Origin of the sequence: Streptomyces sp. NPDC002490 (assembly GCF_040296045.1) — a bacterium.
In the GTDB taxonomy this organism is placed as follows: Bacteria; Actinomycetota; Actinomycetes; order Streptomycetales; family Streptomycetaceae; genus Streptomyces.
In genome coordinates this window covers 1-41,966 of the sequence record NZ_JBEOWM010000051.1, presented here as the reverse complement: position 1 = coordinate 41,966, position 41,966 = coordinate 1, and the positions used below count along the sequence as shown (strand labels likewise).

The 41,966-nt window shown below is 72.9% G+C and carries 38 protein-coding genes and 1 pseudogene; 22 read left to right on the top strand and 17 right to left on the bottom strand.

All coding sequences use genetic code 11. The annotated features are described in order from the left end of the window. Positions 1–315: siderophore-interacting protein (locus ABT092_RS25870; protein ID WP_351247884.1), on the bottom strand; the 315-nt coding region annotated here is incomplete at its 3' end. A 46-nt stretch (positions 316–361) separates the two neighbouring features. Continuing rightward, the gene (locus ABT092_RS25865) at positions 362–1,267 is read right to left on the bottom strand and encodes a 5'-3' exonuclease (protein WP_351247892.1); all 906 of its coding nucleotides are present in this window, start codon (positions 1,265–1,267) and stop codon (positions 362–364) included. Positions 1,268–1,548: 281 nt separating this feature from the next. Here ABT092_RS25865 and ABT092_RS25860 point away from each other — a divergent pair, with 281 nt between their 5' ends. From ABT092_RS25860 to ABT092_RS25845, 4 genes are all read left to right on the top strand, one after another. Next, positions 1,549–2,634, top strand: a complete 1,086-nt coding sequence (locus ABT092_RS25860) for a quaternary amine ABC transporter ATP-binding protein (protein WP_351247882.1) — start codon at positions 1,549–1,551, stop codon at positions 2,632–2,634. Beyond that, complete coding sequence (locus ABT092_RS25855; RefSeq protein ID WP_351247880.1) at positions 2,627–4,426, top strand: ABC transporter permease/substrate binding protein; 1,800 nt, start codon at positions 2,627–2,629, stop codon at positions 4,424–4,426. The genes ABT092_RS25860 and ABT092_RS25855 overlap by 8 nt, the downstream gene beginning before the upstream one ends. Before the next feature lie 244 nt (positions 4,427–4,670). After that, positions 4,671–5,261, top strand: a complete 591-nt coding sequence (locus ABT092_RS25850) for a helix-turn-helix domain-containing protein (protein ID WP_351247878.1) — start codon at positions 4,671–4,673, stop codon at positions 5,259–5,261. Positions 5,262–5,306: 45 nt separating this feature from the next. Further along, complete coding sequence (locus ABT092_RS25845) at positions 5,307–6,038, top strand: helical backbone metal receptor (RefSeq protein ID WP_351247876.1); 732 nt, start codon at positions 5,307–5,309, stop codon at positions 6,036–6,038. Positions 6,039–6,071: 33 nt separating this feature from the next. Here ABT092_RS25845 and ABT092_RS25840 read toward each other — a convergent pair whose 3' ends face one another. Further along, entirely contained in the window at positions 6,072–7,193 is a 1,122-nt protein-coding gene (locus ABT092_RS25840; protein ID WP_502968506.1) for an SLAC1 family transporter, read from the bottom strand. Positions 7,194–7,263: 70 nt separating this feature from the next. Here ABT092_RS25840 and ABT092_RS25835 point away from each other — a divergent pair, with 70 nt between their 5' ends. Then, positions 7,264–8,202: a LysR family transcriptional regulator gene (locus ABT092_RS25835; RefSeq protein ID WP_351247872.1), complete on the top strand. Its 939-nt coding sequence runs from the start codon at positions 7,264–7,266 to the stop codon at positions 8,200–8,202. Here the strand turns inward: ABT092_RS25835 and ABT092_RS25830 are convergent. From ABT092_RS25830 to ABT092_RS25820, 3 genes are all read right to left on the bottom strand, one after another. Beyond that, on the bottom strand, positions 8,183–8,878 hold the full coding sequence (locus ABT092_RS25830; RefSeq protein ID WP_351247890.1) for a gamma-glutamyl-gamma-aminobutyrate hydrolase family protein: 696 nt from the start codon (positions 8,876–8,878) through the stop codon (positions 8,183–8,185). The two genes, ABT092_RS25835 and ABT092_RS25830, sit on opposite strands and share 20 nt — an antisense overlap. 65 nt (positions 8,879–8,943) lie before the next feature. Continuing rightward, on the bottom strand, positions 8,944–10,392 hold the full coding sequence (gene eat, locus ABT092_RS25825; protein WP_351247870.1) for an ethanolamine permease: 1,449 nt from the start codon (positions 10,390–10,392) through the stop codon (positions 8,944–8,946). A 118-nt stretch (positions 10,393–10,510) separates the two neighbouring features. Further along, positions 10,511–11,233, bottom strand: coding sequence for a FadR/GntR family transcriptional regulator (locus ABT092_RS25820; protein ID WP_351247868.1), 723 nt, complete (start codon positions 11,231–11,233; stop codon positions 10,511–10,513). Positions 11,234–11,309: 76 nt separating this feature from the next. Between ABT092_RS25820 and ABT092_RS25815 the strand changes: the two genes are divergently transcribed. Genes ABT092_RS25815 through ABT092_RS25805 form a run of 3 tightly spaced genes read left to right on the top strand, consistent with a single transcriptional unit; the run spans position 11,310 to position 14,881 of the window. Further along, positions 11,310–12,683 (top strand): glutamine synthetase family protein, encoded by a 1,374-nt coding sequence (locus ABT092_RS25815; RefSeq protein WP_351247866.1) that lies wholly within the window; start codon positions 11,310–11,312, stop codon positions 12,681–12,683. An 8-nt stretch (positions 12,684–12,691) separates the two neighbouring features. Continuing rightward, positions 12,692–14,074, top strand: coding sequence for an aldehyde dehydrogenase family protein (locus ABT092_RS25810; protein ID WP_351247864.1), 1,383 nt, complete (start codon positions 12,692–12,694; stop codon positions 14,072–14,074). Positions 14,075–14,077: 3 nt separating this feature from the next. Further along, entirely contained in the window at positions 14,078–14,881 is an 804-nt protein-coding gene (locus tag ABT092_RS25805) for a 3-oxoacyl-ACP reductase (protein ID WP_351247862.1), read from the top strand. A 43-nt stretch (positions 14,882–14,924) separates the two neighbouring features. Here the strand turns inward: ABT092_RS25805 and ABT092_RS25800 are convergent, their stop codons facing one another. Then, positions 14,925–15,353, bottom strand: coding sequence for a pyridoxamine 5'-phosphate oxidase family protein (locus ABT092_RS25800; protein WP_351247860.1), 429 nt, complete (start codon positions 15,351–15,353; stop codon positions 14,925–14,927). Positions 15,354–16,222: 869 nt separating this feature from the next. Here ABT092_RS25800 and ABT092_RS25795 point away from each other — a divergent pair. Together ABT092_RS25795 and mycP are read left to right on the top strand one after the other, a co-directional pair. Beyond that, positions 16,223–17,482: a hypothetical protein gene (locus tag ABT092_RS25795; protein WP_351247858.1), complete on the top strand. Its 1,260-nt coding sequence runs from the start codon at positions 16,223–16,225 to the stop codon at positions 17,480–17,482. Continuing rightward, positions 17,479–18,678 carry a type VII secretion-associated serine protease mycosin gene (gene mycP, locus ABT092_RS25790; protein ID WP_351247856.1) on the top strand — a complete coding sequence of 400 codons (1,200 nt, stop codon included), beginning with the start codon at positions 17,479–17,481 and terminating at the stop codon, positions 18,676–18,678. Before ABT092_RS25795 ends, mycP begins: the two co-directional genes overlap by 4 nt. 20 nt (positions 18,679–18,698) lie before the next feature. Here mycP and ABT092_RS25785 read toward each other — a convergent pair whose 3' ends face one another. Continuing rightward, positions 18,699–19,667, bottom strand: coding sequence for a serine hydrolase (locus ABT092_RS25785; RefSeq protein WP_351247854.1), 969 nt, complete (start codon positions 19,665–19,667; stop codon positions 18,699–18,701). Positions 19,668–19,791: 124 nt separating this feature from the next. Here ABT092_RS25785 and ABT092_RS25780 point away from each other — a divergent pair, with 124 nt between their 5' ends. Then, a complete protein-coding gene (locus ABT092_RS25780; protein ID WP_351247852.1) occupies positions 19,792–20,532 on the top strand; it encodes an SseB family protein in 741 nt (246 codons plus the stop codon). A gap of 29 nt (positions 20,533–20,561) precedes the next feature. Here the strand turns inward: ABT092_RS25780 and ABT092_RS25775 are convergent, their stop codons facing one another. Continuing rightward, positions 20,562–20,966 carry a DUF1844 domain-containing protein gene (locus ABT092_RS25775; RefSeq protein WP_351247850.1) on the bottom strand — a complete coding sequence of 135 codons (405 nt, stop codon included), beginning with the start codon at positions 20,964–20,966 and terminating at the stop codon, positions 20,562–20,564. Positions 20,967–21,379: 413 nt separating this feature from the next. Between ABT092_RS25775 and infC the strand changes: the two genes are divergently transcribed. From infC to ABT092_RS25735, 8 genes are all read left to right on the top strand, one after another. After that, positions 21,380–22,066, top strand: coding sequence for a translation initiation factor IF-3 (gene infC / locus ABT092_RS25770; RefSeq protein ID WP_351247888.1), 687 nt, complete (start codon positions 21,380–21,382; stop codon positions 22,064–22,066). Positions 22,067–22,172: 106 nt separating this feature from the next. After that, on the top strand, positions 22,173–22,367 hold the full coding sequence (gene rpmI, locus ABT092_RS25765; protein ID WP_003947156.1) for a 50S ribosomal protein L35: 195 nt from the start codon (positions 22,173–22,175) through the stop codon (positions 22,365–22,367). 104 nt (positions 22,368–22,471) lie between these two features. Continuing rightward, positions 22,472–22,858 carry a 50S ribosomal protein L20 gene (gene rplT / locus ABT092_RS25760; RefSeq protein WP_351247848.1) on the top strand — a complete coding sequence of 129 codons (387 nt, stop codon included), beginning with the start codon at positions 22,472–22,474 and terminating at the stop codon, positions 22,856–22,858. A 155-nt stretch (positions 22,859–23,013) separates the two neighbouring features. Further along, positions 23,014–23,859, top strand: a complete 846-nt coding sequence (locus ABT092_RS25755; protein ID WP_351247846.1) for a TrmH family RNA methyltransferase — start codon at positions 23,014–23,016, stop codon at positions 23,857–23,859. A 165-nt stretch (positions 23,860–24,024) separates the two neighbouring features. Beyond that, a complete protein-coding gene (locus tag ABT092_RS25750; RefSeq protein ID WP_351247844.1) occupies positions 24,025–25,155 on the top strand; it encodes a sensor histidine kinase in 1,131 nt (376 codons plus the stop codon). Positions 25,156–25,384: 229 nt separating this feature from the next. Continuing rightward, positions 25,385–26,509, top strand: coding sequence for a phenylalanine--tRNA ligase subunit alpha (pheS, locus tag ABT092_RS25745; protein ID WP_351247842.1), 1,125 nt, complete (start codon positions 25,385–25,387; stop codon positions 26,507–26,509). Continuing rightward, on the top strand, positions 26,509–29,037 hold the full coding sequence (pheT, locus tag ABT092_RS25740; RefSeq protein ID WP_351247840.1) for a phenylalanine--tRNA ligase subunit beta: 2,529 nt from the start codon (positions 26,509–26,511) through the stop codon (positions 29,035–29,037). The genes pheS and pheT overlap by 1 nt, the downstream gene beginning before the upstream one ends. Positions 29,038–29,263: 226 nt before the next feature. Continuing rightward, positions 29,264–30,334: a PP2C family protein-serine/threonine phosphatase gene (locus tag ABT092_RS25735; RefSeq protein ID WP_351247838.1), complete on the top strand. Its 1,071-nt coding sequence runs from the start codon at positions 29,264–29,266 to the stop codon at positions 30,332–30,334. 87 nt (positions 30,335–30,421) lie between these two features. Here ABT092_RS25735 and ABT092_RS25730 read toward each other — a convergent pair whose 3' ends face one another. The 5 genes and pseudogenes from ABT092_RS25730 to ABT092_RS25710 form a co-directional block, all read right to left on the bottom strand. Then, a complete protein-coding gene (locus tag ABT092_RS25730; protein WP_351247836.1) occupies positions 30,422–31,447 on the bottom strand; it encodes a sulfite exporter TauE/SafE family protein in 1,026 nt (341 codons plus the stop codon). Beyond that, positions 31,447–31,682, bottom strand: a pseudogene (locus ABT092_RS25725) (ArsR/SmtB family transcription factor). Before ABT092_RS25725 ends, ABT092_RS25730 begins: the two are co-directional and overlap by 1 nt. 70 nt (positions 31,683–31,752) lie before the next feature. Beyond that, positions 31,753–31,917, bottom strand: coding sequence for a 3-hydroxyacyl-CoA dehydrogenase family protein (locus ABT092_RS25720; RefSeq protein WP_351247886.1), 165 nt, complete (start codon positions 31,915–31,917; stop codon positions 31,753–31,755). A 41-nt stretch (positions 31,918–31,958) separates the two neighbouring features. After that, positions 31,959–33,236: a tyrosine-type recombinase/integrase gene (locus ABT092_RS25715; RefSeq protein WP_351247834.1), complete on the bottom strand. Its 1,278-nt coding sequence runs from the start codon at positions 33,234–33,236 to the stop codon at positions 31,959–31,961. 124 nt (positions 33,237–33,360) lie between these two features. Continuing rightward, entirely contained in the window at positions 33,361–33,627 is a 267-nt protein-coding gene (locus tag ABT092_RS25710; RefSeq protein WP_351247832.1) for a helix-turn-helix transcriptional regulator, read from the bottom strand. Between the two features lie 521 nt (positions 33,628–34,148). On the opposite strand from ABT092_RS25710, the gene ABT092_RS25705 reads away from it, so the two are divergent. Next, the gene (locus tag ABT092_RS25705) at positions 34,149–36,419 is read left to right on the top strand and encodes a LamG domain-containing protein (protein WP_351247830.1); all 2,271 of its coding nucleotides are present in this window, start codon (positions 34,149–34,151) and stop codon (positions 36,417–36,419) included. Between the two features lie 608 nt (positions 36,420–37,027). Here the strand turns inward: ABT092_RS25705 and ABT092_RS25700 are convergent. Both ABT092_RS25700 and ABT092_RS25695 read right to left on the bottom strand, forming a co-directional pair. Further along, positions 37,028–38,287, bottom strand: coding sequence for an MAC/perforin domain-containing protein (locus ABT092_RS25700; RefSeq protein WP_351247828.1), 1,260 nt, complete (start codon positions 38,285–38,287; stop codon positions 37,028–37,030). Between the two features lie 52 nt (positions 38,288–38,339). Then, a complete protein-coding gene (locus tag ABT092_RS25695) occupies positions 38,340–39,440 on the bottom strand; it encodes a hypothetical protein (protein WP_351247827.1) in 1,101 nt (366 codons plus the stop codon). Between the two features lie 933 nt (positions 39,441–40,373). Here ABT092_RS25695 and ABT092_RS25690 point away from each other — a divergent pair. Both ABT092_RS25690 and ABT092_RS25685 read left to right on the top strand, forming a co-directional pair. Beyond that, complete coding sequence (locus ABT092_RS25690; protein ID WP_351247825.1) at positions 40,374–40,754, top strand: hypothetical protein; 381 nt, start codon at positions 40,374–40,376, stop codon at positions 40,752–40,754. A gap of 195 nt (positions 40,755–40,949) precedes the next feature. Further along, positions 40,950–41,204, top strand: a complete 255-nt coding sequence (locus ABT092_RS25685) for a hypothetical protein (RefSeq protein WP_351247823.1) — start codon at positions 40,950–40,952, stop codon at positions 41,202–41,204. A 107-nt stretch (positions 41,205–41,311) separates the two neighbouring features. On the opposite strand, the gene ABT092_RS25680 is transcribed toward ABT092_RS25685, so the two are convergent. Next, positions 41,312–41,966, bottom strand: a 655-nt coding sequence (locus ABT092_RS25680; protein WP_351247821.1) for a tetratricopeptide repeat protein, incomplete at its 5' end; no start/stop codon positions are given.

Below are 41,966 nucleotides of genomic sequence, written 5' to 3'. Positions count from 1 at the left end.
CCCGTGCACGACGAAGTCGATGGCCAGTTCGCGGGTCTTGGGGTCCCAGGCCCGTACCGAGTAGGTGCGGGTCACGGGCCACTGGGTGCGGGGGAACTCGGCCCGTACCCGCTGGATGTCGAACGGCTCGGGGTAGCTGACCCCGTCCGGGGCGAAGAGCAGCTTGACGTAGTGGTCGGTGCACTCGTCCGCGGAGAAGGCGGAGAGCCCGTCGCCGCCGAGCACCACCCGCTGCATGTGCGGGGTGAGGCGCTCCGTGCGCACCACGCGCCCGACGTGCGTCATCGGTGGCTTGCGGGCCGGTCGCTCTGCCATGGCGGACTCCCTGATCGTGCTACTTAGGCTTGCCTAAGTTAACACCTCACGGGGAGAGGGTCGACCTCAGGCGGCCGAGGGACCCCCCGAGCCCCCAGCGCTCCGCGAGCCGGTCGAGCGCCTCCGGGGCGCGGGGGGCGCGCGGCAGTGCGGGGTCCACGACGGGCAGCGGGACCTCGGCGGCGACCCGGACCACCTCCGGTGCCACCGCCAGGTAGGGCAGCGCCTCGTGCAGCCTCCTGCGCTGGGTCGGGGTCAGTTTCGCGGTCGGTCGGTCGATCGCGGCCACGATGCCGGCGAGGTCGCCGAACTCGGCGAGCAGCTTGGCGGCGGTCTTCTCGCCGATGCCCGGCACGCCCGGCAGGCCGTCCGAGGGGTCGCCGCGCAACAGGGCCAGGTCCGCGTACCCGGCGCCCCCGACCCCGTACTTCTCGCGGAGCAGCGCCTCGTCGGTGAGTTGGAGGGTGCCCACCCCCTTGACCGGGTACAGCACCCGCACCCCCCGGGCGTCGTCCACCAACTGGTACAGGTCGCGGTCCCCGGTGACGATGTCCACCGGCCCCGTCGCCCGTGCGGTGAAGGTGCCGATGACGTCGTCCGCCTCGTAGCCCGCCACGCCGACCCGGGCGATGCCGAGCGCGTCCAGGACCTCCTCGATGACGGGCACCTGCGGGGACAGGGTGTCCGGCACCTCCTCCTCGTCGGGCCCGGTCGCCGTCTCCACCGCGACCCGGTGCGCCTTGTAGGAGGGGATGAGGTCGACCCGCCACTGCGGGCGCCAGTCGGCGTCCATGCAGGCGACGAGGTCGTCCGGGCGGTGGTCCTTGACCAGCCGGTCGATGAAGTCGAGCAGCCCGCGCACCGCGTTCACCGGGGTGCCGTCCGGTGCCCGCACCGACTCCGGGACCCCGAAGTAGGCCCGGAAGTAGAGGGAGGCGGTGTCCAGGAGCATGAGCCGTCGCGTTCCTTGAGTCACGTCCGCATCATGCCCCACGGCACTGACGGGGCCGCCGCATCCGACCCGTCGTGGTGCGCGGCGCCCAGCGGTCGACAGGTGACGCGTGTCACTTACACGTTTGTGTGCGGGGGGTCCGGGCAGGCGCGCCGCCGGAGTGACCCCGGCCCCGTCTCGACCCGCGCAGCACGGCCGCCGGGCGGCGGGCCGACCCCGCGGAACTCCACGGCCCGCCCGGGGGACGGCGGGCCGTACGTGGTTCGACCCGAGAGGTTCATGTGTCCAGGCTTGAAGCCGCACACCTGTACAAGGTGTTCGGAAGACGACCCGATTCCGCCGTCGAGAGGCTGCGCCGCGGCGCCGACCGGGAGGAACTGCGCGCGGACGGGGCCACCGCCGCCGTCATCGACGCCTCCTTCACGGTCGACCCCGGCCAGATCTTCGTGGTGATGGGGCTGTCCGGCTCGGGCAAGTCGACCCTGCTGCGGATGCTCAACGGCCTGCTCGCCCCCACCGCCGGGCAGGTCCGGTACGACGGCCAGGACCTCACCGCACTCGACCCCCGCGAGCTGCGCGAGGTCCGGGCCCGCAAGATCAGCATGGTCTTCCAGCACTTCGCCCTCTTCCCGCACCGCAGCGTCCTGGAGAACGCCGCCTACGGACTGGAGGTGCAGGGCGTGCCGCGCGCCGAGCGGGAGGAGCGCGCCGCCGAAGCCCTGTCCCTCACCGGTCTCGCCGGCTGGGACGCGAGCTGGCCGGACGAACTCTCCGGCGGCATGCAGCAACGGGTCGGGCTGGCCCGGGCCCTGGCCACCGACGCCGACCTGCTGCTCATGGACGAGTCGTTCAGCGCGCTGGACCCGCTGATCCGCCGTGACATGCAGGACCAGCTCCTGGAACTCCAGGCCCGGTTCAAGAAGACCATCGTCTTCATCACCCACGACCTCAACGAGGCCATGCGGCTCGGCGACCGGGTGGCCGTGATGCGGGACGGCCGCATCGTGCAGAGCGGCACCGCGCAGGACGTCCTGCTCGCCCCGGCCGACGACTACGTGGCCGCGTTCACCCAGGACGTCGACCGCTCCCGGGTGCTGACCGCGGCCGCCGTCATGGACGGGAAGCCGGTCGGCGACGAGGCCGACTGCTCCTGCGCCACCGCCCGCGTGGACACCCCGTTCACCGAACTGTGCCTGCTCAGCGCGCGCGTCCCGCACCCGGTCGCGGTGCTGGACGCCCGGCACCGGCTCGTCGGGGTGGTCCCGCGCCGCCGGCTGCTCGGCGTGCTCGGCGAGGAGGCCGGGCCGCCGCGGGCCGTCGCGCCCTGCGACGCGCCCCGCGCCGGGGCGGTGAACGCCGATGCCTAGGCTGCCCCTCGGCGACTGGGTCGACCACGGGGTCGACTGGCTCGTCACCCATCTGGCCTGGCTCTTCGACGCGCTCAAGAGCGTGGTCGAGGGCCTGTACGGCGCGGTGGACGCCGTCCTCGGCGCCCCGGAGCCGCTGCTCCTCGCGGGCGTGTTCGCCGTGCTCGCCTGGTGGCTGCGCGGTCTGACGGCCGGGGTCCTCGCCTTCGGCGGCTTCGCCCTCATCGACTCCCTGGAACTGTGGGACAAGTCGATGTCGACCCTGGCCCTGGTGCTGGTCGCGACCCTGATCGCGCTGCTCCTCGGGGTGCCGCTGGGCATCTGGGCGGCCCGCTCGCAGACCGTGAGCGCCGTCGTCCGACCGGTGTTGGACCTGCTCCAGACCATGCCGTCGATGGTGCTCCTGATCCCGGCCATCCTCTTCTTCGGCATGGGCGTCCCGGCCGGTGTGGTCGCCACGCTGATCTTCGCGATCGCCCCCGGGGTGCGGATGACCGAACTCGGCATCCGTCAGGTCGACACGGAACTGGTGGAGGCCGCCGAGGCGTTCGGCACCACCCCGCGCGACACCCTGTTCCGGGTCCAGCTCCCGCTCGCCCTGCCCACGATCATGGCCGGCGTCAACCAGGTCATCATGCTGGGCCTGTCCATGGTGGTCATCGCGGGCATGGTCGGCACCGGCGGCCTCGGCGGCGCCGTCAACGAGGCCATCGGCCAACTCGACATCGGCCTGGGCTTCGAGGCGGGCCTGGGCATCGTGGTCCTCGCCATCTACCTCGATCGGATGACCGGCGCCCTGGGCGAACGGCTCTCCCCGCTCGGCCGTCGCGCCGCCGCCAAGGCCCGCGCCGCCGGCGACCTGCGGATCTGGCAGCACCGCCCGCGGCCGGCGGTCGCCGTCGTCGCCGTCGTGGTGCTCGCCCTGGTCGCGGGCGGGACGAACCTCCTCGGCGGCGGGGCGAAGGACGCGAGCGCCGCCGGCATCGGCAAGGGCGAGAAGATCCGCATCGGCTACATCCCCTGGGACGAGGGCATCGCCTCCACCTACCTGTGGAAGGAACTGCTGGAGCGCCGCGGATTCGAGGTGGAGACCACCCAGTACACCGCCGGGCCGCTCTACACGGGCCTGGCCCAGGGGCAGATCGACTTCCAGACGGACAGTTGGTTGCCGGTCACGCACGCGGAGTACTGGAAGAAGTACGGCGACCGCCTCGACGACCTCGGCTCCTGGTACAGCCCGACCTCGCTGGAGATCACCGTGCCCTCGTACGTCGAGGGCGTGGAGTCGCTGGCCGACCTCAAGGGGAAGGCCGACCTGTTCGACGGGCGCATCGTCGGGATCGAGCCCAGCGCCGGCATGATGGGCCTGCTCAAGAAGGACGTCCTGGCCGACTACGGGCTCGACGGGGAGTACGAGGTCGTCGACGGCTCCACCCCGGCGATGCTGGCGGAGCTGAAGCGCGCCTACGCCAGGAAGGAGCCCATCGCGGTGACCCTCTGGTCCCCGCACTGGGCCTACAGCGACTACGACCTCAGGAAGCTCGCCGACCCCAAGGGGTCCTGGGGCGAGGGCGACGGGGTGCACACCCTCAGCCGGGACGGCTTCGCCGACGACCACCCCGAGGTGGGACGCTGGCTGAAGGACTTCGCCATGAGCGAGGAACAGCTCACCAGCCTGGAGGCGGACATCCAGAAGGCTGGCAAGGGCGAGGAGCAGGAGGCGGTCCGCGGCTGGCTCGCGGAGCGTCCGGAGCTCCTCGACACCTGGGCCCCGCTCCCCGCGGACGGCTGATCCGGACCGCCGGAGGGCCCCCGTCAACACGGTGCCTCGCCCTTCGGGGGGAATGGCGCGAGAATGTGGGGGAGCGGCACGCACCCGGGAGAATCGGGGCGGGCTTCGCCGTTCCGGCGGGGTCCGCCCCCTGCGCGTGCTCTACTGGCGACGTTTGTTTGCCGAACACGTGTGGGGTGCAGGTACTCCACGGGGCCGTGCCGGGCCCGAGCACCACGAACGAGCGGGGGAGGGAGCCGTCACCATGGACGAGAAGGAATCCTTTCGGGTGGGCGCGGCCGTCCGCCGCCGTCGTCGCTCCCTGGAGCTGACGCTCGCCGTGGTCTCCGCCCGCAGCGGGCTGTCCGTACCGTTCCTCAGCCAGGTGGAGAACGAGCGGGCGCGGCCCAGTCGGGCCTCCCTGGAGAAGGTCGCCGACGCCCTGGGCACCACCGCCGTCGAACTGCTCGCCGCCGCGGACCCGGCCTGCACGGTGGACGTGGTGCGCGACGAGGCCCCCGTCGAGGTGCCGGAGCGCGCCGACCCGTCCGCCGCACCCCCGCCCAGCCGGGTCCGGCCCCTGGTCAGGGGCCATCAGCAGCTGCACGCCACCGAGTTCACCGGCGACCACGACACCGCACGGGAGTTCCAGCACCGCAACGACGAACTGCTGTACGTCGCCGACGGGGCGGTGGAGATCGAGGCGGAGGGCCGCGCCTACCGCCTCGGCCGGGGCGACACCCTGTACCTCACCGGGGGCGTGCGGCACCGCTGGCGCGCCACCGAGCCCGACACCCGGGTCCTGGTGGTGGCCGTCGCCGAGCACATCGACGCCGTGCAGGACCGCAGGAGATGACTGCGGGTGGATCGGGGACCACGGTCCGCTCACTACGCTGATCCCGTGAAATCTGCCCGGATCGTCTCACTGGTCCCCTCGCTGACCGAAGCCGTGGCCGTGACCCTGCCCGGTGTGCTCGTCGGCGTCACCGACTGGTGCACCCAACCCGAGGGGCTCGACGCCGTCCGTCTCGGCGGCACCAAGAACCCCGACGTGCCGCGGATCGTCGACCTCGCCCCCGACCTGGTGATCGCCAACGAGGAGGAGAACCGCGCCCGCGACATCGCCGACCTGCGGGCGGCCGGCATCGAGGTCCTCGTCACCGAGATCCGCTCGGTGCAACAGGCGTTCCGCGAACTCGACCGGGTGGTCCGGGAGTGCGGTGCCGCCAGCCGGCCCGGCTGGCTGGACCTCGCCGAGTCGGTGTGGTCGGGGATGCCCGAACCGTGGGACCGGGTCACCGCGGTGGTCCCGGTGTGGCGGCGCCCCTGGATGGTGCTGGGCCGCGACACCTTCGCCGGCGACGTGCTGGCCCGGCTCGGCGTCGACAACGTGTACGCGGAACACAGCGACCGCTACCCGCACGTGCCGCTGGAGCGGCTCCAGCAGTGCGGTGCCGACATCGTGGTGCTGCCGGACGAGCCCTACCCCTTCGGCGAGGACGACGGACCCGAGTCCTTCGGGCTCCCCGCCGTCTGTGTCAGCGGACGCCACCTCACCTGGTACGGGCCGTCGATGGCGCAGGCGCCCGGCATGATCGGGGCGAGCCTGCGCGGTGTGCTGCGGAGCCTGTGAGCGGCTGTCGTCCCGTGCGGGACGACACCCGGTTCACCGGGGCGCGGCGGGCAACCGCCCCAGCGCCACCTCCCGGGCCGTGCGGGCCGCGGCCACCGCCCACGCCGCGGCCAGCCCCGCGTACAGCAGGACGGCCAGCACCCGGTAGCCGGCGGACCCGGTGCGGTCGGCCAGGGCCGCCGCGCCGGTCACACAGGTGCCCACCGGGAAGGTGAACGACCACCAGGCCATCGTGAAGCGCATGCCCCGCCGTCGGGCCCGTACCACCAGGGCCGTCGCCGCCACCAGCCAGCACACCGCGAACCCCAGCACCGGCACCCCGTACACCACGGTGAACGCGCCCCACCCGGGGGAGCCGGACTCCTCCGCGATCCGGTCCAGCGCCGTGGTGGACTGGCCCAGCGGCCCCAGCACCAGGAACAGCGTCGGGGTCAGCGCGAGCGGCGGCCCTCCGGTGGCCACCAGAGCCGCGCACACCGGGGGCAACAGCACCAGGGTGCCGAGCACGCCCGCCCCGAGCAGGACGAGGCAGCCGAACAGCAGCGGCTGCCGGGCCGGTGTCGGCAGGTGCGGCACGAACAGCGGCCCGGTGGCCGCCGACACCACCGGGGGCACCACCGTCAGCAACCACACCGGCGTCGGCCGCCGGCCGCTCCGCCGGGCCGCCGCCGCCAGTCGGTACGGCACGCCCACCGCCACCACCAGGCCCACGAGGGTGCCCAGCACCCACAGCACCAGCCCGAGCCGCACGCCGCCGGGCGTTCCCAGGACGTCCGGGCCCAGTGTCGCGGCGCCGCCGCCGACCGCGAGCAGCGCCATCGCCAGACAGCCGTAGAAGGGGGCCACCGCCGGGTCGTCCAGGTGTGCACGGGCCTGGTCGGGATGGCGGCGCCAGTGCCGTGCCCGCGCCGCGACCAGCACCACCAGCACCACCAGGGACAGCGACCACAGCACCCGCCAGAGCAGGGGCGCCCCGGGGGCGACCTCGGCGCCCGCCGTGGCCAGGATCGCGGTGCCCATCACGGTGGCGTACCAGTTCGGCCCGAGGTGACGGACCGAGCGGCGCGCTCCGCCGCCCGGTGCGGGCCCGGCACGGCGGCGTGCCGGGGGCGGGGCGGGGGGTGCGGGCGGGGGTGCGGTCGCGGCGGGGGCCATGCCCCCACCGTCCTCCGGGCGCACCCGGCTCACCAGGGGGTTCCTCGCTATCAGGACATAAGCTGAGCTGATGAGCGAATCCACCGGGGGAGTCGGCGGTGCCCCGCCGCGCACTCCGCTCGCGCACCGGGTGCCCGACCTGGGCGCGCTGGAACTGCTGCTGGCGGTGGCGCGACTGGGCAGCCTGGGCCGGGCGGCCCGGGAGCTCGGCATCACCCAGCCCGCCGCGAGCGGTCGGATCAGGGCGATGGAGCGGCTGCTGGGGGTGACCCTGGTGGACCGATCGCCGCGGGGTTCGCGGCTCACCGAGGCCGGGGCGCTGGTCACCGACTGGGCCCGACGGGTGGTCGAGGCGGCGGAGGCGTTCGACGCGGGCACCCAGGCGCTGCGCGGCCGGCGCGACTCCCGGCTGCGGGTGGCCGCGAGCATGACCATCGCGGAGTACCTGCTGCCCGGCTGGCTGATCGCGCTGCGCACCCAACGCCCGGACACCGCGGTGTCGTTGCTGGCCGGGAACTCGACGGCGGTCGCCGAGCGCCTGCTGTCCGGCACCGCCGACCTCGGGTTCGTCGAGGGCGTGGGGGTGCCGCCCGGGCTGGACACCGCGGTGATCGCCCACGACCGGCTGGTCGTGGTGGTCCCGCCCGCGCACCCCTGGGCCCGGCGCCGGCGTCCGGTGTCCGCCGCCGAGTTGGCCGGGACGCCGCTGATCCTGCGGGAGGAGGGGTCGGGGACCCGGCAGGTGCTGGTGGCGGCCCTGGGGGAACTGGCCCGGCCGCTGATCGAACTGTCCTCCACCACCGCGGTCAAGGCCGCCGCGGTCAGCGGGGCGGGCCCGGCGGTGCTCAGCGAACTCGCGGTGGGGGAGGAACTGGCCGCGCGCCGGCTGGTCGCCGTCCCGCTGCGGGACGTCACCCTCACCCGCGCCCTGCGGGCCGCCTGGCCCACCGGCCCCCGCCCCACCGGACCCGCCCGCGACCTGCTGGCCCTCACCCGCTCCCGGGGGTGAGTCCGGCGGCCCGGACCAGGTCCCGCACCACGCGCAGGTCCTCGCCCGCCTCCGGGTGCCACTGCACCCCCAGCACCCAGGACGGCCCGGGGCGCTCCACCGCCTCCACCGTGCCGTCCGCGGCGTACGCGGAGGCGACGAGCCCGTCGCCGAGCCGGTCCACGGCCTGGTGGTGGTAGGTCGGCACCTCGGTGGTGCCCGGGGCCAGCGCCGCGTAGCGGGTGCCCGCCACCGCGGTCACCGGGTGGGCGCCGAAGTCGCCGACCCCACCGGTGTGCCCGTCCAGGTGCTGGAGCAGGGTGCCGCCGAGGGCCACGTTCAGCAGTTGCATCCCCCGGCAGATGCCCAGCAGCGGGGTCCCCGCGGTCAGCGCCGCGTGGATCAGGGCGAGTTCCCAGGCGTCCCGCTCCCGGGCGGGCGGGCCGGTCCGGGGGTCCGGGTCGGCCCCGTACCGTCCGGGCTCCACGTCCGGGCCACCGGCGATCACCACCCCGTCCAGCCGCGCCACCGCCGCCGCGGCGCGCGCGGGATCGTCGGGCGGCAGCAGCACGGCGAGCCCCCCGGCGTCCTGCACGAGCCGGGGGTACCCCAGCGGGAGCAGCACCGCCTCCGACCGCCACACCCCCCAGCGCGCTTCCTCCCGGTAGGTGCTCACTCCGATCAGGGGTCCGTTCACCACGGCCTCCACTCCTCGCTCGTTCTCGTTCCCGCGGGTCGGTCCGCCGCGGTGGCCCCGAGCGGTCACCGCAACTCGGCCTCGGCCGCGGCCAGCGCGGCGAACTCCTCCTCGGGGGCCCGGGCCACCAGCCGGTCCTTGCTGTAGACGCCGAAGTAGGCCAACGCCGCGCCGTAGACCAGCAGGGCGATCACGGCGGCCGTCACGTCCACCAGGAAGGTGGCGACCAGCGCCGCGCAGGCGAGGACCAGGGCCACCGAGGAGGTGGCCGTCCCGCCCGGGGTGCGGTAGGGCCGGGACAGTCCGGGTTCCCGTCGCCGCAGCACGATGTGGGACAGCGACATCAGTGCGTAGGAGATGGTCGCCCCGAAGACCGCGACGTTCAGCATCCCGGCGCCGTCACCGGTCGACGCCGCCAGGCCGAAGCCCACCGCCCCCGGCACCAGCAGCCCCAGGTAGGGGGCCTTGCGGCGGCTGGTGAGGGAGAGGAAGCGCGGCAGGTAGCCCGCCCGGGAGAGGGCGAACAGCTGCCGGGACCCCGCGTAGATCAGCGAGAAGAACGAGGCGATCAGCCCGGCCAGCCCGGCGTAGTTGACGATCCGGCTCAGCGTGGTGGGCTCCCCGTCCGGCTGGAGCGCCGCCACCAGCGGGTTGCCCGCGTCCTGGATCGCGGCGGAGCCGCGGGCGCCCGTCGAGGCCAGGAAGGTGAGCAGCGCCAGCACCACCAGGACGCCCATGGACCAGATGATCGCCCGGGGCAGGGTGCGCGCCGGGTCGCGGGTCTCCTCGGCGGCCAGCGGTACCCCCTCGACCCCGAGGAAGAACCACATGCCGAACGGGAAGGCCGCCCAGATGCCGAGCAGCCCCATCGGCAGCCAGGAGTTGGCGCCGAACGCCTCCGGGTCCACCGGGATGTCGTTCAGCCCGGAGGCGTCGAACTCGGTGAACGCCCCGATCGCGAAGACCAGCAGGGCGGTCACCGCGATCCCGGTGACCACGAAGCTGAACCGCAGCGCCTCCCCGACGCCCCACAGGTGGATGCCTATGAAGACCACGAAGCACGCCAGGTAGACCGGCCAGCCCGAGGTCAGTGCGAACAGCCCCAGCGACTCGACGTAGTCACCGATGAAGATGGAGATCGCGGCGGGTGCCAGGACGTACTCGATGAGGATCGCGGTGCCGGTGAGGAACCCGCCCCAGGGGCCGAGCGCACGACGGGCGAAGCCGTAGCCGCCGCCCGCCGTGGGCAGGATCGACGACAGTTCGGCCAGCGAGAACACCATGCACGCGTACATCACACCCATCAGCAGCATGGCGATGGCGAGTCCGCCGAAGCCGCCCTCGGCCAGGCCGAAGTTCCAGCCGGAGAAGTCGCCGGAGACGACGTACGCCACGCCGAGACCGGTGAGCAGCAGCCAGCCGGCACTGCCCCGGCGCAGGGCCCGGCGGGCGAAGTAGGCGTCCTGGCCGTCCCCGGACCCGGGCGACGGGGACTTCAGGGGCTTCAGGGTCATGGCGGGGCTCCCCACTGGTGCGACACCTGGGCGGGCTCAATGGAACGAGGCCATACCTTTGCGCCGCGGATGGGGAGTTGGCAAGCCCCCTGCGCCGGTCCCGCCCGGACCGGACCGGCTAGCCGAGGAAGCCGCGCAGCAGGGACGCGGTGCCCTCGCAGTGCTCGCGCATCACCGCGCGGGCCCCGGGCGCGTCCCCGGCGAGCACCGCCGCCACCAGCGCGCTGTGCTGCTCCTGGCTGTGCTCCAGGTTGCGCACCAGCAGGGGGATGCAGTCCAACAGGTCGTTGACCCGGGCCCGCACCGCGGCGTACTGGGCGGTGAGGCTGGGGGAGCCGGAGAGTTCGGCGAGGGTCAGGTGGAGCAGGGTGTCCCGCCGCCGGTAGTCGGCGGGCGCGGCGTCCCCGGTGGCGGCCAGGGCGGTGCGCAGGCGGTCCGCGCCGGTCCGGTCGAGCTCCCGTCCGGCGCACAGTCCCGCCGCGCCGACCTCCAGCACCTCCCGGAACCGCAACACGTCCTCGACGTCCACCCCGGCGACCCGCCGGCGCAACTCCGCCTCCCCGGGCGCACCGCCCCGGGGCAGCACAAACGTTCCGCCGTACCGACCGCGCCGCGACTCCACCAGGCCCTGGTCGGTGAGCACCTTCAGGACCTCGCGCAGGGTGACCCGGCTGACCCCGAGCCGTTGCGACAGCTCCCGTTCGGACGGCAGCCGTTCGCCCTCCGGCACCAGTCCCAGGCGGACCACCTGGAGGACCTGCTCCAGCGCCTCTTCGAAACCGTTCCCGGCCCGCACCGGGCGGAGTATCGGAGTCAGCCGGTCGTCGGCGTCCTGCCCCATCCGAGCGCACCCCCTTCCCCATCAATGGTTCTCGTGCATACCTTATGTGCTCCGGCTGACCGAAGGAGGCCCGCCCGTGGCAGACCGCACACCCCCGCTCGCGGTCGAGGAACTGCGCGCCCTCGTGGCGAGCGGTGAGATCGACACCGTCGTCCTGGCCTTCCCCGACATGCAAGGACGGCTCCAGGGCAAGCGGTTCGCCGCCGGCTTCTTCCTGGACGAGGTCCTGGCGCACGGCACGGAGGGCTGCACCTACCTGCTCGCCGTCGACACCGAGATGAACACCGTCGACGGCTACGCCATGTCCTCCTGGGACCGCGGCTACGGGGACTTCGCCATGCGGCCCGACCCGGCCACCCTGCGCCTGTTGCCCTGGCACCCGGGCACCGCCCTCCTCCTGGCCGACCTGGCCTGGCACGACGGCTCACCGGTGGTCGCCGCGCCCCGGCAGATCCTGCGCCGCCAACTCGACCGGCTCGCCGCCCACGGCTGGAGCGCCCGGGCCGCCACCGAGCTGGAGTTCATCGTCTTCGAGGACAGCTACGAACGGGCCTGGGACACCGGCTACCGCGACCTCACCCCGGTCAACCGGTACAACGTCGACTACTCCGTCCTCGGCACCGGCCGGGTGGAACCCCTGTTGCGCCGCATCCGCAACGACATGGCCGGCGCCGGCCTGACCGTCGAGTCGGCCAAGGGCGAGTGCAACCCCGGTCAGCACGAGATCGCCTTCCGCTACGACGAGGCCCTGGTCACCTGCGACCAGCACGCGGTCTACAAGACCGGGGCCAAGGAGATCGCCGCCCAGGAGGGCGTCTCCCTCACCTTCATGGCCAAGTACAACGAGAAGGAGGGCAACTCCTGCCACGTCCACCTCTCGCTCACCGACGCCGACGGCCGCCCCGTACTGGCCGGCGACCCGACGACGGACCCGTACGGCATGTCCCCCGTGATGCGTCACTTCCTCGCCGGACAACTCGCCGCCCTGAGGGACTTCTCCCTGCTGTACGCCCCCCAGATCAACTCCTACAAACGCTTCCAACCCGGCTCCTTCGCCCCCACCGCCGTCGCCTGGGGCCCGGACAACCGGACCTGCGCCCTCCGGGTCGTCGGCCACGGCCCCTCGCTGCGGTTCGAGAACCGGCTGCCCGGCGGGGACGTCAACCCCCACCTCGCCGTCGCCGGTCTGATCGCCGCCGGACTGCACGGCGTCGAGCAGCGCCTCGAACTGCCCGAGCCCTGCACCGGCAACGCCTACACCGCAGGCCACGCCCAGGTGCCCACCACCCTGCGCGAGGCCGCCGAACTCTGGACCGCGAGCCCGATCGCCCGCGCCGCCTTCGGGGACGAGGTCGTCGACCACTACCACCACGCAGCCCGGGTCGAACTCGCCGCCTTCGACGCCGCGGTGACCGACTGGGAGCTGCGCCGCTCCTTCGAACGCCTGTGAGGAACGCCGTGCCGAACCCCCCGCACGAGCCGTACGAACTGACCGTCCTCAACCCGGCCACCGAGGAGGTCATCGCCACCGTTCCCGGCGCCACCGCCGACGACGTGGACCGGGCCGTGCGCCGCGCCGCCGCGGCCCAGCGGACCTGGGCCGCCCTCGCCCCCGGCGACCGGGCCCGCGCCCTGCGCCGCTTCGCCGCGGTCGTCGACGCGCACGTGCCCGAACTGGCCGCCCTGGAGGTCCGCGAGGCCGGACACACCCTCGGCAACGCCCGCTGGGAGGCCGCCAACGTCCGCGATCTGCTGGACTACGCGGCCGGCGGGGTGGAACGGCTGATGGGGCGCCAGATCCCGGTCCCCGGGGGACTCGACGTCACCCTCCTCGAACCCCTGGGGGCGGTCGGCGTCATCGCCCCGTGGAACTTCCCGCTGCCCATCGCGGCCTGGGGCACCGCCCCCGCCCTCGCCGCCGGCAACGCCGTCCTCCTCAAGCCCGCCGAGACCACCCCGCTCACCGCGCTGCGGCTCGCCGAACTCGGCCTGGAGGCCGGTCTGCCGGACCACCTCTTCCAGGTGCTGCCCGGTGCCGGTGGCGTCGCCGGCGACGCCCTGGTCACCCACCCCGGCGTCGCGAAGATCGTGTTCACCGGCTCCACCGCGGTCGGCAAGTCGATCATGGCCAAGTGCGCCGACCGGTTGAAGCGGGTCACCCTCGAACTCGGCGGCAAGAGCCCCAACGTCGTCTTCGCCGACGCCGACCTGGAGGCCGCCGCGGCCAGCGCCCCGATGTCCTTCCTCGACAACAGCGGGCAGGACTGCTGCGCCCGCACCCGCATCCTGGTCCAGGAGTCCGTCCACGACCGCTTCCTCGACCTGCTCGCCCCCGCCGTGCACGCGGTACGGGTCGGCGATCCCGCCGACGAGGACACCCAGATGGGCCCGCTGATCTCCCGCGCCCAACGCGACCGGGTCCGCGGCTACGTCCCCGCCGACCACCCCGGCATCCGCGGCCGGTGCCCGGACGGACCCGGCTTCTGGTTCCCGCCCACCATCCTCACCGACCTCGCCCCCGACGCGCCCGTCGCCGTCGAAGAGGTCTTCGGCCCCGTCGCCGTGGTGCTCCCGTTCCGCGACGAGGAGGACGCCGTCCGCCTCGCCAACGCCACCGAGTACGGGCTGTCCGGCTCGGTGTGGACCCGGGACGTGGGCCGCGCGCTGCGCGTCTGCGGAGCGGTCGCCGCCGGCAACCTCTCGGTGAACTCCCACTCCAGCGTCCGCTACTGGACCCCGTTCGGCGGCTTCAAGCAGTCCGGGCTCGGCCGCGAGCTCGGCCCCGACGCGCTCGCCGCCTTCACCGAAACCAAGAACGTCTTCCTCAGCACGGAGGTCTGAGCCATGACCGACACCCCCCGCGGCACCGCCGCCGACGGCACCTGCCGGCGCCTGGTCGGCCGCACCGCAGTCATCACCGGAGCCGGCAGCGGCATCGGACTGGCCACCGCCCGCCGACTCGCCGCCGAGGGCGCGCACGTGGTCTGCGGGGACATCGACGAACGCGCGGGCCGGGCGGCGGCCGAGGAGGTCGGCGGCACCTTCGTCCTGGTCGACGTCACCGACGCCGACCAGGTCGAGGCGCTCTTCCGGACCGCCCACGACACCTACGGCTCGGTGGACATCGCCTTCAACAACGCCGGCATCTCGCCCCCCGACGACGACTCCATCCTCGACACCGGACTGGAGGCGTGGCGCCGGGTCCAGGAGGTCAACCTGACCTCCGTCTACCTCTGCTGCAAGGCCGCCATCCCCTACATGCGGCGCCAGGGCAAGGGTTCCATCATCAACACCGCCTCGTTCGTGGCCCGGATGGGCGCGGCCACCTCCCAGATCTCCTACACCGCGTCCAAGGGCGGCGTCCTCGCCATGTCCCGCGAACTGGGCGTCCAGTTCGCCCGCGAGGGCATCCGGGTCAACGCCCTGTGCCCCGGACCGGTCAACACCCCGCTGCTGCGGGAACTGTTCGCCAAGGACCCCGAGCGGGCCGCCCGCCGACTGGTGCACGTACCCGTGGGCCGGTTCGCCGAGGCGGAGGAGATCGCCGCCGCCGTCGCCTTCCTCGCCAGCGACGACGCCTCGTTCGTCAACGCCACCGACTTCCTGGTGGACGGCGGGATCGCCGGGGCGTACGTCACGCCGCTGTAGGGCGGACGGTGCGCGTCCCGGCCCGGGCCGGGACGCCGCACGGTCACAGCGAGCCGAGGTCCGCGGCGATCCAGGACTGCGGACGCATCCGGATCATCACCTGTTCGCCGAGGTCCCGCTCGGCGAACTCCAGGTACGCCGCCGCCTTGTCGGCGGGCAGGTAGCGGGCGACCAACTCGCGGTGGCGCGCGTCGGTGACCGGGGCCGTCTCCACGACCGGCCCCTCCACCGACACGTACCGCACGGTCGGCTCGGTGCGCTCCACCAGCAGCGTGAACCGTCCGGCCGCGGCGATCAGCTCGGCCTTGCGCGAGGTGGCCCCGGTGAGGATCCAGACGTCGCCGCCCCGTTCGTACTGGTACCAGATCGGCACCGAGACCGGTCCGCGGTTCGGATCGCCCGAGTCCACCGAGAGGGCCGCGATGCGGGGCTCGGCGAGGAACTCCTCGCGTTCCGCCGGCGTGAGTGGCATGGAATCTCCTTGCTGACGTGGGCCGTTCCCCGGTCGGGGCAACGGGCGCGTTCGGGGAGCACCGGTCGCCCTTGCCGCACGGCACACCGGTGACCCACCGTAACCCGCTGCCCCTCCCGCACCCCGAGGTTTCCCGGCGGTGCGTCGGGAACCGGCCACGGCCCGCGGGCCTCCCGGACGGGGGGACGTACCGGGCAGATGCCACCAGTGCCGCGACCGGCTCCCCGGCGAAGGTCATCAACCCGTAGAGTGACGCCCACGCAGACGAACGGCCGGACGGCGGGCAGCCCCCGACGACCGGTCAACCCGCCCCGCGGCCCCTGCCGCGGACGGGAGCGATGAACGTCCGTGGCCCGACCACGGCGTGTGACGGCGGGCGGCCGTCCGCGCCGCTGCCGGGCCGCCGGGGGAGGGCCCGGCACCGCGGACACCGAACCCTTCCGGGCGGTCGGCGCGACCCGCCCGGGGCACCGGACGGGGCACGCCCCGCCCCGCCCCGGACACGGCCCCGACGACCCGCGGGAGGTCACCCGGGCGGCGCGCCCGGAACGGGCGAACCGGTCCGAGGGGACCGGCCGGAAAACGGGGGGCGCATGAGCACGGACACGACCGGGCCCGCCCCCGTGCCCCCGCCCACCCCCGCACCGCCGCTGCCGTTCCCCACCGCCCCCGCCCCCCCGCCGCCCTTCCCCAGCGTCGCCCCGCACCCGCCCCGCCCCTCGGCGCCCCCGCGCCCCGCCCACGCCCCCCATCCGGGGGTCGGTCCCCACGCACCCGGCACGCACCCTTCGATCGGGGCGAGTTCGGCCTCCGACGTCCACGGCGCGTACCCGTCGCTGGATACTCGAGGGGTGTTCGACGTTCGCGGAATGGCTGACGACAACCCCGTCCCGGCACGCCCGGGGACCGCCGGCACGCCCGGTCGGACCCGGCCCGACCAGGTCCCCGCCCCCGGTGCGCCCGCCCCGGGGCACGGCACGCCCCCGCCCCCGGTCGCCTCCGCCCGCTTCCCCGACGAGCCGCCCCCCGAGCCCCCCGCCGCCCGGCCGCCGTACAGACCCGTGCCGCCCGCCGGCACCCCCGGCGCCGAACTGCCGGGTACCGGGCCCGCGCACCCGCCGCGCTCCCCGCGCCGTCCGCCGGCCCCGCGCACCGTCCCGCGCGCCGGCGCATCCGGCTACGGGTACGACCGGTCCGCCCGGTTCGACGCCCCCTTCGACGCCCCGCCCCCGAGCCAGGGGCGTCCGTCCCGGCCCGACCCGCGCGGCCCGGCAGGGGCGGGATACGACGACGAGCCGCTCCATCGACTGCCCGCCGACGCGCTGCACCCGCTGCGCGCCCCCGTCGACCGGGAGGACGGCGAACTCCGGGGCTTCGCCCGCTACCGCGCGGCCACCGCCACCGCCTGTGCCATCCTCGGCTTCGGCCTCATCGGTGGTGCCGTCACCGGGAGTTGGCTCACCGAGGACAGCAACGCCGCCCCCGGACCGGCCGACCGCTTCGCCGCTGCCGCGGAGCTGTGGCACGACACCCCCGTCGACGGCCTCTTCCCCCCCACCGTGCGCGGCGACGAGGCCGGCCCCGGCGGCGCCGACCGGATCTGGAAGCGGGTCGCCGTCGCCCCCGACAGCACCTGCGGCCCCGGCCTCGACCCGCAGTTGCGCAAGGCCCTCGCCCCCGCCGGGTGCGAACGGCTGGTGCGCGCCACCTACACCGACGCCACCCGGAGCCATCTGACCACCGTCGGCCTGCTGTTCACCACGACGGACGCCCCCGGCATGGACCGGTTGCACACCCGCTTCTCCGAACAGGGCCTCGACCGGCTGCGCGAACTGATGCCCCGCGCCTACGGCCCCGAGGGCACCCCCGCCGCCGGATTCGGGGACCCGCAACGGGCCACCTGGACCCTGTCCGTCCTCACCGACGTGCCGGTCGTCGTCTTCGCCGTGTCGGGCTTCGCGGACGGCCGGGTGGTCCCCGACCCGGAACCGGCCGCCGAGGCCGCCCGCGGGGACGGCACCTCCGCCCCCGCCCAGTCCGGCCTCGGCCACGAGGCGAAGGGCCTGGCCGACCGCATCGAGCGGGCCCTGCGCACCCGCATCACCGTGACCACGGAGCAGACCTCATGACGTCACGGCACCGACCGATACCCCCGCCCCGGGCCACCGGGGCACCGTCCCGCGCGGCCACGGCCGTCCTGTGCGCGGCCCTGAGCACCGCCCTCGGGCTGCTGCCGACGAGCGCCGCCCACGCCGACAACGTCCGCGCCCGGCAGCAGTGGAGCCACGAGGCGCTGCGGGTCTCCGAGGCGTGGCGCACCACCCGGGGCGCGGGCATCACCGTCGCCGTCCTCGACACCGGGGTCGACGACCTCCACCCCGACCTCGCCGGCAACGTCCTGCCCGGCAAGGACCTGATCGGGTTCGGCGCCCGCCGCGGCGACCGGCCCTGGGCCCGGCACGGCACCGCGATGGCCGGGATCATCGCCGGACACGGCCACGGGATCGGCAACGCCGACGGGGTCATGGGCATCGCGCCCGAGGCGAAGATCCTGCCGATCCGGGTGATCCTGGAGGACGGCGACCCGGCCCGCAAGAAGGCCCGCGACACCCGGGGCACCGCCCTCGCCGAAGGCATCCGGTGGGCCGCCGACCAGGGCGCCGACGTCATCAACCTCTCCCTGGGCGACGACTCCGCCTCCGCCCATCCCGAACCCGCCGAGGACGCGGCCGTCCGGTACGCCCTGAGGAAGGGCGCCTCGGTCGTCGCCTCGGCCGGCAACGGGGGCGAGAAGGGGGACCACGTCTCCTACCCCGCCGCCTACCCGGGCGTCATCGCGGCCACCGCCGTGGACCGGTTCGGCACCCGGGCCCCGTTCTCCACCCGGCGCTGGTACGCGACCGTCAGCGCACCCGGCGAGGACGTCGTCCTGGTCGACCCGGACCGCGACTACTACGGGGGCTGGGGCACCAGCGCCGCCGCCGCCTTCGTCTCCGGCGCGGTCGCCCTGATCCGGGCCGCCCACCCCGACCTCGCCCCCGCCCAGATCAAGCGGCTGCTGGAGGACACCGCCAGCAACGCCCCGGAAGGCGGCCGGGACGACTCCCGCGGATTCGGCATGGTCGACCCCGTCGCCGCCATCGCCGAAGGCGCCGCGGTGGGCCCCGTGCCCCGCGCCGGGGACCACCCCACCCGCTACTTCGGCCCCGGCCCGGACCGCCCCGCACCGCAGGAGGACCACCGCTGGGTCGGACCGTTCGCCGGTGGGATCGGGGTCGCCCTGCTGGCCGTGGCGGTCATCCTCTGGCGCCGCCGCCCGGCCTGACCGGGGCGCCGGCACCGGACTCACCCCGCAGAGGCCGCCGGGTCGGGCTCCGCGCCCGCCACCGCCCGGACCGCCTCCGCGGCGGCCCGCTCCACCAGGGCGACGCCCGCCGCCATCGAAGCGTTCCCGTCCGACAGCACCGACACCAGGTACTCCCGCCCCCCTGCGGTCACCCGACCGATGCTGTTGACCACCCACAAGCCGGTCGCGGAGCGGGGCAACCACCCGTTCTTGAGCACCGGACCCCCCTCGTCGGCCGCCGACACCCCCCAGTCCTGCCCGGCCACCACCCCTCCCATCAGCCGCTGGACGTAGGCCCGGGAAGCCGGGCTCAGCGCCGGGGAACCCTGCGGGCCGAACACCGCCCGCAACAACTCCACCTGGTCGGCCGCGGTGGTCCGGGTCAGCCCCCACCGCCCGGCGCCCCCCGCCGCCGTCCGCTCCATCCCGAGCCGCGCGTTCGCCGCGTCCAGCCCCGCCGCGCCGCCGATCCGCGCCCACAGCGCGTCCGCCGCCGCGTTGTCGCTCCGCCGGATCATCGCCGCCGCGCTGCCCCGCTCGCCGGCGGTCAGCCCCCGGCCCGCGCGCTGCGCCGTCACCAACAGGGCCACCAGGATGTCCACCTTCACGATGCTCGCGGTCACGTACGACGAACCGCTCCGGTACCCGGTCACCTCCCCGCTCCCCACCGGCACCACCGCCACCGAGAACCGCGCCCGCCCGGGGGCGCGGACCGCCTCCAGGGCCTCGGCCAGCCGTTGCCCGGCGCCCTCCGCCCGCGCCGCCCCGGCACCGCCGGCCGGCCCGGTCGGCGTCGGGGAGGGCACCGGCCGCGGCGGACCGGCGGGGGAGGCGGGCGGGCTCGCCGCCACCGGGCGGGCACCGCCCGGGGCACAGCCCGAAGGGCCGCCCAGCAACGAGCCGACGACGACCAACAGGACGATCCGGGGGGCGGCGGCCCGTGCCGCCGCGCGCGGGCGCAGCACCATGCCGGGATGCTCCGGCGCTCCCCTGTGGGGTCCGTGAGATGAATCTCAGCTTCCGCTGAGAAAGCCGCCGACCTCCCTCGGACCGCCCGCGGCCCGCCCCGGGCGCCCCACTAGGATCGGGGCCGTGGCGAACGAGGCGAAGAAGAACATCCCGCAGCCCGGCTACTCCGACGACGACGGTTCCGCGGACCCCCGGCTGAGCGCCGCGCTCACCGCCTGGGCCGGCGACCGCACCGCCGAGGGTCCGGTGCTCGAAGCCCTGCGGGGCACCCGTCTGCTGGTGCCGGTGGTCGCCCTGCTCGGCGAGGTCGAGGAGGACGAGAACGGCCTGCGCCGGGAGAAGACCAGCGATATGGCGGTGCCGACGCTCAAGGCGCACGGCCGCACCGCCCTGCCGGCCTTCACCTCCACCGCCTCGCTCGCCCGCTGGGACCCCGCGGCGCGCCCCATCGCCGTCCCGCTGGAACAGGCCCTCCAGGCCCTCGCCCACGAGAAGGCGGACACCCTCGTCATCGACCTGGCCGGCCCCGTCCCCTACGAACTCACCGGCCCCGCCCTCCTGGCCCTCGCCGAGGGCCGCACCTCCACCGACCCGCTCGCCGATCCGGCCGTCACCGAGGCGGTCCGGGCCATCGTCGCCGCCGAGCCCGCCGTGGCCAGCGCCCACCTGGGCCCCGGCCGGGCGGACGGCATCCTCGCCCTGGTGCTGGACGCGACGGCGTCCCCCACCGAGGTGGTGCGCGCCCTCGCGGAGCGGCTCGCCGAGGACCTCACCCTGCGGGCCCGGCTGGTGCAGGGCCTTGACCTGGCCCTGCTGCCGCCCGGCAGCACCCCGCCGGGACGGCCGCTGTACGCACGCGGCTGAGCGACCCGGGTCCGACGGGGAGGGTCCTGCTAGCGGTAGAGGGGACCGGTGTACTTCTCGCCGGGGCCCTGACCGGGCCCGTCGGGCACGACGGACGCCTCGCGGAAGGCCAGCTGGAGCGACTTCAGGCCGTCCCGCAGCGGGGCCGCGTGGAAGGAGCTGATCTCGGTGCCGCCCGCGTCGACCAGACCGGCCAGCGCGTGGATCAGTTTCCGTGCCTCGTCGAGGTCCTTGTGCCGCTCGCCGTCCTCCGCGAGGCCGAGGTTCACGGCGGCGGCGCTCATCAGGTGGACCGCCACCGTGGTGATCACCTCGACGGCCGGGACGTCGGCGATGTCCCGGGTCAGGGTGTCGAAGTCGGAGACCGCCTGCTCGGGGGTCCCGGGGAGTTCGGTGGCCGCGGCGGCCGGGTTCTGCGGGGTGGCGTCACTCATGTCCCACACGATAGGCCCCGTTCGGGCGGGCCGGGACGGCCGGTCCCGCCGGACCGGCGCTCGGAAATCCCGCGGTCAGGCGGTCTTGACCGTGGGGATTGGCCGTGCTGTCGCGGAACTGTTAGCCTATGAGGCGACCGGCTGGACACCCGCGTGCCCGGCCCACAAGTGGAGGCTCCGCTCTCCCACCTGACCGCCCTCCGGGGTGGCGGGTCACCGGTCAGGCGATCGCACTCCGGTGCGACCAGCCCGAACGTACGCCCCGCGGCATCGCGGCGGTGTTCCGGTATGTGAGGAGCCCCGCTGTGATCGTCCGGGGCATTTTTCGTGCGTCGGCGCGGTTAGGTCTCACGAAGAAGAGACGTTACGCGGCTGCCCGCCAGGCCGTCGCGTGGTGCTACCGAGGAGGATCCATCAGCGCCGAGCCCCGCATCAACGACCGGATTCGCGTTCCCGAGGTGCGACTTGTCGGTCCCAGCGGCGAGCAGGTCGGGATTGTTCCGCTCGCCAAGGCCCTGGAGCTTGCCCAGGAGTACGACCTGGACCTGGTCGAGGTCGCGGCGAACGCCCGTCCGCCCGTCTGCAAGCTCATGGACTACGGGAAGTTCAAGTACGAGTCGGCCATGAAGGCCCGTGAGGCGCGCAAGAACCAGGCGCACACGGTCATCAAGGAGATGAAGCTCCGGCCGAAGATCGATCCGCACGACTACGACACCAAGAAGGGTCACGTCGTCCGGTTCCTCAAGCAGGGTGACAAGGTCAAGATCACGATCATGTTCCGTGGTCGCGAGCAGTCCCGGCCGGAGCTCGGCTACCGACTGCTCCAGCGGCTCGCGGAGGACGTCCAGGACTTGGGCTTCGTGGAGTCCAACCCGAAGCAGGACGGCCGCAACATGATCATGGTCCTCGGTCCGCACAAGAAGAAGACCGAGGCCATGGCCGAGGCCAGGGAGGCCCAGGCCGCCCGCAAGGCCGAGCGCCAGGCCCAGCAGCCGGGCCGCTCCCCGCAGCCCGCGGCCGAAGAGGCCCCGGCGCAGGAAGCTCCGGCGCAGGACGCTCCGGTCCAGGAAGCTCCGGCCGAGGCGTCCGCCGAGGCGTGATCCCAGGGCTCGCGTCCGGGGATGTCCATCAACACACATGACGCTCCACCCGCCCGGTCTCCAGGGCCGGGCACCGGGGCGCCACCGACGAGGAGATAACGGCGCTATGCCGAAGAACAAGTCGCACAGCGGTGCCAGCAAGCGCTTCAAGATCACCGGCTCCGGCAAGGTGCTCCGCGAGCGCGCCGGCAAGCGCCACCTGCTTGAGCACAAGTCGTCCCGTCTGACGCGTCGCCTCACCGGCAACGCCGAGATGGCCCCGGGCGACGCCAAGAAGATCAAGAAGCTTCTCGGCAAGTGACGCGGTGGTCCCCCTCGCCGGGGGCCGCGCGACGTCAGGACCGGGACCCAATCGATACCGGGCCGTGTGAGGATCACCGCGGCCCCGCTACAAGGAGCTAACAAGTGGCACGCGTCAAGCGGGCAGTCAACGCCCACAAGAAGCGCCGGGCGATCCTGGAGCAGGCCAGCGGTTACCGCGGCCAGCGCTCGCGCCTGTACCGCAAGGCGAAGGAGCAGGTCACCCACTCCCTCGTCTACAACTACAACGACCGCAAGAAGCGCAAGGGCGACTTCCGTCAGCTGTGGATCCAGCGGATCAACGCCGCGGCCCGCGCCAACGGCATCACCTACAACCGCTTCATCCAGGGTCTGAAGGCCGCCAACATCGAGGTGGACCGCAAGATCCTCGCCGAGCTGGCCGTCAACGACGCCAACGCCTTCGCGGCGCTCGTCGAGGTCGCGCAGAAGGCGCTGCCGAGCGACGTGAACGCCCCGCGCGCGGCTGCCTGAACCGCCGCCCCCGCCGCACCGCGGCGGTGACGTACGGACCCGTGGACCCTGAGGTCCACGGGTCCGGTCGCGTCCGCACACCGCCCCGCCGCGCGAGGAGCCAGACCGCGGCCGGAGCGGTCCCGCACCGAGCCACGAACGCAGGGAGCCCCGCGATGTCCACCGGTCCCGAGCTGATCTCCCCGCGCTCCGCGCGGGTCGCCGCGGCCCGGCGGCTCGCCCGCCGCAACGTCCGCGGCAAGGAGCGCCTCTTCCTGGCCGAGGGACCGCAGGCGGTGCGCGAGGCGGCGGCCCACCGCACCGGTGACCGGGCCACCCTGGTCGAACTCTTCACCACCCCGGACGCCGCCGAGCGCTATCCCGAGATCATGGCCGGCGCCCGCGAGGTCGGTGCCCGCGTCCACCTCGCCGGCGAGGAGGTGATCGCGGACATCTCCACCACCGTCACCCCGCAGGGCCTCGTCGGCGTCTGCCGGTTCCTCGACACCCCGTTCGCCGACATCGTCGCCGCCCGCCCCCGATTGGTCGCCGTCCTCGCCCACGTCCGGGACCCCGGCAACGCCGGCACCGTCCTGCGCTGCGCCGACGCCGCGGGAGCGGACGCGGTCGTCCTGACCGACGCCTCCGTGGACCTGTACAACCCCAAGGCGGTCCGGGCCTCGGTCGGCTCCCACTTCCACCTTCCGGTGGCCGTCGGCGTGCCCGTCGAGACGGCGGTCACCCGGCTGCGGGAGGCCGGGGTGCGGATCGTCGCCGCGGACGGCGCGGGTGCGGACGACCTCGACACCGAACTCGACCGGGGCACCATGGGCGGTCCCACCGCCTGGGTGTTCGGCAACGAGGCGTGGGGCCTGCCCGAGGAGACCCGGGCGCTCGCCGACGCGGTGGTCCGGGTGCCCATCCACGGCAGGGCCGAGAGCTTGAACCTCGCGACCGCCGCAGCCGTATGTCTCTACGCATCCGCCCGGGCACAGCGCACACGGGGCGGCTGCCGGGCATAGGGTGCGCCCACGGGGCACGCCCCCCGCCCGTCCGTCGTACGTCGCGGGGTGTGCCTGCGGGGCGTCCCCCCGTGCCGTCGGTGACTGGTAGTAGGGGACCGGCGACTAGTAGGGTGACGAACTCGGGGGCCCACTGCGCCAGTTCGAGAGGTGGGGTACGGGGTGATGACGGTCGGCACCGGTGGTGCGGCGGACACGGACGGTGCATGCGGCGCCGTCGTGCCCGCAGATCAGGACGCGTACGGAACCACCCCGGACGACCTCCCCGACGGGTTGGTCATCGCCGACGAGGGCGGTCGGGTCATCTGCTTCAACGCCGCGGCGGCCCGGATTACCGCCGTCTCTCCCGACGAGGCCCTCGGCAGGCCGCTGGACGTCGCCCTCCCGCTGGAGGACCTGGAGGGCCGGCGCTGGTGGCGGCTGACCGACCCCTACGGGGGGCTCGCCATCCGGGTCGGACAACCCGAGCGGAACCTGTTGCTGCCCGGCGGACGCGAGGTCATGGTCACCGTCCGTTACGTCCGGAGTGCGCCGCAGGGGCCGGTTCGCCGCGTCGTCGTGTCCCTGCGGGACACCGAGGCCCGCCGCCGCACCGAACGCAGCCACGCCGAGCTGATCGCGACCGTCGCCCACGAGCTGCGCTCCCCCCTCACCTCCGTCAAGGGCTTCACCGCGACCCTGCTCGCCAAGTGGGAGCGCTTCACCGACGACCAGAAGCGCCTGATGCTGGAGACCGTCGACGCCGACGCCAACCGCGTCACCCGGCTGATCGCGGAGCTCCTCGACATCTCCCGCATCGACTCGGGGCGCCTGGAGGTCCGGCGCCAGCCGGTCGACATCGGGGCGGCGGTCGGTCGGCACGTCCAGGCCCACGTGGCGGCCGGACAGCCCGCGGACCGGTTCCTGGTCCGGCTGCGCCAGCCGCTGCCCGCGCTCTGGGCCGACCCCGACAAGATCGACCAGGTGCTCAGCAACCTGTTGGAAAACGCGGTGCGGCACGGCGAGGGAACTGTCACCATCGAGGTGGAACCCACGCCGTGCCCGCGGGAACCCGGGATCACCGGGACCTCGGTCACGGTCAGCGACGAGGGGCCGGGCATTCCGGAGGAGTCCATGAACCGTGTCTTCACCCGCTTCTGGCGGGGCAGCAAGCGCGGCGGCACCGGACTCGGCCTGTACATCGTCAAGGGCATCGTCGAGGCCCACGGGGGAACGATCACCGTCGGACGGAACCCCAACGGCGGGGCGCAGTTCCGATTTACCCTGCCCGTGGCCATCCCCGCCTATCTGGTCTGAGGGGTCACGGGCACACCCAGACAGGGCGGCTCCCCGACGCACCCGTCCCCCTCCCCGCACACCGGGGGCGGGGCCCTACGGCGCGGGAGCGGAGCCCGACCCCGTTAGACTCGGCCCCTGGCACCTTTGCGTCCCCACAGTCCGGGACGGCACCGTCCCCCTCCCGGGACGGGGCGTCCACGAGCCGGGACGGGGACCATCCGCCAGCCAATCGGAAGCACGGGAAGAGATGTCGGCACCGAACAAGTCGTACGACCCTGTCGAGGTCGAGGCACTGAAACCGGAAGAGATCGAGCGCATGCGGGACGAGGCGCTCGCCGCCTTCGCGTCCGCCGGTGACCTCGCCGGGCTCCAGGAGGCGAAGATCGCCCACACGGGAGGCACCTCCCCGCTGGCGCTCGCCAACCGGGAGATCGGCGCCCTGCCCCCGCAGGCCAAGGCCGAGGCCGGCAAGCGCGTCGGCCAGGCCCGGGGAGCCGTGAACAAGGCGCTCGCCGCCCGCCAGGCCGAACTGGAGGCCGAGCGCGACGCCCGCGTCCTGGTCGAGGAGGCGGTGGACGTCACCCTGCCGTACGACCGCGTACCGGCCGGCGCCCGCCACCCGCTGACCACGCTGATGGAGCGCGTCGCCGACGTCTTCGTCGACATGGGCTACGAGATCGCCGAGGGCCCCGAGGCCGAGGCCGAGTGGTTCAACTTCGACGCCCTGAACTTCACCCCGGACCACCCCGCCCGGCAGATGCAGGACACGTTCTTCGTCGCCGGGCCGGAGGGCGAGGGCACGGAGTCCGGCGTCGTCCTGCGCACCCACACCTCCCCGGTGCAGGCCCGGGCGCTGCTCGCCCGCGAACTGCCCGTCTACGTGGTGTGCCCGGGACGGGTCTACCGCACCGACGAACTGGACGCGACGCACACCCCGGTCTTCCACCAGATCGAGCTGCTGGCCGTCGACGAGGGCCTCACCATGGCCGACCTCAAGGGCACCCTGGACCACATGGTCCAGTCGCTCTTCGGGGCCGACATGACGACCCGGCTGCGGCCCAACTACTTCCCCTTCACCGAGCCGTCCGCCGAGATGGACATGCTCTGCTACGTGTGCCGCGGCGAGTCCGTCGGCAACCCCGACCGCCCCTGCCGCACCTGCGGCAGCGAGGGCTGGATCGAGCTGGGCGGCTGCGGCATGGTCAACCCCCGGGTGCTGGTCGCCTGCGGCGTCGACCCGGAGAAGTACAGCGGGTTCGCCTTCGGGTTCGGCATCGAGCGGATGCTGATGTTCCGCCACAACGTCGAAGACATGCGAGACATGGTCGAGGGTGACGTCCGGTTCACCCGACCCTTCGGGATGGAGATCTGATGCGGGTCCCGCTTTCCTGGCTGCGGGAGTACGTCGACCTCCCCGCCACCGAAACCGGCCGTGACGTCCAGGCCCGGTTGGTCGCCGCCGGCCTGGAGGTGGAGACGGTCGAACAACTCGGCGCCGGCCTCAAGGGCCCCCTCGTCGTCGGCCGGGTCCTCACCATCGAGGAGTTGGAGGGCTTCAAGAAGCCCATCCGCTTCTGCACCGTCGACGTCGGCGCCGCCAACGGCACCGGCGAGCCGCAGGAGATCGTCTGCGGCGCCCGCAACTTCGCCGTGGGCGACAAGGTCGTCGTGGTGCTGCCCGGGGCCGAACTGCCCGGCGGTTTCGCGATCGCCGAGCGCAAGACCTACGGCAGGGTCTCGCGCGGCATGATCTGCTCCAGCGACGAGCTGGGCATGGGCGACGACGGCACCAAGGGCATCATCGTGCTGCCGCCCGAGCTGGAGGTGGGCACCGACGCCATCGAGCTGCTGGAGCTCGTGGACGAGGTCCTCGACATCGCGGTCACCCCCGACCGCGGCTACTGCCTGTCGATGCGCGGCGTGGCCCGCGAGGCGGCCACCGCCTACGGGCTGCCGCTGCGCGACCCCGCCCTGCTCGACGTGCCCGGCCCCAACGCCTACGGCTACCCGGTCCAGGTCGCCGACCCGCGGGCCTGCGACCGCTTCACCGCCCGCACCGTCACCGGGGTCGACCCCGAGGCGCGGTCCCCCATCTGGTTGCGCCGCCGCCTCCAGAAGGCCGGGATGCGCCCGATCTCGCTGGCCGTCGACATCACCAACTACGTGATGCTGGAGCTCGGCCAGCCGCTGCACGCCTACGACCGGCACCGGGTGGGCGGTCCGCTCGGCGTGCGCCGGGCCGCCGCGGGGGAGGAACTGACGACCCTGGACGGGGTTCGACGCACCCTCGACGCCGAGGACCTGGTGATCACCGACGACCGCGGGCCCATCGGCCTCGCGGGGGTCATGGGCGGTGCGGACACCGAGATCGCCGACGCCGTCACCGACCCGCACAGCGGTGAGGTGACCGGCACCACCGAGGTCGTGGTGGAGGCCGCGCACTTCGACCCGGTGACCATCGCGCGGGCCGCCCGCCGGCACAAGCTGTCCTCGGAGGCGTCCAAGCGCTTCGAGCGCGGCGTCGACCCGCTGGCCGCGTCCGCCGCCGCCCAGCGCACCGTGGACCTGCTGATCCTGCTCGCGGGCGGCACCGCGGACGCGGGCGTGACCGAGTTCATCGGCCCGGCCGCCCCGCACACCATCCGGATCAGCGCCGACCACCCGGACCGGGTGGCCGGCGTCACCTACGGGCGGGAGACGGTGGTGCGCCGCCTCCAGCAGGTCGGCTGCGACGTGTACGGGCAGGACGAGCTGACGGTCACCGTGCCGTCCTGGCGTCCCGACCTCACCGACCCCAACGACCTCGCCGAAGAGGTCATCCGGCTGGAGGGCTACGAGAACCTGCCCGCCACCCTGCCCCGGCCCCCCGCGGGCCGCGGCCTGACCCACCGCCAGCGGTTGCACCGCCGAGTCGGCCGGGCGCTCGCCGGAGCCGGCTACGTGGAGGCGCTGAACTACCCGTTCCTCGGCGCGCAGGCGCTGGACCAGCTCGGACTGGACGCCGACGACCCCGACCGCCGCACGGTCCGGCTGGTCAACCCGCTGAGCGACGAGGAACCGGCGCTGCGCACCACGCTGCTGCCGGGCCTGCTCGGCGCGCTGCGCCGCAACGACGGCCGAGGCAGCCACGACCTGGCCCTGTTCGAGACCGGACTGGTGTTCCACCCCCGTGAGGAGCAGCGGACCGCGGCCCGGCTGCCCGTCGAGCACCGGCCCTCCGACGAGCAGATCGTGGCGCTCACCGCCGCGCTGCCCGTCCAGCCCCGCCATGTCGCGGTCGTCCTCGCGGGCGCCCGTGAACAGGCCGGCTGGTGGGGCGCCGGCCGCCCCGGGAACTGGGCCGACGCGATCGAGGCCGCCCGTACGGTCGCCCGCGAGGTGGGCGCCGAACTCGCCGTGGACCAGGGCCAGTACGGGCCCTGGCATCCCGGTCGCTGCGCGGCGCTGCACGTGGTGCTCGACGGGGTGAAGACCCTCGTCGGCCATGCCGGTGAACTGCACCCGCGGGTCGTCAAGGCGTTCGGGCTCCCGGCCCGGACCAGCGCCATGGAGCTCAACCTCGACCTCCTCCAGCGGGCCGGCGAGGGCCTGCCCGAGGCCCCCCGGATCTCCACCTTCCCGGTGGCGACCCAGGACGTGGCGGTCGTGGTCGACGCCTCGGTGCCGGCCGCCGCGGTGGAGCACCGGCTCCGCCTCGGCGCGGGTCCGCTGCTGGAGTCCGTCCGGCTGTTCGACGTCTACACCGGCGACCAGATCGAGTCGGGCAAGAAGTCGCTGGCGTACGCGCTGCGCTTCCGGGCACCCGACCGGACGCTGACCGTCGAGGAGGCTTCGGCCGCCCGTGACGCGGCCCTCGCCTCGGCGGCGGAGGGCGTCGGAGCGGTCCTGCGCGGGGCCTGAGCCCACGGGCGGACCGCCGTTCCACCGGGCCCTCCGCCCGGTGAGCGCACCTCAGGGGGCGCGTCCCGAGTCCGGGACGCGCCCCCTCGTGCATGCCCGCACCCCGCTCACTCGATCGGGTGGCACTACCGGCTGCTGCGGCACGGCAGCCCCGTGCACTCGTCAGAATCGACCCGAGCGTAAGGGTTTCGGCCCGGGAGCAGGGCCTACGAGGGAGATCGCCGGCATGATCCGCACCAGTGCCGGGGACCTTCCCCGGGCCCGATCCGCCCTGCGCGCCTTCGGCCCGCCCGCCCTCTGGGGCGCCCTCGCCGCCACCTACGAACTCGTCTGCCCCCTGGCCCGCGCCGAGGACCTCGCCGCCCGGTTCCTCACCGGTGCGGTGTTCTGCGCCGCCGGCGCCGGGTACGCCCTGCACGCCCGCACCGCCGTACGGCGGGAGACGCGCCACCTGCGGCAGCTCGCCCGGGCCGTGCAGAACGCCCTGCTCCACCCTCTGCCGGACCGGCTCGACGGCCTCGCCCTCGCCGGCGGGCGCCGCACCGCCGCGCACGGTGCCGGAGTCGGCGGCGACCTCTACGAGGTGCTCGCCACCGAACACGGGGTCCGCGTCGTCATGGGCGACGTCCGCGGGCACGGTCCGGCCGCCCTCGCCGCGGTCGCCGCCGTCCTCGGCAGCTTCCGCGAGGCGGGCCACGAGGAGCCCCGACTCGCCGCGGTGCTCCACCGCCTGGACCGGGCCTTCGCCCGCCACCTCGCCGAACGGGCCACCCGCCCCGGGGCCGCGGTATCCGCCGCCGGCGAGGACTTCGTCACCCTGCTGCTGTTGGAGATCGCCCGCGACGGCCGGGTCCTCGCCCTCAACTGCGGACACCCCTGGCCGTACCGGCTGCGCGCCCTCGCCGGGCCGTGCGGCACCCGGGGCCGCGCCTTTCCCGTCACCGACGCCGACCCGCTGCCCCCGCTCGGCCCGTTCCCGCTCCCGGAGCTGCTCCCGCCGGTGAACTGCGGACGGCTGCTGCCCGGCGAAGCGCTGTTCCTGCACACCGACGGCGCGGTGGACGCCCGCGACCGGCACGGCCGGTTCTTCCCGCTGGACGTGGTGCTGATGGACGCCATCCGCTCCGTCCCGCTCTGTCCCGAGGGGGTGGTCCGCACGGTGTTCCACCAGTTGCTGCGCCACACCGGCGGTCCGCCCACTGACGACGTGACCCTGCTGGTGCTGCGCAACGACCGCCCCCGGACCGGCCCCGGCCCGGCGGGACCGGTGCCGCGACCGGCGCACCGGGTCATCTGAGGGCCGCGGTTCCACATCAGTGGATGCGGCCGAGGTGGTCGGCGGCCGTGTCGCACCACCCGGGGCGTCCGCCCGCTGCTTGTTCCGTCAGGCCAGGGCCTGTAGCGCGTAGAGCGTGCCCACGGTGGTGGCGAGCGTGCCGAGGAGGAGACGCAGGGCCTTCTCCGGGAAGCGGGGCTGGAGGCGTGCTCCCAGATAGCCCCCCGCCAGTCCGCCGAGGCCGCAGGCCAGTCCCAGCGGCCAGTCGGGCGCGACATCGCCCGAGCTGAGGAGGGACAGCGCAGCGTAGGTGGCCGCACCCACGATGGAGGTGGCGAACGTGGCGGCGAGGGCGGCCGGCGCCACCCTGTTCATGGGCAGGCCGCGGGCGGCGAGGATCGGACCGAGGAGGGATCCGCCACCGATGCCGTAGATCCCGCCGACCGTTCCCACCACCACGGCCAGAGCGGTGAGCGCGGCCGGGGACGGTTCCGTGGCCGCACCCCGGTCCTCGCGAGCCCGGGAGAGGGTGCGGAAGCACAGCCACAGGCCGAGCGGGAGGAGCAGGGCGGCGACGAGCACCCGGAAGACGCCTGGGCCGGGCAGGACGAAGACGCGGACGGTTGCGCCGAGGACGACGCCGGGAAGAGTTCCGGTGACCATGCGCCGGACCAGGCTGCCGCGCAGGGCCCCGTCGCGGCGGTACCGCCAGAGGGCACCCGGTCCGGCCACGACGTTGAACAGCAGGTTGGTCGGCGTGACGGCAGGGTTGGGTACGCCGAAGACGCTCAGGTGGACCGGAAGCAGGAAGACCGCTCCCGAGACCCCGACGGGTGCCGTTACTGCTGAGATCATCAGGCCGGCTGCCAGGCCCGCCCAGATCGTCCACCACTCCACCGCTGTTCCGCCCTTCCCCCGCTGCGTCGCCAGTATCGGCGGTGCCTGCTGGGGAACGACGGGCTGCAATGTGTTCTTCACGAAGCTCGTCGGTACGCCGGGCGGGGCGGGCGTGGTCGGCGACCCGGTGCGGTACTCGGGCAGATCCGGCAGGAAGATCCACGCCAGTGCGAACATCACCGCCGGCCCCAGGACCCAGTCGGGGGCGCCGGGGGCCGTGGTGCCCGCCTGAGCCATCAGCACGCCCTCTTGCGGTCGGCACGGACGCGGGCGGTCGCGGCGAGATCGGCGAACTGCCCTGCGAGGGCGTCGAGCACCTCGGACTTCAGCCGGTAGTAGGTGAACCGTCCGCACGGCTCCGTGTCCACCACTCCGGCCTCGCGCAGCACCCGCAGAGGTCGGACAGGTTCGTCCGCCCCAGGTCCGCCGTGGGGACCTTCCACCGCGTGACGAGGGAAGACCCCGACAGCACCGAAAGGGCGCAGGGCGCTGGCCGGGGTCCTCGTGCCGGCCCGTACTGGGCTGCGTAGCAGGTCAGAGACTCAACCGTAGGGGTAGAACCCCGAGCCCGACTTCCGGCCCAGCCGGCCCGCGTCCACCATCCGCTGGAGCAGCGGGGGAGCGGCGTACAGGGGCTCCTTGAACTCCGCGTACATGGAGTCCATCGCTTGGTTATGCCTCTGACCTGCCATTTCATGGAGCGGCAGGCGGTTCGATCAGGTGGTCAGGGACTTCTCAGGGACTTGCGTCAGTTGCCGGAGAGCCAGGAGTCCATCACGGCCAGACCGCGTTGCCCGGCCCCGGGCATGAAGTGGGCGTAGTGGTCGAGCGTGACCTTGGGGGAGGAGTGCCCGAGCCAGACCGAGACGCTCACCACCGACTCGCCCGCCTCCAACTGCACACTGGCGTACGTGTGCCGCAGGACGTGGAACATGTCCGATCGCGATGACGAGTAGACGGGGTATCGGCGGGTCCGGCCTCCGTACCGCTGGAGTTCCTCGCCGATCAGGGTGAGCAGCCCGGCAGCGGCCAAAGCGGGACGCCAGGTTCGCTTGTTCCAGGTCTGGTGGTAGATCCGGTTCTGGCGGGAGCTGGTGAGCACCAGCCGTACGGTGATCGGCTGGCGCTGGCGCTTCTCCAGCGCGGTGGTCGGGGGTTCCGGGTTTCGCCAGGGGAGGGTGCATGCGACGGGGGGAAAGCGCTCGAAGTGTGCGTGAGCACGAACCTCCAAGTTGGGAGGTAGCGGCACCTCTCGGGTCCTCCCTCCCTTCGGGAGGCAGAAGTACGGACGACCTTTCGTGTCCCACTGAAGCTGGCGCTGGATGCGCACGACCTGATTCTTGAAATCGAAGTCCTCGTAGGCCAGGCCGAACGCCTCGCCTTGGCGCAGCCCGAGTCCGATCCCCAAGTCCACGGCGAACCGGTAGCGCTCCTGGAGCTGCTCCCGGACGGCATCGACGGTCGCACGGGACCATGCCTTGGCCTTCTTCTCCTTGGCACGTGGCGCTTTGACACTCTTGTAGACCCTGATGGGGTTCTGCGGAAGCCGCTTGTCGTCCACGGCGCTACTGAGGACGGATGAGAGATGTGCCCAGATCGTCTCTGCGGTCGAAGCCTCGACTCGTGTCAACAGAGTCGCCTTGAAGGTGCGCAGGATGGATGCGTCGATGTCCCGCAGCGCGACCTCGCCGAGCAGTGGAATGAGGTGATTGTTGATCCTGCTGGCCATCGGGCCGGCGGTCGAGGGCTCGTCGGTCCGCCCCGGCCACCAGTGCTCCACGATGTAGTCGCCGACCGAGATCGCGCCATCGCGGGGGTCGATGAACTCGCCCCGACTGGAGTCGGTCTGGGCGGTCGCCAGCCACTTCTTAGCATCCTCGCTTGTGGTGAACGAACGGTCCTGCACACCGGGTATCCCCTTGACCCGATACCGCATGCCTTTGCCGTACAGGGCGGTGCGCTCGCGCTTCCCGGTCTCCTTGTTCGGCCGCTTCTTCAGCCATCGGTCCTCTATGTAACCGGCCATGCGATTGCTGCTCCCCTTGTGGTGCGGTGATTCCTCCCGAGTGGGTGTTCAGAACGCTGGCTGGAACCGTTCCTTATCCCGCATCCGGAGGTCTATTTGAAGAATTTTTCGAAGGGGGGCTTCGCTATGAAATCCTGCGTGTACGGGTCTGAGGCTTTTGGTGAAGCGGGTCAAGAGAGGGGTTCGACCGTGAATCGGAAAGCTCTTGGGCCCGCACCCAATCGTCGAGCGCCGTGATCCGGTACATGACGCGACGGCCCATGTGGAAGCTCGGCGGCCCTTGGCGTCGGTGGCGCCAGACATAGAGGGTGTTCGGGGAGAGCCCCAGATACGCCGCTGCCCGGGGAAGGCTCAAGAAGGCCGTTTCGTGCTGTGAGATTTCCTGGGGCATGACTGTATTCCTGTCGTCCGGCTGTGAGGTGACAGGAGGATGGTCCAGAGAAAGAGCGACTTGGAGGAGCCTGGTTATCGGTGATATTGGAGCCTTGACCGCCCCCTCTGTAAGCGCCCCTACGCGATCTTCGGAGACCATTGCGGCAAGGCGCCGGGGTCGACGAGGCGGCGTGCCCTTGGGTAACGCAGCATCGCCCGGCACCCGCCGAACCAGCAGCGGTGCTCTGATCACGCCAAAGGGCATCCGGCGACCTGAACAGCACAGCCCGACATGGTCCCTACCGTGCTCGTAATGCGTAGGTATCGGGTTCGAATCCCGAAGGCGGCTCCCCAGGACTCACTTGCCGTGACCTGGGGTTTTTCGTTTTCTATGGTCGCGCTGAGAGCTTCGGTCCGGAGTTGGACGAGCCAGGGGTGGCCAAGGGGCGGCCACGCGTGCAACGGTCGCGCAAAGGGGTGGCCACGGTGGGGGCTCCTTGATAGGTGGCGGCTGCCGCAGAGTTTGTAGGCACTCGACAAGTGTGTGGGGCCGGCCGGGACTTCGGGGTCGACCTCGACGGCATCAACGACGGGATGAAGATCGACAACGCGAACCCGGCCGGGGCCGACTTCACCATCGAGATGTGGCTGAAGCACACGACGGGCCGCACCGTGGTGGACACCATCGTCTCCTGCGGGTCGAACGGGCTGGCGCTGGGCTTCACCGCCGACGGGAAGTTCTTCTTCACCTTCGGCACGGGTACCGCCGCCGAGACCCTGACGACACCCACGCCCAGCACGGACGGGGCGTGGCACCACTGGGCGGTGACCTTCGACCACGCCGCCAAAACGCAGGTCGTCTACCGCGACGGCCGGGAGGAAGCACGCCGCACCGCCCGCTCCGTTCCGGCCACCGCGACCTTCCTCATCGTCGGCTGCGCTGACATTGCGCCGTTCACGTTCTTCCCCGGGGCACTGGCGGAGCTGCGGACGTGGAGCACGGTCCGGACCGAGGCCGAGATCGGGGCCCTGATGCGCAACCGGGTCGACGGCACGGAGACTGACCTGGCCGGGGCTTGGACCTACGATCACGACAGCCTCAACACCACCCCGGGCGACGGCAGCGGCCAGGATCTGTACACCGACTCTTCGCCCGCTCAGCACACCGGCGGCCTGTGGGGCAAGCCCGGCACCTGCGTCTCCCCGGCCACCCGTTACCAGGTCTCCGCCGCGGTCGGCGACCGGGTCCGGGTCAGCAGCGAGGATTTCCGCTACGGGCAGTGGGACCATGTCGCCGCCGTGCTTGAGCAGTCCTGGGCGCTCAGGTTCAACGGTGCGGCATGGGCGCAGACTCCGGACGCCGACCAGCTCGACATCGTGGGCGATCTGACCATCGAGGTCTTCGCCCAGCTCGACCCCGTCGCCACCCGGCAGGGCCTGATCTCCAAGGGACAGCTCGCCGACGGCGCCGGTGGCACCGTCCCCTACCAACTGTCGGTGCTGGCGGGCGGGAAGCTGGAGTTCGCCTTCGAGGAGCCCGGGCCGGTGGTGAAGCGGTTCACCTCCTCCACCGCGATCGGCACCGGCCCCTGCCGGATCGCGGTCGTGCGCCGCGCCGGGAGCACCACCCAGGAGGTGAAGGGCAAGCGGAAGTACCCGATCACCAACGCCCAGGGGACGACCACGGAGCAGGAGTTCGACGTGGTCGAACGTGTCGATGTCGAGCAATGGCAGGACATCACGTTCGTTGTCGACGGCGCCGACTACGGCACCACCCGCTACACCGGCCCCGGTCCGCGTGGCAACGACGGACCGCTGGAGATCGGCCGTGCTCAGGACGGCACCAGCCGCTACCACCTGACGGGTGTCATCGGCGAGGTGCGAATCTGGGCCAAGGCGCGGGAGAAGGACCAGCTCGGCACCGCCGTCGAGCGCCGGGACGACGGCCTGGCCGCCCGCTGGACCTTCGAGGAGAACACCGGCAACATCACCGCCGACACCGCCGGCGGCTTCGACCTCAAACTCCGCGGTGCCCGCTGGACCGCGGACCCCGACCCCACGGCCAGCAGCCTCACCCTCTACCGCAACGGCCACCCCATCCCCGCTACCACCCCCACCACCAACTCGCTCACCACCTGGGGCTCGGAGCAGCTCACCCTCGGCGCACTCGACAACGCCGGCACCTTCGGCGAGTTCTACACCGGCACCCTCGAAGAGGTGAGGCTGTGGCGCACCGCCCGTACCGATGAGCAGGTCCTCGACAACCTCTTCACCCGCCTCAAGGGCGACAAGCAGGACCTCCTCGCCTACTGGCCCCGATGGCCCAGGCCACGGCGGGAGAACCACCAGCACGGGCAGAACCACCTCGCCCGCCGGCCGTCGCCTTCCAGACCACATGACGCTTTTTCCGGCCAACTCCACTCAACCACCCCACAACACCACCCCGGAGTGGATACACAAGGACCCGGAGAACACATCGAACGGGGTGCTCTCCGTGCCGCTGTCGCCGTCTGCTGGGGGGATTGGGCGCGTGCTGTCGATCAACGTCGCGCTGTTCCGCGCCGGCCGCCGGCCGCGGCGGAGGACTGTGCGGGGGATCGGTGGGCCGTCGTGCGGCGGCACCCCGGCCCGCCCACTGCCACCGGGTCAGCTGGAGGGCACGGTCATGCGGACGAACCCGCGGCCGGTAGGGGGCAGTTGAGGGGAAGGACGCGGTCGGTCAGCCGGCCGGTGAGGCGGTGGTCGGTGAAGGCGGCGTCGGCGAGCCAGTCCGTCGCGACCAACTGCTGCAGCTCGCCGACCTCGACCTGAACCCGGTCGGTGAGCACGGTCAGGGCCACCCCGTGCCCGCCGGCACCAAGGGCCCCCGCGACATCGATCTGGGTCGCCAACGTCAGCGCGAGCAACCGCCCACCCGCGGTCGCCTTGGCCTTGCGCAACTTCTTGTACGAGACCACCTGCTGCGCCCAGCCGAACTGCTTGGGCCGCGTCTTCGTTCCCGAACGAGAACGGACCCGTCCCGCCCTGGTCCGGCAGGAGGGAGGGGACGGTGATCAGAGTGGGGTCCTCCGGCCGGGAAGCCAGCAGGTCTCCGGCGGTGCCGGGCAGGGACAGCCAGCCGCAGCCGGTCAGCTGCTCGACCAGGCCCTCCGGGTCGGTCAGACCCCAGCCCGCCAGGTCCTGGCCGACGAGGTTGCCCGTCCCAGCACGCGCGGTGCGCAGCGTCAGCATCAACACCAGCAGCCGTGCCTCCGGGCCGGGCAACGGCGCGTGGTCCGCCACGTGCGCGAGGGCAGAGCGCGCGTGGTCCCACTGCGACGCCACGGTCAACAACCGCACCACGGCCAGCCCGCCGTCGTCCACGATGCCGCCGGTGCGGTGCTGGTGCTGGAGGCGGGCGAACGTTGCCTGATGCGGCACTAGAGGGCCTTGCGGACCCGGGAGGCGTACTCGCCGAGGCTGACGGCGTTGCGGTTGGAGGCCGCGCTCTCCAGGGTGGCGAGCGCGTCGTCGAGGATGCTCGCGTAGGGGACGCCGTCGAGGCGCTTCCGTTCGGTCAGCAGCAGGAGGACGGGGGTCAGCTCGGTGTAGGCGATGATGCGCCAGTTGAGGGCCTTGTTGAGGGAGGCTGCCCAGAGGGAGAGGTCGGCCTCGGAGACGAGAGGCGAGCCGCCCAGGGCCTGCAGGGTGGTGTTCTCGTACTTCTGCTTGGACGTGCCGGAGGAGTCCTCGCCGTGGGACTGCTTGTAGCTCCCCTTGGCGCCGATGCTCCCAAACTTGGCCTCGACGGTCGCCGAGAAGTCCTCCTTCTCCGACTCCGCGTGGGAGAACTCGGTGATGGTGGTCGACTGCGTCCCGTAGACCGCGCCGCCGAGGGTGACGCCGGTGGCGACGAAGTACCCCCAGGTGTCGAGGACGTCGAGGAGCCGGCCGAGGTGCTCGGAGTGCTGGTCCTGGTCGCCCTCCAGCGTGACGGCCTGCTTGACCGCCGCGACGAAGGCCGGGTCCACCGTCACCTGCGAGAGCTTCACCGTCAGTTCCATCTCCCGGACGAGGAAGCGGCTGACGAGGTACTCGGTGACCGTCTTCCGGTCGGTGGACTCCTTGCGGGCGTGCTTGTACGCCACCTCGCCGCTGCCGTACGGGGTGCTGAGCGAGGCGGACGCCGATGTCGTCCCGGTGACCTCCAAGTGCTGGGTGAGCTCGGAGAAGCTGTAACTGCTGGACTTCTCGGAGGAGATGGTGGGCTGGACGGAGGCGGGCAGTTCGTCGCCGTTCCAGAGGTACACCTTCTCGGTGCTGGTCTTCAGCCCCTCGCCGGTGTCCGGGATGCGGCCGTTCCGGATGTCGACGTTGTCCAGGATCCCGGCCTTCTGCGGATGGGTGAGCTGGCGGTAGCGCTCCACGCCGTCGGGGCTCTTCAGCTGCGTCAGGTCGGCCGGGTCGCCGATCACGACCTTGGTGCCGCTGCCCAGGAGTTCGGAGAGGAGCGTCTGGTCCTCCTGAGTCCGTTCGACGGCGGCTTCGCCGTGCAGGAAGGAGTCGTTCGGCGTCATGACGCCGAGGGCGGTCAGTACCTCACGGGTCTTCGTGAGCGTGGCGGCAGGGTCGAGCTTGACGCTGCGCGCGTCGCCGTCGGTGTTCACCACGTCGATCAGGTCGGTCGGGGACTTGCTCATGTTCGGGTTCCTTGTTCGGCCGGTTCACATGGGGCGGGGTGGTCCGGGGTGCTCAGGTGGCCGGCGGCGCGTTGTAGAAGTCGATGATCCGGTGGGCCTCGTCGACGGACTTGACGACGAAGAAGGAGATCTCGACCTTCGAGCCCTTCTCCCAGTCCTCCGTGTCGCCGGGATCGACGGTCCCGCCGCTGTTGTCCCCGGACTTGTGCTTGGACGGGACGAGCTTGCCGGGGTGCTGGTCGTCCGGGGGGATGATGACGACGGTGTTGCCGTGCGGGGGTGCGGCCGCTGCGGAAGAGGCGGCGCCGGAGGCGACGGTGGCGGACGTGTACTCCGGGACCTCGGGCGGTGTGGAGTGGTCCGTGGTCTTCTTGTCGCCCACCGTGAGCTCGAAGACCCGACGCGCCTTGACGACGACCTTCTGGAGGTTGATGTCGATATCGCCGGACGTGTCCTTCTTCTCGCCGACGACCGTGATCATCTTTCCGGAGTCCGAGTACTCGCGCTCGGCCATCGTGACCCAGGAGCCGGGTTTGTCGGGGACGGCGTACCCGTAGTCGATGAAGCTGTCGTACCCGTCCCTGAGCTCGCCCTCGTAGCCGGCGCAGGCCCACGACGTGAAGACGAACTCAACGACCGATCCCTCCAGGGCGATGCAGACGTTGTCGTACTTGGAGGCCTTCATCGGGTCCGCCGGCCGGGCATCCGTCAACATGACGGGCTCGAACGCGCCCTTCAGCTTCGCGTTCTCCTCCCGCCCGTTCGCCGAGTTGTTCAGGATGACGGTCACGCGCAGGTAGTGGTTGACGAAGGAGTCCGTGGAGAGCCCGACGAGGGCGGGACTCGCGGCCACGATGTCAACGACGTTGACGCTGCGGACGCCGTTGCCGCTCAGGTGGAGTACCTTCTTCAGGTCGAGCTCGTCCTCCAGGTTCGGGTCAATGGAGCCCGCGGTCGTCTTGAAGTCCTGCCGCGAATCCGCCCGGACCTCCAGGAAGCGGTACTTGGGACCAGACTCGCCCGCGCCGTCGGGCGTGATGAACCGGGCTTTCTCCAGCAGCCTCCGCACGTCGGCCAGCCTCGTTTCCACGGGCAGGGTCAGAGTGTGCTCTTCGCCGCTCTTCGCGGCGATCTTGCGGAACTTGATGTCCATGCCGGAACTCCTCTCGTGACGGGCCCGCTGCCCGTCCTATCCCCGGGCGGACGTGCGGCAATGCTCCCGGTGCTCCCGATTCACTGGGGTGCGCGCCCCGCTCGCCCCGTGGCACCCCGGACGCGCACAGTGAAGGAGGCCAGGCCGGAGATGAGCTTCCGGGCCAGCCGGACGGAGAGCCTGTAGCGGACTTGTCCGCCCGATCATGTGACAATCTCCCGCCTTGCTCGTTCGTCGACCCAGGGTTGCTCCTCTCCCTGGCCCGGCGGCCGCCTGCCCGGCCCCGCAGCCGACCGCGCCCGCCGCCGGAGGGCTACCGCCGCCCACCAGAACGCGGCGCCGCCGACGCGAGTGAACCGAGCCATCGCGGCCACGGTGGAGCGGCAGACCACCGCGCTGCGGGAGCCGCCCCGCCGGGCCTTCCCGAGCCCGACGTCGCCGCGGACCACGCTCCGGCCCCGGCCGCACCCGCTCGCCCGACCCCCGATGGAACGCTGGCCGCCGCCGGACGGGCACCGACGCGCGATCGAGGCACACCGCCAGCCCGCGCCGCCCTCCCGGCGGATCCGGGCATCGCGGAAGCGGTGGAGCCGAAGACGAAGACCGATGCGAAGCCCTGTCGCGCCGGGCATACCCCCGAGACCGACGTCGCCGCGGAAGACGCGCCGGCCCCGATGAAGCAGGCCCGCACCCGGATCGCCGCCGCCAACATGGCCGCGGCCGCACCGTCGTGCGCACCCTGGGGAGGTCAGGACCGCTACCTCGAGCGGTCCAACCGTCCGCTACCCGTGCTGCGTCACCCTCTCCAGGTGCCGCGTCAGTGGAGCGGCCGCGTGTCATCCGGTGGGGTGACGGCCGGAGGATCCGGGCAGTCCAGGCCGTCCGGGCCCGACACTGGGCGATGCCGCTTCCGCAAACCGTAGAGAGAACCCGATGAGTGCAACCCGAGTACCGCCCCCCACAGCTGAATCGGTTCCGCCGACCCGCTCGCCGTACCAACTGGACGCGGACGAGGGCCCGCAAAGCATCAGCGGGCTGAAGGCCGCCCTCGCCCCCTGGCCCGACCTGCTCCAGCGCTTCGTCGCCGAGCTCGAGGCCGCGCCGTTCCACCAGGACAGCGGCGAACCACTGCACACGGTCCGAGACGTGATCAGCGCCTACCGGGTCGAGTGGATGGCAAAGATCCACCCCGCCCTCGCCCAGGCCGTGGCCGACGACGAGGACGGCATCGACGACGGCGTCCCCCTCGACGTCGTCATGGGCGACTACGACCTCGACACCTACGAACTCCGCCGCGGTGGCACGGCGGCATGACCACGTACAAGGTCATCCCCACCTCACAGGCCCAGCGCACCCTGGCCGGACTCGTCCCGGAGCGCCGCCGCGCAGCCACGGCCCGTGAGGCGGCGAAGAGGAACGGTGCCACCCAGACGAGGACCGAAGCGCCGGACCGGCACCGTCGTACGGCGGGATGGGCACGAGCCACTCGGACTCGGTGCGGCGACCACGATGATGACGACTGAGCGCGGCATGGTCTCCCCGGCCGCCGACGGCACCGTCCTCGCCTCAGCAGTCCCCGTCCTCGCCGGACGCATACAGGCGACGGCGTTCGACGCGAACACCGACCGCCCGGACGTCGTCCCCAGCACCCGGGCCATCGGCACGAAACTGCGCTGGAGCGCACCGAAGCTCATCGCCGCAGCCAACGAGACGGTGCCGAAGACGAACGTCCGTACCTGCACATCCTGGCGCCCTCACCCGTGAACGCCGGCCCCGCCGCAGCAACTGCCGACCCGGCCCTGCAGCCGACCAAGCCCCCCGCACCGGTCAAGCGCCACACCCCGCCGGCTCCGCCGGTGGACTCTGCTGTCTCACAAATGATGATTCCTGTGGGTGGCCTCCGCTACCTCGCCAACTGCCCTCCCCTGCCAGGAGGCCAGGTTGTTCCGGGTGGTGAGGGTGTCGGGGTGGTCTTCGCCCAGCACCCGCACCCGGTCGTTGAGGAGGTCGGCGAAGGCCTCCGCGGCCCCAACCGCATCGCCCGCCTCCCCCCGCCAGAAGGCCAGGTTGTTCCGGGTGGTGAGGGTGTCGGGGTGGTCTTCGCCCAGCACCCGCACCAGGTCGTTGAGGAGGTCGGCGAAGGCCTCCGCAGCCCCAACCGCATCGCCCGCCTCCCCCCGCCAGGAGGCCAGGTTGTTCCGGGTGGTGAGGGTGTCGGGGTGGTCTTCGCCCAGCACCCGCACCAGGTCGTTGAGGAGGTCGGCGAAGGCCTCCGCGGCCCCAACCGCATCGCCCGCCTCCCCCCGCCAGGAGGCCAGGTTGTTCCGGGTGGTGAGGGTGGCGGGGTGGTCTTCGCCCAGCACCCGCACCCGGTCGTTGAGGAGGTCGGCGAAGGCCTCCGCGGCCCCGGCCGCATCGCCCGCCTCCCCCCGCCAGGAGGCCAGGTTGTTCCGGGTGGTGAGGGTGTCGGGGTGGTCTTCGCCCAGCACCCGCACCCGGTCGTTGAGGAGGTCGGCGAAGGCCTCC

What these genes read in the sequence shown, in the direction of transcription:
- ABT092_RS25865 (WP_351247892.1), bottom strand. Translation starts at nt 1,267, where the DNA reads ATGCTCCTGGACACCGCCTCCCTCTACTTCCGGGCCTACTTCGGGGTC.
- ABT092_RS25855 (WP_351247880.1), top strand. Translation starts at nt 2,627, where the DNA reads ATGCCTAGGCTGCCCCTCGGCGACTGGGTCGACCACGGGGTCGACTGG.
- ABT092_RS25850 (WP_351247878.1), top strand. Translation starts at nt 4,671, where the DNA reads ATGGACGAGAAGGAATCCTTTCGGGTGGGCGCGGCCGTCCGCCGCCGT.
- ABT092_RS25840 (WP_502968506.1), bottom strand. Translation starts at nt 7,193, where the DNA reads ATGGCCCCCGCCGCGACCGCACCCCCGCCCGCACCCCCCGCCCCGCCC.
- ABT092_RS25835 (WP_351247872.1), top strand. Translation starts at nt 7,264, where the DNA reads ATGAGCGAATCCACCGGGGGAGTCGGCGGTGCCCCGCCGCGCACTCCG.
- eat (WP_351247870.1), bottom strand. Translation starts at nt 10,392, where the DNA reads ATGACCCTGAAGCCCCTGAAGTCCCCGTCGCCCGGGTCCGGGGACGGC.
- ABT092_RS25820 (WP_351247868.1), bottom strand. Translation starts at nt 11,233, where the DNA reads ATGGGGCAGGACGCCGACGACCGGCTGACTCCGATACTCCGCCCGGTG.
- ABT092_RS25805 (WP_351247862.1), top strand. Translation starts at nt 14,078, where the DNA reads ATGACCGACACCCCCCGCGGCACCGCCGCCGACGGCACCTGCCGGCGC.
- ABT092_RS25800 (WP_351247860.1), bottom strand. Translation starts at nt 15,353, where the DNA reads ATGCCACTCACGCCGGCGGAACGCGAGGAGTTCCTCGCCGAGCCCCGC.
- ABT092_RS25795 (WP_351247858.1), top strand. Translation starts at nt 16,223, where the DNA reads ATGGCTGACGACAACCCCGTCCCGGCACGCCCGGGGACCGCCGGCACG.
- mycP (WP_351247856.1), top strand. Translation starts at nt 17,479, where the DNA reads ATGACGTCACGGCACCGACCGATACCCCCGCCCCGGGCCACCGGGGCA.
- ABT092_RS25785 (WP_351247854.1), bottom strand. Translation starts at nt 19,667, where the DNA reads ATGGTGCTGCGCCCGCGCGCGGCGGCACGGGCCGCCGCCCCCCGGATC.
- ABT092_RS25775 (WP_351247850.1), bottom strand. Translation starts at nt 20,966, where the DNA reads ATGAGTGACGCCACCCCGCAGAACCCGGCCGCCGCGGCCACCGAACTC.
- rpmI (WP_003947156.1), top strand. Translation starts at nt 22,173, where the DNA reads ATGCCGAAGAACAAGTCGCACAGCGGTGCCAGCAAGCGCTTCAAGATC.
- ABT092_RS25755 (WP_351247846.1), top strand. Translation starts at nt 23,014, where the DNA reads ATGTCCACCGGTCCCGAGCTGATCTCCCCGCGCTCCGCGCGGGTCGCC.
- ABT092_RS25750 (WP_351247844.1), top strand. Translation starts at nt 24,025, where the DNA reads ATGACGGTCGGCACCGGTGGTGCGGCGGACACGGACGGTGCATGCGGC.
- pheS (WP_351247842.1), top strand. Translation starts at nt 25,385, where the DNA reads ATGTCGGCACCGAACAAGTCGTACGACCCTGTCGAGGTCGAGGCACTG.
- pheT (WP_351247840.1), top strand. Translation starts at nt 26,509, where the DNA reads ATGCGGGTCCCGCTTTCCTGGCTGCGGGAGTACGTCGACCTCCCCGCC.
- ABT092_RS25735 (WP_351247838.1), top strand. Translation starts at nt 29,264, where the DNA reads ATGATCCGCACCAGTGCCGGGGACCTTCCCCGGGCCCGATCCGCCCTG.
- ABT092_RS25730 (WP_351247836.1), bottom strand. Translation starts at nt 31,447, where the DNA reads ATGGCTCAGGCGGGCACCACGGCCCCCGGCGCCCCCGACTGGGTCCTG.
- ABT092_RS25715 (WP_351247834.1), bottom strand. Translation starts at nt 33,236, where the DNA reads ATGGCCGGTTACATAGAGGACCGATGGCTGAAGAAGCGGCCGAACAAG.
- ABT092_RS25710 (WP_351247832.1), bottom strand. Translation starts at nt 33,627, where the DNA reads ATGCCCCAGGAAATCTCACAGCACGAAACGGCCTTCTTGAGCCTTCCC.
- ABT092_RS25700 (WP_351247828.1), bottom strand. Translation starts at nt 38,287, where the DNA reads ATGAGCAAGTCCCCGACCGACCTGATCGACGTGGTGAACACCGACGGC.
- ABT092_RS25695 (WP_351247827.1), bottom strand. Translation starts at nt 39,440, where the DNA reads ATGGACATCAAGTTCCGCAAGATCGCCGCGAAGAGCGGCGAAGAGCAC.
- ABT092_RS25690 (WP_351247825.1), top strand. Translation starts at nt 40,374, where the DNA reads ATGAGTGCAACCCGAGTACCGCCCCCCACAGCTGAATCGGTTCCGCCG.
- ABT092_RS25685 (WP_351247823.1), top strand. Translation starts at nt 40,950, where the DNA reads ATGATGACGACTGAGCGCGGCATGGTCTCCCCGGCCGCCGACGGCACC.